Annotated in this window: 51 protein-coding genes; 29 read left to right on the top strand and 22 right to left on the bottom strand. The window is 66.2% G+C overall.

What is annotated here, in order from left to right; translation table 11 throughout:
• The first annotated feature begins 27 nt into the window (after positions 1–27).
• The 5 genes from ACODTJ_RS15490 (at position 28) to surE (ending at position 5,830) form a co-directional block, all read left to right on the top strand.
• The gene (locus ACODTJ_RS15490) at positions 28–1,035 is read left to right on the top strand and encodes an ABC transporter substrate-binding protein (RefSeq protein ID WP_454654554.1); all 1,008 of its coding nucleotides are present in this window, start codon (positions 28–30) and stop codon (positions 1,033–1,035) included.
• Between the two features lie 17 nt (positions 1,036–1,052).
• Positions 1,053–2,765: an ABC transporter permease gene (locus tag ACODTJ_RS15485; protein ID WP_454654553.1), complete on the top strand. Its 1,713-nt coding sequence runs from the start codon at positions 1,053–1,055 to the stop codon at positions 2,763–2,765.
• Complete coding sequence (locus ACODTJ_RS15480; RefSeq protein WP_454654552.1) at positions 2,753–3,844, top strand: ABC transporter ATP-binding protein; 1,092 nt, start codon at positions 2,753–2,755, stop codon at positions 3,842–3,844. The genes ACODTJ_RS15485 and ACODTJ_RS15480 overlap by 13 nt, the downstream gene beginning before the upstream one ends.
• 10 nt (positions 3,845–3,854) lie before the next feature.
• On the top strand, positions 3,855–5,000 hold the full coding sequence (locus ACODTJ_RS15475; protein WP_454654551.1) for an MBL fold metallo-hydrolase: 1,146 nt from the start codon (positions 3,855–3,857) through the stop codon (positions 4,998–5,000).
• A 65-nt stretch (positions 5,001–5,065) separates the two neighbouring features.
• The gene (surE, locus tag ACODTJ_RS15470) at positions 5,066–5,830 is read left to right on the top strand and encodes a 5'/3'-nucleotidase SurE (RefSeq protein WP_454654550.1); all 765 of its coding nucleotides are present in this window, start codon (positions 5,066–5,068) and stop codon (positions 5,828–5,830) included.
• A gap of 93 nt (positions 5,831–5,923) precedes the next feature.
• Here the strand turns inward: surE and ACODTJ_RS15465 are convergent, their stop codons facing one another.
• Positions 5,924–7,744: an ABC transporter ATP-binding protein gene (locus ACODTJ_RS15465; RefSeq protein ID WP_454654548.1), complete on the bottom strand. Its 1,821-nt coding sequence runs from the start codon at positions 7,742–7,744 to the stop codon at positions 5,924–5,926.
• A gap of 120 nt (positions 7,745–7,864) precedes the next feature.
• Here ACODTJ_RS15465 and ACODTJ_RS15460 point away from each other — a divergent pair, with 120 nt between their 5' ends.
• Both ACODTJ_RS15460 and ACODTJ_RS15455 read left to right on the top strand, forming a co-directional pair.
• Positions 7,865–9,001, top strand: coding sequence for a DSD1 family PLP-dependent enzyme (locus ACODTJ_RS15460; protein ID WP_454654547.1), 1,137 nt, complete (start codon positions 7,865–7,867; stop codon positions 8,999–9,001).
• A gap of 7 nt (positions 9,002–9,008) precedes the next feature.
• The gene (locus tag ACODTJ_RS15455; RefSeq protein WP_454654546.1) at positions 9,009–9,785 is read left to right on the top strand and encodes a hypothetical protein; all 777 of its coding nucleotides are present in this window, start codon (positions 9,009–9,011) and stop codon (positions 9,783–9,785) included.
• A gap of 15 nt (positions 9,786–9,800) precedes the next feature.
• Here the strand turns inward: ACODTJ_RS15455 and obgE are convergent, their stop codons facing one another.
• Together obgE and ACODTJ_RS15445 are read right to left on the bottom strand one after the other, a co-directional pair.
• Positions 9,801–10,844, bottom strand: coding sequence for a GTPase ObgE (gene obgE, locus ACODTJ_RS15450; RefSeq protein ID WP_454654545.1), 1,044 nt, complete (start codon positions 10,842–10,844; stop codon positions 9,801–9,803).
• 44 nt (positions 10,845–10,888) lie between these two features.
• Positions 10,889–11,755, bottom strand: coding sequence for a LysR family transcriptional regulator (locus ACODTJ_RS15445; RefSeq protein WP_454654543.1), 867 nt, complete (start codon positions 11,753–11,755; stop codon positions 10,889–10,891).
• Between the two features lie 166 nt (positions 11,756–11,921).
• Here ACODTJ_RS15445 and ACODTJ_RS15440 point away from each other — a divergent pair, with 166 nt between their 5' ends.
• Positions 11,922–12,806, top strand: coding sequence for a DMT family transporter (locus tag ACODTJ_RS15440; RefSeq protein WP_488849304.1), 885 nt, complete (start codon positions 11,922–11,924; stop codon positions 12,804–12,806).
• A gap of 9 nt (positions 12,807–12,815) precedes the next feature.
• On the opposite strand, the gene ACODTJ_RS15435 is transcribed toward ACODTJ_RS15440, so the two are convergent.
• Entirely contained in the window at positions 12,816–13,376 is a 561-nt protein-coding gene (locus ACODTJ_RS15435; protein WP_454654541.1) for a dihydrofolate reductase family protein, read from the bottom strand.
• Positions 13,377–13,476: 100 nt separating this feature from the next.
• Between ACODTJ_RS15435 and ACODTJ_RS15430 the strand changes: the two genes are divergently transcribed.
• The 3 genes from ACODTJ_RS15430 to ACODTJ_RS15420 all read left to right on the top strand — a co-directional run bounded on the left by ACODTJ_RS15430 (position 13,477) and on the right by ACODTJ_RS15420 (position 15,868).
• Positions 13,477–13,980, top strand: coding sequence for a winged helix-turn-helix transcriptional regulator (locus tag ACODTJ_RS15430; protein ID WP_454654539.1), 504 nt, complete (start codon positions 13,477–13,479; stop codon positions 13,978–13,980).
• A 68-nt stretch (positions 13,981–14,048) separates the two neighbouring features.
• Positions 14,049–15,182: a hypothetical protein gene (locus ACODTJ_RS15425; RefSeq protein WP_454654538.1), complete on the top strand. Its 1,134-nt coding sequence runs from the start codon at positions 14,049–14,051 to the stop codon at positions 15,180–15,182.
• Positions 15,179–15,868, top strand: coding sequence for a hypothetical protein (locus ACODTJ_RS15420; RefSeq protein WP_454654537.1), 690 nt, complete (start codon positions 15,179–15,181; stop codon positions 15,866–15,868). Before ACODTJ_RS15425 ends, ACODTJ_RS15420 begins: the two co-directional genes overlap by 4 nt.
• A gap of 4 nt (positions 15,869–15,872) precedes the next feature.
• On the opposite strand, the gene ACODTJ_RS15415 is transcribed toward ACODTJ_RS15420, so the two are convergent.
• The 3 genes from ACODTJ_RS15415 to ACODTJ_RS15405 all read right to left on the bottom strand — a co-directional run bounded on the left by ACODTJ_RS15415 (position 15,873) and on the right by ACODTJ_RS15405 (position 20,991).
• Complete coding sequence (locus tag ACODTJ_RS15415; protein ID WP_454654536.1) at positions 15,873–19,094, bottom strand: efflux RND transporter permease subunit; 3,222 nt, start codon at positions 19,092–19,094, stop codon at positions 15,873–15,875.
• Positions 19,095–19,105: 11 nt separating this feature from the next.
• A complete protein-coding gene (locus tag ACODTJ_RS15410; RefSeq protein WP_454654535.1) occupies positions 19,106–20,287 on the bottom strand; it encodes an efflux RND transporter periplasmic adaptor subunit in 1,182 nt (393 codons plus the stop codon).
• Between the two features lie 65 nt (positions 20,288–20,352).
• Positions 20,353–20,991, bottom strand: coding sequence for a TetR/AcrR family transcriptional regulator (locus ACODTJ_RS15405; RefSeq protein WP_454654534.1), 639 nt, complete (start codon positions 20,989–20,991; stop codon positions 20,353–20,355).
• Between the two features lie 268 nt (positions 20,992–21,259).
• Here ACODTJ_RS15405 and ACODTJ_RS15400 point away from each other — a divergent pair, with 268 nt between their 5' ends.
• The gene (locus ACODTJ_RS15400) at positions 21,260–22,042 is read left to right on the top strand and encodes a glutamine amidotransferase (RefSeq protein ID WP_454658918.1); all 783 of its coding nucleotides are present in this window, start codon (positions 21,260–21,262) and stop codon (positions 22,040–22,042) included.
• Positions 22,039–23,280, top strand: a complete 1,242-nt coding sequence (locus ACODTJ_RS15395) for an NAD(P)/FAD-dependent oxidoreductase (protein WP_454654532.1) — start codon at positions 22,039–22,041, stop codon at positions 23,278–23,280. The genes ACODTJ_RS15400 and ACODTJ_RS15395 overlap by 4 nt, the downstream gene beginning before the upstream one ends.
• Positions 23,281–23,454: 174 nt before the next feature.
• Here ACODTJ_RS15395 and ACODTJ_RS15390 read toward each other — a convergent pair whose 3' ends face one another.
• From ACODTJ_RS15390 to ACODTJ_RS15365, 6 genes are all read right to left on the bottom strand, one after another.
• Complete coding sequence (locus ACODTJ_RS15390) at positions 23,455–24,252, bottom strand: succinate dehydrogenase iron-sulfur subunit (protein WP_454654531.1); 798 nt, start codon at positions 24,250–24,252, stop codon at positions 23,455–23,457.
• A gap of 9 nt (positions 24,253–24,261) precedes the next feature.
• Complete coding sequence (gene sdhA, locus ACODTJ_RS15385) at positions 24,262–26,094, bottom strand: succinate dehydrogenase flavoprotein subunit (RefSeq protein WP_454654530.1); 1,833 nt, start codon at positions 26,092–26,094, stop codon at positions 24,262–24,264.
• A gap of 4 nt (positions 26,095–26,098) precedes the next feature.
• Entirely contained in the window at positions 26,099–26,491 is a 393-nt protein-coding gene (gene sdhD, locus ACODTJ_RS15380) for a succinate dehydrogenase, hydrophobic membrane anchor protein (RefSeq protein WP_454654529.1), read from the bottom strand.
• 11 nt (positions 26,492–26,502) lie between these two features.
• On the bottom strand, positions 26,503–26,901 hold the full coding sequence (sdhC, locus tag ACODTJ_RS15375) for a succinate dehydrogenase, cytochrome b556 subunit (protein WP_454658917.1): 399 nt from the start codon (positions 26,899–26,901) through the stop codon (positions 26,503–26,505).
• Positions 26,902–27,055: 154 nt separating this feature from the next.
• Positions 27,056–28,117 carry a MaoC family dehydratase gene (locus ACODTJ_RS15370; RefSeq protein WP_454654527.1) on the bottom strand — a complete coding sequence of 354 codons (1,062 nt, stop codon included), beginning with the start codon at positions 28,115–28,117 and terminating at the stop codon, positions 27,056–27,058.
• A 218-nt stretch (positions 28,118–28,335) separates the two neighbouring features.
• The gene (locus tag ACODTJ_RS15365) at positions 28,336–30,048 is read right to left on the bottom strand and encodes a serine/threonine dehydratase (protein WP_454654526.1); all 1,713 of its coding nucleotides are present in this window, start codon (positions 30,046–30,048) and stop codon (positions 28,336–28,338) included.
• Between the two features lie 91 nt (positions 30,049–30,139).
• Between ACODTJ_RS15365 and ACODTJ_RS15360 the strand changes: the two genes are divergently transcribed.
• The gene (locus tag ACODTJ_RS15360; protein ID WP_454654525.1) at positions 30,140–31,015 is read left to right on the top strand and encodes an HpcH/HpaI aldolase/citrate lyase family protein; all 876 of its coding nucleotides are present in this window, start codon (positions 30,140–30,142) and stop codon (positions 31,013–31,015) included.
• A 178-nt stretch (positions 31,016–31,193) separates the two neighbouring features.
• Here ACODTJ_RS15360 and ppa read toward each other — a convergent pair whose 3' ends face one another.
• On the bottom strand, positions 31,194–31,733 hold the full coding sequence (ppa, locus tag ACODTJ_RS15355; protein WP_454654524.1) for an inorganic diphosphatase: 540 nt from the start codon (positions 31,731–31,733) through the stop codon (positions 31,194–31,196).
• A 152-nt stretch (positions 31,734–31,885) separates the two neighbouring features.
• Between ppa and ACODTJ_RS15350 the strand changes: the two genes are divergently transcribed.
• Positions 31,886–32,608 (top strand): fused DSP-PTPase phosphatase/NAD kinase-like protein, encoded by a 723-nt coding sequence (locus ACODTJ_RS15350; RefSeq protein ID WP_454654523.1) that lies wholly within the window; start codon positions 31,886–31,888, stop codon positions 32,606–32,608.
• Between the two features lies 1 nt (position 32,609).
• Here ACODTJ_RS15350 and ACODTJ_RS15345 read toward each other — a convergent pair whose 3' ends face one another.
• The 3 genes from ACODTJ_RS15345 to hmuQ form a co-directional block, all read right to left on the bottom strand.
• A complete protein-coding gene (locus ACODTJ_RS15345; protein WP_454654522.1) occupies positions 32,610–34,067 on the bottom strand; it encodes a hypothetical protein in 1,458 nt (485 codons plus the stop codon).
• A 140-nt stretch (positions 34,068–34,207) separates the two neighbouring features.
• Positions 34,208–34,729, bottom strand: coding sequence for a heme utilization cystosolic carrier protein HutX (gene hutX, locus ACODTJ_RS15340; RefSeq protein WP_454654521.1), 522 nt, complete (start codon positions 34,727–34,729; stop codon positions 34,208–34,210).
• A 12-nt stretch (positions 34,730–34,741) separates the two neighbouring features.
• Positions 34,742–35,089 carry a heme-degrading protein HmuQ gene (gene hmuQ, locus ACODTJ_RS15335; protein ID WP_061965707.1) on the bottom strand — a complete coding sequence of 116 codons (348 nt, stop codon included), beginning with the start codon at positions 35,087–35,089 and terminating at the stop codon, positions 34,742–34,744.
• Between the two features lie 349 nt (positions 35,090–35,438).
• On the opposite strand from hmuQ, the gene ACODTJ_RS15330 reads away from it, so the two are divergent.
• The 4 genes from ACODTJ_RS15330 to ACODTJ_RS15315 all read left to right on the top strand — a co-directional run bounded on the left by ACODTJ_RS15330 (position 35,439) and on the right by ACODTJ_RS15315 (position 39,137).
• Entirely contained in the window at positions 35,439–36,398 is a 960-nt protein-coding gene (locus ACODTJ_RS15330) for a heme/hemin ABC transporter substrate-binding protein (protein ID WP_454654520.1), read from the top strand.
• A gap of 23 nt (positions 36,399–36,421) precedes the next feature.
• Positions 36,422–37,501 (top strand): FecCD family ABC transporter permease, encoded by a 1,080-nt coding sequence (locus ACODTJ_RS15325; protein WP_454654519.1) that lies wholly within the window; start codon positions 36,422–36,424, stop codon positions 37,499–37,501.
• Positions 37,494–38,318, top strand: coding sequence for a heme ABC transporter ATP-binding protein (locus ACODTJ_RS15320; RefSeq protein WP_454654517.1), 825 nt, complete (start codon positions 37,494–37,496; stop codon positions 38,316–38,318). The genes ACODTJ_RS15325 and ACODTJ_RS15320 overlap by 8 nt, the downstream gene beginning before the upstream one ends.
• A gap of 306 nt (positions 38,319–38,624) precedes the next feature.
• A complete protein-coding gene (locus tag ACODTJ_RS15315) occupies positions 38,625–39,137 on the top strand; it encodes a L,D-transpeptidase (protein ID WP_454654516.1) in 513 nt (170 codons plus the stop codon).
• Positions 39,138–39,141: 4 nt separating this feature from the next.
• On the opposite strand, the gene ACODTJ_RS15310 is transcribed toward ACODTJ_RS15315, so the two are convergent.
• Positions 39,142–40,089: a 2-hydroxyacid dehydrogenase gene (locus tag ACODTJ_RS15310; RefSeq protein ID WP_454654515.1), complete on the bottom strand. Its 948-nt coding sequence runs from the start codon at positions 40,087–40,089 to the stop codon at positions 39,142–39,144.
• 242 nt (positions 40,090–40,331) lie between these two features.
• Here ACODTJ_RS15310 and ACODTJ_RS15305 point away from each other — a divergent pair, with 242 nt between their 5' ends.
• On the top strand, positions 40,332–40,649 hold the full coding sequence (locus tag ACODTJ_RS15305) for a DUF2853 family protein (RefSeq protein ID WP_047574507.1): 318 nt from the start codon (positions 40,332–40,334) through the stop codon (positions 40,647–40,649).
• Positions 40,650–40,731: 82 nt separating this feature from the next.
• Here the strand turns inward: ACODTJ_RS15305 and ACODTJ_RS15300 are convergent, their stop codons facing one another.
• Both ACODTJ_RS15300 and ACODTJ_RS15295 read right to left on the bottom strand, forming a co-directional pair.
• Positions 40,732–42,036: a class I SAM-dependent methyltransferase gene (locus ACODTJ_RS15300; protein ID WP_454654514.1), complete on the bottom strand. Its 1,305-nt coding sequence runs from the start codon at positions 42,034–42,036 to the stop codon at positions 40,732–40,734.
• 76 nt (positions 42,037–42,112) lie between these two features.
• Positions 42,113–42,334 carry a DUF1674 domain-containing protein gene (locus ACODTJ_RS15295; RefSeq protein WP_454654513.1) on the bottom strand — a complete coding sequence of 74 codons (222 nt, stop codon included), beginning with the start codon at positions 42,332–42,334 and terminating at the stop codon, positions 42,113–42,115.
• Between the two features lie 116 nt (positions 42,335–42,450).
• Here ACODTJ_RS15295 and htpX point away from each other — a divergent pair, with 116 nt between their 5' ends.
• The 7 genes from htpX to ACODTJ_RS15260 all read left to right on the top strand — a co-directional run bounded on the left by htpX (position 42,451) and on the right by ACODTJ_RS15260 (position 50,562).
• On the top strand, positions 42,451–43,380 hold the full coding sequence (gene htpX / locus ACODTJ_RS15290; RefSeq protein ID WP_454654512.1) for a zinc metalloprotease HtpX: 930 nt from the start codon (positions 42,451–42,453) through the stop codon (positions 43,378–43,380).
• A gap of 1 nt (position 43,381) precedes the next feature.
• A complete protein-coding gene (locus ACODTJ_RS15285; protein WP_488849295.1) occupies positions 43,382–44,746 on the top strand; it encodes an RsmB/NOP family class I SAM-dependent RNA methyltransferase in 1,365 nt (454 codons plus the stop codon).
• 84 nt (positions 44,747–44,830) lie between these two features.
• Positions 44,831–46,549 carry a heparinase II/III family protein gene (locus ACODTJ_RS15280; protein WP_454654510.1) on the top strand — a complete coding sequence of 573 codons (1,719 nt, stop codon included), beginning with the start codon at positions 44,831–44,833 and terminating at the stop codon, positions 46,547–46,549.
• A gap of 101 nt (positions 46,550–46,650) precedes the next feature.
• Entirely contained in the window at positions 46,651–48,243 is a 1,593-nt protein-coding gene (purH, locus tag ACODTJ_RS15275; protein WP_454654509.1) for a bifunctional phosphoribosylaminoimidazolecarboxamide formyltransferase/IMP cyclohydrolase, read from the top strand.
• Positions 48,244–48,317: 74 nt separating this feature from the next.
• Entirely contained in the window at positions 48,318–49,496 is a 1,179-nt protein-coding gene (locus ACODTJ_RS15270) for a low temperature requirement protein A (RefSeq protein WP_488849293.1), read from the top strand.
• Between the two features lie 154 nt (positions 49,497–49,650).
• Positions 49,651–49,947: an Arm DNA-binding domain-containing protein gene (locus ACODTJ_RS15265; RefSeq protein ID WP_454654507.1), complete on the top strand. Its 297-nt coding sequence runs from the start codon at positions 49,651–49,653 to the stop codon at positions 49,945–49,947.
• A 72-nt stretch (positions 49,948–50,019) separates the two neighbouring features.
• Positions 50,020–50,562, top strand: coding sequence for a recombinase family protein (locus ACODTJ_RS15260; protein WP_454654505.1), 543 nt, complete (start codon positions 50,020–50,022; stop codon positions 50,560–50,562).
• Positions 50,563–50,713: 151 nt separating this feature from the next.
• Here the strand turns inward: ACODTJ_RS15260 and ACODTJ_RS15255 are convergent, their stop codons facing one another.
• Both ACODTJ_RS15255 and ACODTJ_RS15250 read right to left on the bottom strand, forming a co-directional pair.
• Complete coding sequence (locus ACODTJ_RS15255) at positions 50,714–51,682, bottom strand: NADPH:quinone reductase (RefSeq protein WP_454654504.1); 969 nt, start codon at positions 51,680–51,682, stop codon at positions 50,714–50,716.
• Positions 51,683–51,801: 119 nt separating this feature from the next.
• Positions 51,802–52,785 (bottom strand): winged helix-turn-helix domain-containing protein, encoded by a 984-nt coding sequence (locus ACODTJ_RS15250; RefSeq protein WP_454654502.1) that lies wholly within the window; start codon positions 52,783–52,785, stop codon positions 51,802–51,804.
• A gap of 748 nt (positions 52,786–53,533) precedes the next feature.
• On the opposite strand from ACODTJ_RS15250, the gene ACODTJ_RS15245 reads away from it, so the two are divergent.
• The gene (locus ACODTJ_RS15245; RefSeq protein ID WP_488849290.1) at positions 53,534–54,571 is read left to right on the top strand and encodes a helix-turn-helix domain-containing protein; all 1,038 of its coding nucleotides are present in this window, start codon (positions 53,534–53,536) and stop codon (positions 54,569–54,571) included.
• Positions 54,572–55,440: 869 nt separating this feature from the next.
• Positions 55,441–55,653, top strand: coding sequence for a hypothetical protein (locus ACODTJ_RS15240; protein ID WP_488849289.1), 213 nt, complete (start codon positions 55,441–55,443; stop codon positions 55,651–55,653).
• Positions 55,654–55,685 lie beyond the last annotated feature (32 nt).

The raw sequence follows: 55,685 nt of genomic DNA, 5'->3' as shown, positions 1-55,685 counted from the left end.
CATCGCGACAACGGAGGAGACAAGACCATGACCCTGACACGACGCCGCTTCGCCCGGCACGGCCTGATGATGACCGCTGCCGCCGCCCTGCTTGCCGCCGCGCCCGCCTTCGCGCAGGCCCCCACGGGCAAGCTCGTGCTCTACACCTCGCAGCCGGAGAAGGACGCGACCCAGACCGTCGCGGCCTTCAAGAAGGCCTATCCCAATATCGAGGTCGACATCTTCCGCTCCGGCACGACCGAGGTGATGGGCAAGCTCGCCGCCGAGATCTCGGCCGGCCAGCCCGGCGCCGACGTGTTGCTGATCGCGGATGCCGCGAGCATGGAGATCCTGAAGGCCCAGAAGCAGCTCCTCGCCTATCCCGGTGCCAAGACCGACGGCTTCCAGCCCGGCTCCTTCGACGCCGACAAGACCTATTTCGGCTCGAAGCTGATCACCACCGGCATCGCCTACAACACCGCCGCCAAGGAGAAGCCGACCTCCTGGACCGATCTCGACAAGCCCGCCTACAAGGGCCAGATCGCGATGCCGAGCCCGCTCTATTCCGGCGCTGCCGCGATCATGCTCTCGACCATGACGGCAAGGCCCGATCTCGGCTGGAAGCTGTTCGAGGGGCTTAAGGCCAACGGGGCCGTCGCCGTGCGCGGCAATGGCGCCGTCCTGAAATCCGTCGCCAGCGGCGAGAAGTCCTACGGCGTCCTCGTCGACTTCATGGCCTACAACGCCAAGAAGCAGGGCTCGCCGATTGATTTCGTCTTCCCGAAGGAAGGCGCGCCGGCCGTGACCGAGCCCGTCGCCATCCTGAAGTCGACCAAGAACGAGGCCGCCGCCAAGGCCTTCGTCGACTTCATCCTCTCCGATAACGGGCAGAAACTGGCGCTCTGGATGGGCTATATCCCGGCCAAGCCCAGCATCGGCTCCCCGTCCTGGCTGCCGGAAGGCACCAAGATCAACGTCATGGCCTCCGATATTGCGGCCGTGGTCAAGGCGACCGAGGCCGACAAGGCCCGCTTCGCCACCATGTTCGGCAACTGAGACCGGACGCGGTGCGCATGTCTCTCGCCGATCCCGCGACGCTGCGCACGCGCGTCGAGGAGACGGGCCTCCTCTGGGGGCTCGTCGGCCTCGTCGCGCTCCTGTCGCTGCTGCCGATCGGGCGCCTGATCGTCGAGGGCCTCGCCCCCGGCGGCCAGCTCTCGGCGACGGCGCTCGGCAAGGTCATGGCGAGCCCCGCGACCTGGACAGCGACCTGGAACAGCCTCACCACCGCCATCGCCGGCACGATTCTCGCGACGCTGATCGGCGGCACGGTCGCGCTGCTCGCGACGCTGACCGATATCCGCGCCCGCAACGCCTTCACCTTCTGCTTCGTCCTGCCGCTAATGATCGCGCCGCAGGTCACGGCCTTGGCCTGGCTTCAGCTCTTCGGCCCGTCGAGCACATTGCTCAAGCTGATCGGGATGGCGCCGCCGCTCGGCAGCCGCAACCCGCTCTACTCGCGCGAGGGCATCATCCTGCTGCTCGGGCTGCAATATGCGCCGCTGGTCTTCCTGACCCTGCGCGCCGGCCTGCGCGCCCTGCCCAAGGAGCTGATCGAGGCTGGCCTCGCCGCGGGCGCAAGCCCGCTGACCGTTCTGCGCACCGTCGTCCTGCCCCTGATGACACCGCCGCTCGTCGCCGGCATCGCGCTCTGCTTCGTCTCCAGCCTCGGCAATTTCGGCATTCCCGCCTTTCTCGGCATTCCCGGCAATTTCCTCGTCCTGCCGACGCTGATCTACCAGCGTCTTTCAGGTCTCGGTCCCGGCGTGCTCTCCGAGGTCGCGATCCTCTCCCTGCTGATCGGCGTGATCGCGATGGCCGGCATTCTCCTGCAGGACCTGATGCTGCGCCGGCGCGATTTCCGGATCACCACGACATCGAGCGCGGCGCGCCCCTTCGAGCTCGGCCGCTGGCGCCGCCCGGTCGAAATCGGGCTGTGGGCCTTCGCGATCCTCGTGCTCGCGATGCCCTTCCTCGGCCTGCTCTCGACCTCGCTGATCCCCGCCTTCGGCGTGCCGCTCAATGCCAAGACCGCGACGCTCGCCAATTACGCCTATGTGCTGTTCGAGCACGCCGCCTCGAAGCGCGCCTTCGTCAATTCCTTCCTGATGTCGGCGGGAGCCGCGACCCTGATCGTGCTGATCTGCGTGCCGCTCGGCTATTTCATCGTCTGGAAGAAGTCCCGCGCCCTGCGCCTGCTCAATCTCGCGGCCGAACTGCCCTACGCGATGCCCGGCGTCGTGCTCGCCATCGCCGCGATCCTGCTCTTCCTCAAGCCGCTGCCGGTGCTGAACGTCTCGCTCTACAACACGATCTGGATCATCGTCTTCGCCTATCTCGCGCGCTTCCTCGTGCTGGGCCTGCGCCCCGTGATCAGCGGCTATCTCCAGATCGACCGCACGCTGGAGGAGGCCGCCCAGATCGCCGGCGCCGGCCTGCCGCGCCGCCTCGTCACCATCATCTTCCCGCTGGTCGCACCGGCCGCCGTCGCGGGCGCGCTGCTGGTCTTCCTCACCGCCTTCAACGAGCTCACCGTCTCGGCCCTGCTCTGGTCGTCCGGCGCGGAAACGCTCGGCGTCGTCGTCTTCTCCTTCGAGCAGGGCGGCGATTCCACCTATGCCTCGGCGCTGGCCGCCGTGACCGTGCTCGTAACGATCGGCCTGATGGCCTCCACCACCCTCTTCGCCCAGAAACTGCCCCAGGGAGTCCTGCCGTGGCGCGACTGACCATCGACCGCGCGCAGAAGCGCTTCGGCTCCTATCTCGCGCTCGACGACGTCTCGATCGCGGTCGAAGACGGCGAGTTCCTCGCCGTGCTAGGCCCCTCCGGCTGCGGCAAGACCACGCTGCTGCGCCAGATCGCCGGCTTCGACAAGCTCGACGGCGGCCAGATCCGCATCGGCGACCGTCTGGTCTCTTCGGCGCAGACCCATATCCCGCCGGAGCATCGCAAGCTCGGCATCGTCTTCCAGTCCTATGCGCTCTGGCCGCATATGACGGTGGCGGAGAACGTCGCCTATGGGCTCACCGTCGCCGGCGTGCGCGATCCCGAGCGAGCCAAGCGCGTCGCCGCCGCGCTCGACCTCGTCGGGCTGAAAGGCTTCGACGAGCGCCGGCCGGGCCTGCTCTCCGGCGGCCAGCGCCAGCGCGTCGCACTCGCCCGCTGCCTCGTCACCGAGCCCTCGCTGGTGCTGCTCGACGAGCCGCTCGCCAATCTCGACGTCCACTTGCGCGCCTCGATGGAGGAGGAGTTCTCCCGCTTCCACGAGCGCACCGGCACGACCATGGTCTACATCACCCATGATCAGGCCGAGGCCATGGCGCTGGCCGACCGCATCGCCGTGATGGATCGCGGCCGCCTGCTCCAGCTCGCCACGCCCTCGCTGCTCTATCGCGAGCCGGCCAACGTGACCGTCGCCGGCTTCATCGGCGAAGGCATGGTGCTGCCGGCGACCATCCTGTCCGGGCCGCAGGCAGGCCATTGCAAGGTCAGCGTGCTCGGCATCGAGGCCGTCGTGCGCTGCCGGCCCGATCAGGCCGTCACCAATCAGGCAAAGCTCTGCCTGCGCGCCCGCGATATCGGCATCGCGGCAACCGGACAGGACGGCCTCCCGGCCACGGTCGAGCGCCTGTCCTATCAGGGTGGTTTCTTCCGCATGGAGGCGCGCCCCGCCAGCAACCAGGACATCGTCCTGCATCTCGACGCGGACGAGCCCGCCCCGGCTCAGGCCGGCGAAGCCATCCGCATCGCCATCAGCGACGGCTGGATCATCCCGGAGAGCGTCTCCCTGGACAAGGCTGCGTGAGACCGGCGACATGAAACTGAGGATTCATGGCGGGGTCGGCGAGAAGGGCCGGACCTGCATCGGCGTCGAGCACGCCGGGACCCGGCTCCTGCTCGATATCGGCGTCGACACCAGCGCGCGGGGCGCCACCTACCATCCGGCGATCACGCGGGCCGAGCTTGAGCGCATCGACGCGATCATCGTCACGCACGCGCATGAGGACCATGTCGCGGCACTCGGCTGGTGCCTCGCCAACGGCTTCTCCGGCCGCATCCTGATGACCGCGGAATCCGCCGCCGAAACGGATGCTACACTGGCCGCCTATGCGACGCCCGAGGAACGGAGCCTCGCCCGGCAAGCTCCCGTCGAGATCATCGCGCCCGGCGCGGATTTCGCCATTGGCCCGATCGCGATCCGCACCGGTCGCAGCGGCCATGTCGTCGGCGGCATCTGGTGCCACCTGAGCGCAGGCGGCCGCAGGCTCGGCTATTGCGGCGATGTCGTGCCGGATAGCCCGGTCTTCGCCATGGACGCCCTGCCGCCTTGCGACCTGCTGCTGGTCGATGCCTCCTATGGCGCCGATCGCATCCCCGCCGTCGAACGTGGCGCCGCCATCAAGCGCTGGCTCGCAACCCATCCACAAGGCGCCGTCCTGCCGACGCCGCTCTCCGGCCGCTCAGTCGAGCTGATCGGACTGATCGACACGCCCATCGCCATTCACCCCTCGATGCGCGAGGCGCTGGCCCAGCAGATCGCGGCCACCGCCTGGCTGAGGCCCGGCGTCGCCGATATCCTCTCGGCCCGCTTCGCCGAGGCGCTGCTCTGGGAGGAGGGACAATCGCTCCCCGCCGCCGCCCTGCTCGTCGATGACGGCATGGGGCTTGCCGGTCCCTCCAAGGTCGCACTCGAGCAGGCCCGCCGCGAACGTTATCCCATCCTGCTCACCGGCGGCATTCCCAAGGGCAGCCCGGCCGATCTCATGCTGGCCGCAGGCGAAGCCGAATGGCTACGCTTCCCGACCCACCCGACTCTGCCCGAGAATATCGCGATCGCGGCGGCAAGCGGTGCCGGCCGCATCCTCGCCCATTCCTGCGATGCCGCGACCGCCGCCACGCTGGCTGCCGATATCCCCAAGCTCGTCACGGGTCTCAAGCCCGGCGACGCCATCGAGATCTGAAGCATTTTCAAGCGAAGTGGGTACCGGTTCGCGTGAAGAAAATGCGGCAAAACAGAAGTCTGACCATGCGCATCCTCATCGCCAATGACGACGGCATCGACGCTCCCGGCATCGCCCTCCTGCGCCAGGCTGCCGCGCGCGTCGCCTCCGATATCTGGGTCGTCGCGCCCGAGCGGAAATGGACAGCCGCCAGCCACCATCTCTCCTTCGACAAGGAACTGACGCTCAGCAAACGCGAAAGCCAAGTCTACGCGCTGAACGGCACCCCGGCCGACTGCGTCGTCGCGGCGATGACCGTGCTCTTCCGCGATGGCGGGCAGCCCGATCTCGTGCTTTCCGGCGTCAATGACGGGCGCAACGCCGCCGAGGACGCCGCCTATTCCGGCACGCTCTCGATCGCCCGCGAGGCGAGCTTCTGGAACCTGCCAGCCATCGGCTTCTCCCGGACCAAGGGCGGCACCTCCGAAGAGCGCGACGTCGCGGCGCTCGCTGCCCTGATCGAGAATCTCTGGCGGACGCGCGCGCAATGGACCCGCGAGGGCACGTTCCTGAGCGTCAATCTGCCGAAGGAACTGCCGACCGAGGTCGGCCTCGCCGGCATCGGTCGCGACAAGATCGCGGGCGCGGCGGATATCGTCTCGGAAGAAGGCGACAAGATCGTCTGGCGCATCCGGCGCGGCCGGCCGCATACGAGTCGTCCCGGCGACGAGAACAGCCTGATCGATTCAGGCCGCATCGCCATCGTCCGCCATTGCTGGAGCGATGGCGCTCCGCTCGATGCGGAGTATGCCGTCGAGCTCAACGCGGTACTGAAGCAACCTGCGGGTTAAACTCACCCTGGTTCACAGAAACGCGGGTCATCCCGGACGCAGCGGAGCGGAGATCCGGGATGACGGCGTGGTTCCGAGTCAGGGCAACTCGGCTCACCCCTCCAGAAACTGCATCCGGTGCAGCCGGGCATAGGCGCCATCGCGCGCCAGCAATTCGTCATGGCTGCCGGTCTCGACGACCTTGCCCTCGTCCATGACGACGATCATGTCGGCCTCGCGGATGGTGGAAAGCCGGTGCGCGATGACGATGGTCGTGCGCCCCTTCATCAGCGACGCCAAAGCTTGCTGGACCAGCCGCTCGGATTCGGTGTCGAGCGCGCTCGTCGCCTCGTCGAGCAGCAGGATCGGCGCGTTCTTCAGGATCGCGCGGGCGATCGCGACCCGCTGGCGCTCGCCGCCCGAGAGCTTGTGGCCGCGCTCGCCGACCGAGGCGTCGTAGCCACCCGGCATCGCCATGATGAAGTCATGCGCGGCAGCAGCCTTCGCCGCGGCGACGATCTCGTCCTCAGAGGCTTCCGGCCGCCCGAAGGCGATATTCGCCCGTACGCTGTCGTCGAACAGCACGACATCCTGGCTGACCACGCCGACCTGCCGGCGCAGGCTCCTGAGCGTGACGTTGCGCAGGTCCTGCCCGTCGATCTCGATCCGGCCCTCGGTCGGGTCGTAGAGACGCGGCACCAGCGCGAGCAGCGTCGATTTGCCCGAGCCCGAGCGGCCGACCAGCGCCATCGTCTTGCCACCCTGCGCGACGAGATCGATCCCCTCCAGCGCGCGCTGGTCCTCGCGATAGCGGAAGCGCAGATGGCGGAAGGCGACCTCGCCGGCCCCGACCGCAAGCGGCTTCGCGTCGGGCCTGTCGAGCACCTGCGGCTTCTCGTCCATCAGCGCGTAATAGCGCTTCAGCGAGGCCCCGGCCTCCTGGACGATGGCGTTGAGATTGCCGAGCGAGCGCATCGGCTGGGCCGCGAGCAAGAGCGCCGAGACATAGCCGGTGAAATCGCCGACCGTCGAATTGCCGGAGGTGATGCGCACGCCGATGGCGGCAAGCACACCCGCGACCGCGATGCCGCCGCCGACCTCGAGCAGCGGATCGAGCCGCCCGCGCGCATTGGCCGCCTTCATCTTCAGCGCCCGGATCGCCTCGAAGGCGTTGGCGGCGCGACCCTTCAGATAGGGTTCGAGCCGATCGGTCTTGGCGACGCGGGCGCCCTGCAGGCTCTCGGTGACGAGATTCGCCATCAGGCCGGTCTGTTCCTGCTGGGAACTGGCCATGCGCCGGAGCTTGCGGCCGATCTTGCCGATCGGATGGGCGATCACCGGCGCGATCAGGAGCACGACCAGCGTCATCTGCCAGTCGATCCAGATCAGCGCGCCCACCAGCGCGATGGCGGTGACCACGTCGCGGATGGCGATATTGACGATGCGGGTCAGCGCTTCCTTGACGAAGGTGAAGTCTGTGGTGAAGCGCTGGGTGAGCGAGGCCGGGTTCTCGCGCTGAAGCTGCGCGAGGTCCGCATCGATCAGATGGCCGTAGAGCGCCGTCTGCATGTTCGCCTCGATGCGGCTGACGACCTTGTTGGTCATCACCGTCTGGGCGAGCAGCGAGAAGCCCTTGATCGCGGTGACGATCACGACGACGGTCGCGACCGCATTGATGACGCCGATATCGTAGCCGATCGACTTCGAGACCAGCCGCTCCATGCGCCGGACGAAGCCGGTCGATTCGGCCGTCAGCGGATCGGCGAAGGCGTCGAACGCCGCCTTGATCAAGAGCGGATAGAAGCTCGTGGTCACCGCGATGACCACGACGAGGCCGAGAATCATCAGCATTTGCGGGAGATAGGAGCTGATCTGCTCGCGCCAGACACGGGCAAAGAGCGCGAGGGTATCGTCGGTGACGCGGCCGATCTTCATGCCGGGGGCCTATCATGGCCGCCCCGCAAGCGCCACTGGCGCATGCCCGGGCGCGAAAGAGGGGCCTTGCTACGGACACGAAGCTGTCTTCCCATGGCCACAACCGACTCAGGAGACCTCATGCCGCTTTCCCCGCCGGCCCAGCCCGGCCAGAGCTTCGCCGAGATCGAAACCCCCGCCCTCGTGCTCGATCTCGACGCGTTCGAGCGCAATCTCGTCGCCATGGCGGCCTTCACCCAGGCCCATGGCATCCGGCTCCGGCCCCATGCCAAATCGCATAAGAGCCCGGAGATCGCGCTGCGCCAGATCGCCCATGGCGCGGTCGGGCAGTGCTGCCAGAAGGTCGGTGAAGCCGAGGTGCTGGTCGCGGGCGGCGTCGGCGACGTTCTGGTCACCAACGAGATCGTTGGCGCGGCCAAGCTGGATCGTCTCGCCCGCCTTGCCCGTACCGCGAAGATCGGCCTCTGCGTCGACCATCCCGACGGTGTGCGCGAGGCGGCGGAAGCGGCGGCGCGCAACGATGTGACGCTCGATGTCTATGTCGAGATCGATGTCGGCGGCCGGCGCTGCGGCGCCGCGCCCGGCGAGGCAGCGGTCCGTCTGGCAGAGGCGATCGCGCGCTCCAACACGCTGCGTTTCGCCGGTATCCATGCCTATCACGGCTCGGCCCAGCACATGCGCTCGATCGACGAGCGCCGCGAGGCGATCGAGCGTGCAGGCCTCGCCGCCCGCAACACGGTCGAACGGCTCAAGCATCACGGCCTGCCCTGCGAGATCGTCACCGGCGCCGGCACCGGCACCCACGAACTGGAGACCCAGTCCGGCATCTGGAACGAGATCCAGCCGGGTTCCTACATCTTCATGGATGCCGATTACGCCCGCAACCGGCAGGCCGACGGCACGCCGTTCCGCAGCTTCGAGCACGCGCTCTTCGTCCTCGCCGGCGTGATGAGCAAGCCGGTGCCGGATCGTGCCGTGGTCGACGCCGGCCACAAGGCTGCGGCGGTCGATTCCGGCATGCCCGTGCCCTTCCGCCGCGAGGGGTTGATCTACACGAAACCCTCGGACGAGCACGGCGTCCTGACCGGCGATCCGGTCGCGGTGCCGCATCGCGGCGACCGCCTGCTGCTGATCCCCGGCCATTGCGACCCGACGGTCAACCTGCACGACTGGTATGTCTGCGTCCGCGGCCTGCACGGGCCCGACGCCCATGTCGAGGCACTCTGGCCGGTCGCTGCACGCGGTGCCCTGACCTGAACGGACGATGCTCGCCGAGCTTGTCCTGAGCCTGGTCACACCGGCCACGCGGATGACCCGCCGGCTCGGCCTCGTCGGGGAGAGCGTCGCGCTCTGGGCGCGCGGCAACCGGCAGCACCGGGCCTGGAATCCACATCACGAGCGCTGTCGCGCCGTGGTGACAGGGGTCGTGGCAGAGCTGCCGCGGCACCGCAAGGTCGTGGTCCTTGGCTCGGGCTTGTTGCGCGACATCCCGCTCGAGCTGCTCTGCCGGCGTTTCGAGCAGATTCTGCTGGTCGATGCCGTCCACCTGCCGCAGATCCGGTTGCGCATGCGCTTCCGGCCCAAGGTCACGCTCCTGACCCGCGACCTCACCGGCCTCATGGGCTGGCTTGCCGAAGAAGAGGGCGAACGTATCGATCCGCTGGCCGACCTGATCGCCGACCCGGCCGTCGATCTCGTCATCTCCGCCAATCTGATGTCGCAGCTCGCCTGGCCGGTCGAGGACTGGCTGGACGATCATCCCGCTCGTGCGGGGCAGCTCCCGGCCGGCCTGCCCGCGCAATGCGTAGCCTGGCATCTCGCGGACCTCCGCCGCTTCCCCGGCCGTGTCGTCTTGCTCAGCGATGTCGAGATGATCGAGCGTGACCGGGCGGGCGCGGTCACCGACCGCTTCGACCTGACGCGCGGCGTCGCGCTACCCGCGCCGGATGAGAGCTGGGATTGGCCGGTCGCGCCCTTCGGCGAGGCCCAGCGCGACCGCGAAAGCATCCATCGGGTCGGCGCCTGGCGGAATTTCCGCTAAGGCGCCGGCTTGGCCTTACGGCCGCCAGCCGGTCTCCTCGACCGGAGCGTTCTCGCGCTCCTCATCGCGGCGGGCCTCCTCGACGATGGCGAAGAGCGCGCGCAGCGCCGCATCGACGCCCTCGCCCGACGCCGCCGAGAGGATGATCGGCATGCGCTTTGCCGCCCGCTTCAGGCGCGCGACCTGCTCCTTGAGCACTTCCGGCGTCAGCGCATCGACCTTGGAGAGCGCGACGATCTCCGGCTTCTCGGCCAGTCCCTCGCCATAGGCCTCCAGCTCCTCGCGCACGGTCTTGTAGGCCTTGCCGGCATGCTCGCTGGTGCCCTCGACCAGATGCAGCAGCACGCGGCAGCGCTCGATATGGCCGAGGAAGCGGTCGCCAAGGCCATGGCCCTCATGCGCGCCCTCGATCAGGCCGGGAATATCGGCCAGCACCATCTCACGCCCGTCCACGCGCACGACGCCGAGGCCGGGATGCAGGGTGGTGAACGGATAATCGGCGATCTTGGGCTTCGCCGCCGTGACGGTGGCGAGGAAGGTCGACTTGCCGGCATTGGGCAGGCCGACGAGGCCGGCATCGGCGATCAGCTTCAGGCGCAACCAGACCCAGCGCTCCTCGCCCGGCAGGCCGGGATTGGCATGGCGCGGCGCCTGGTTGGTCGCGGTTTTGAAATAGGCGTTGCCGAAGCCGCCATTGCCGCCCTTGCACAAAACGAAGCGCTGACCGGGCTCGGTCAGGTCGGCGACCTTGGTCTCGCCGTCCTCCTCGAGGATCTCGGTGCCCGGCGGCACCTTGAGCACGATCGCCGGCGAGTTCGCGCCATGGCGATCCTTGCCCATGCCGTGCTCGCCGGTCCTGGCCTTGAAATGCTGCTGGAAGCGGAAATCGATCAGCGTGTTGAGCCCCTGCACGCATTCGATGACGATATCGCCGCCGCGCCCGCCGTCGCCGCCATTCGGTCCGCCGAACTCGATGAATTTTTCGCGGCGGAAGGAGACGCAGCCGGCGCCGCCGTCACCCGCCTTCACATAGATCTTGGCCTGGTCGAGGAATTTCATGCTGTTTCACTAGTGATGAGCGGAGGAAAGGGCAATGGACCGGATCACGCCGCGAGCCGGAAAGCGCTCATCTCCTCGCGCAGGGAATCGGCGAAGCGCTGGGCCGCCAGCCCCGGGCGCGGGGCCATGATCAGCCCGACCGTGAGTTCGAACAGCGGGGGCAGTCCCTCGGCCGCGCCGAGCCGGCGCAGCGACGGTGGAACGGCGCTTTCCGTGATCGCGGTGACGCAGAAGCCGCCCTCCACCGCGGAGAGCACGCCCGAGGTATGCGAGCAGGAAAAGACCAGCCGATAAGCCCGCCCCGCGCTGCTCAGCGCTCCGAGGACCCGCGAGCGCGCCCGGCAACCCTCCGAGAACAGGGCGAGCGGCAGCGTTTCCTGCAATTCCGGGCGATGGCCGCGCGCCGCGACCCAGATCATCGGTTCGCGCCGGAGCACCTCGCCCATCGGCCGGCTCGGATCCTGCGAGACCACCGCGAGATCGAGATCGCCGGCCTTCAGCGCCGGCTCGATCTTCTTCGAGAGATCGCAGACGACTTCGAGCTCGACCTTGGGATGCTCCACGGCGAAACGCGCGATCAATGGCCTGAGATAGGCGTCCATGTAGTCGTCGGGAACGCCGATGCGCAGGCGCCCCGTCGGCGTCTCGCCGGCGAGGTCAGCCAGGGCCTCGCGCTCGACCGCGAGCAGGCGCCGCGCATGGGCGATCAGACGCTCGCCGGCATCGGTCGGCGTGACGCCGCGGCGCGAGCGCTCCAGCAGCTTGTGGCCAAGCTGGTTCTCCAGATCCTGGATGCGGACCGAGATTGCCGACTGCGTCCGGCCCAGCCGGGCGCTCGCAGCGGTGAAGCCGCCGGTCTCCGCAACGGCCACCAGCATGCCGAGCGCGGCGAGGTCGAAATGAGCGGTCATGACGTGCCTCCTTGGGACGCGCGAGATCGATCGGTTTTAAGAATGGTTAAATCAGAATAATCCGTTTTTCCGATTGAAGGAAGCGGCCTATATCGTCGACCGAACGAAACCGAGCAGACCGCGCCGTCGCGGCCGAAGCTGGCTTCACCTTTTGTCAGAAGACGCCATGTCCGCCCCTGCCATTCCCGTCCGGCCCGCATCGCCCGCGCTGGCGATGTTCTTCGCGCTGCTCACCGGCGCCACCTGTATCGGCTTTTCCGGCATCTTCGTGCGCCTCGCCGATGTCGGCCCGGCCGCCGCCGGCTTCTGGCGCATGCTCTTCGCATTGCCGGTGCTTGTCGCCTGGACGGCACTGGAGCAGCGCAGGCCCACGGGCGAAAAGATCGGCCGCGGCGCCTTCATCGCGGTGGCGCTGGCCGGCCTGACCTTCGGCATCGACGTCACACTCTATAACGCCGCGCTCGGCCACACGACGATCGCCAATGCCTCGCTGCTCGGCAATCTCTCGCCGGTCGGCGTCGTGCTCGGCGACAAGCCCTCGCGCCGCATCCTCGGCGCGCTGATGCTCGCGGTCGCGGGCGCGATCCTGCTGGTGCTGCCGAAATTCATCGGCGCCGGGCAGGTCACCGGCAATCTCTTCGGCGACGGCCTCGCCTTCGGTGCCGCCCTCTCCTACGCCGCCTATATCCTGGCAGTACGCCGCGCCCGTGACGGCGCCGGCGCCGGCTATGTCAGCCTCGTCTCCAGCGTTATCTGCGCGGTGTTCTGCCTCGTGGCCGCGCTAGCGCTGGGTGAGCAGGTCATTCCAGCGAGCCTTCAGGGCTGGTTTGCGGTCGCGGCGCTCGGCCTCGTCTCGCATGCGCTCGGCCAGGGCCTGATCACGCTCTCGCTCGGCAGCTATGGCGCCGGCGCCGCCTCGCTCGTCATGGTCTGGCCGGCTCTGGTCAGCGTGCTGGCCGCCTGGGCGCTCTTCGGCGAGCAGCCGACCCCGGTCCAGGCCTTCGGCGGCGTCGCCATTCTCGCCGCCGTGCTGCTGGTCCGGCGCGGCTGAGCCGCCCCGTCAGGCTGCAATCTTGACGCCGTAATGCAGGATTACGGTCCCGTTCTTCAGGGGACGGGCCGCGATCAGCGCATATTTCCGCTTCTCGGCGTTCTGCTTGAACAGCGGCGTGCCCTGCCCGATCGTGACCGGCGCGACCGCGATCATGACCTCGTCGACGAGGCCGGCCGCCAAGAGCGACTCCGTCAGCTCGGCGCTGCCGAAGACATAGATGTCCTTGCCGGCTTCCGCTTTCCGGCGCGTGATCTCCCCGGCGATATCGGCGGTCACCGTCGTGTTGTTCCAGTCGGAGCCGGTGAGGCTGCGTGAGGCCACGAGCTTCGGCAGGGCATTCATGAAGACCTTGGTCTCACCCTCCTCCTCCGCCGAGGTCCAATAGGCCTTCATCCCCTCATAGGTGACGCGGCCGAAGACGAGCAGCCCGGCTTTGTGGCCGAAATCGCTGCTCAGCTCGGACAGCTCGTCGCCCCAGGCATCTCCGTGGAAGCCGAGATCCCACTTCTCCTGGCCCTCGAAGAACCCGTCCAGCGTCATCAGATTCCAGACGATCACCTTGGCCATCGCATCCTCCTGATAGGTTTGACCAAAACCAGTTTCGATTTGCAATCAGTTGCTGGGTAGCGAAACCGATCCTATATTGCAAGCGGTTTTGGAGACGAGCATGCGCGAGACCGGCCGTTCGGGCTGTCCGATCAATCTGACGCTGGAAATCCTGGGAGATCGCTGGAGCCTGATCGTGCTCCGCGACATCATGTTCGGCAATCGCCGCCATTTCCGCGAGATGCTGGCGAAATCGGACGAGGGCATCGCCTCGAACATCCTCGCCGACCGTCTGAAGCGCCTCGTCGAGAAGGGCCTGCTCTCGCGCCGCGACGACGCCACGCACAAGCAGAAGGCGATCTATGGCCTGACCGAGATGGGCATCGCGCTGGTCCCCGTCTTCGCCGCGATGGGCGAATGGGGCAGACACTTCCTGCCGGTGACCGAGGAACTCTCGATCCGCGCCGAGCTGCTCAGCGAAGGCGGCCCGGCCCTGTGGGAGCGCTTCATGCAGGAGCTGAGGCATCTCCATCTCGACGCCCCCAAGCCCGCGCAGTCCGTGCTCGGCGAACTGACACAGGCCTATCGGGACGCGCTGGCGCGGCGGCAGGCCATGGCGGAATGAAGTCCACTCCGACTTATCCCCGTATGCCGTAGCGGCATCACACTGGGGCTCCCGTCCAGGAGCTCCTCATGCCGATCCTCCAGCACCCTTATCAGGATCGCGAGCTTCGCGCCGCCCGGCTTCGCCTGCTGCGGCTGCGCGACGAGCTTTGCCTGATCCGCCGCGATCATTGGCGCCGCAAATACAACCCCAACCAGCCGCGCGTCCCCTCCGGCAATGCCGGTGGTGGACAATGGACCAGCGGCGCGGGCGGAGGCGGTGGTTCAGCCGCAAACAACCCCGACCTCCCGGGCTTCGGTTCGCCCGACGCCGATACCGGCTGGGCCTCGCTCGGCGAGGGCTGGAACGAAGACGGCTCGATCTTCGAACAGGCCGTCACGGATGGCCAGGGCACGACGATCCAGTCGGAATACGCCGCCTCGCGCGACGCCGGCTTCGATGAGCGCCAGACGGTCATCCAGCCCGACGGCAACAAGACCAGCTTCGAGACGACCGGCAACGTCCAGTCGATCTATCAAGGCGGCCCCGAGGGTGATCTTGTCGCCCGCACGATCTGGACGCCGTCCGGGCCAGAGCCCGATGCGACGGTGCAGCCGGCTTTTGCGCCGCTTCTGGCAGCGCCAACGATCCTCCTCGGCGGCGCGATCCTCTTCAACTGGCAATCGCCACTCAACGGTAGCGACGGTCAGCAGGCCGTCATGGGCTTCAATGCCCGCGATTATCAGCTGGGAGACGGCACGACCGGCAAGCTCGACCTCAGCTTTTCCGGGCGCATAACGGAGGAACAGGCCGAGCTGGCCTGCCAACGCTTGCCGGATGTTCGGAATCTGGCTGATCGCGCCGCCAACGCTGCAGGCTCTCCTGATCTTTATCCGTCGCCAACCGTTTATGGCACGGATGTCCACACGCGCTTCGCGCGATATGTCAAAGACCTGAACGACCTTAAATTCCAAGCTGAACGATCATTTCTCAAAGAACGCATGGAGGGCGTCAATAGCCAGAAAGTGCCCTACGGGTATCCACGGTCGATCCGCGTGGACGCCTATGAATACCGAGATGATGGCACGCTTTGTGTTTATGATCTCAAAACTGGCAAAGCCGGCTTGTCCGATCGGCGAGCCGATATTCTGGCTAATGTCATAAAGTTGGGATTCAAACCGGTTCGACGGATCATTGTCATGGAGGTGAGGCCGAAACAATGACCACGAAGAAGCAGATCAAGACGCTGTTCGACCAACTATTGGATCGCAACGACGATCTTATCGTGAAAAAACATTACGTCTTCAAGGTGCCCTACCTCATGTTGAGGCCGGTACGACATGTCTCCCGCTCTATCTCGATCGACCGCACGTCCCGTGCCGATGATCCGAATTTTTTCTGGCATGTCGGGCATTGCTTCGGACCTTTCGGCTCGGTGGCAGGTCTCGCTGCCGAATGGTTCCCGCTGCCCCGCGATAAGCCGAGCCGGTGGTCGGAAACCGGTTTCATCGAAACAGCCGTCGAGGAAATCGAGACGAATATTCTGCCCATGCTGCGCCGTGTGCAGACCATCGAGGACATGTTTCGAATCGAGGGAGTGCCGCGATCTCATGAATATGACGGCTGGTTAAATCACCATGAGCCGTATCAGATTCAGATACTTGCAGCTTTGGGCCGCTTCGAGGAGGCCACGGCTATCTACGAGCGGATCAAGGACTGGCACCTGCGCATGACGTCATGGCCGCGCGCCGATTACGAGAAAGCTTCGGAACTTGGCGCGTTGATCGCCGATGGAGACCGTGCCGGAGTCGCCTCCCTCCTCCACGGATGGGAAGGCGACTTCGTTGCCCGCAACGGCCTCGAAGACATCTACGAACGCACACCCTTCCCGCTCGAACTCCAGCCCTGACGCCTCACTCCGCCGCCATGCGCGGCGGCGCCGGCTTCGACATCGCTTCCGCCGTCGCGATCGCGGGCGCCGCGTGCTCGTCGATCGGCTCCCACTGGCTCTCGTCTTCGGCCTTGCCGAAGAAGCGGCCGAAGAGCCAGCCCGTCCCCCGCGAGAGATCATCCATCACCATGTAGAAGGACGGCACGAAGACGAGCGAGAGCACGGTCGAGACGATCAGGCCGCCGATCACCGCGATCGCCATGGGCGCGCGGAACTCGCCGCCGTCGCCGACGCCATAGGCCGAGGGCAGCATGCCCGCCGCCATCGCGATCGTGGTCATCAGGATCGGCCTTGCCCGCTTGCGGCCGGCCTCGATCAGCGCCGTGAAGCGGTCCTTGCCGCGCCCGACCTCCTCCACCGCAAAATCGACCAGCATGATCGCGTTCTTGGTGACGATGCCCATCAGCATCAGCAGACCGATATAGACCGGCATCGAGACGGCGTTGTTGGTCGCGAGCAGCGCGATCACCACGCCGCCGAAGGAGAGCGGCAGCGAAAGCAGGATCGTGATCGGCTGGAAGACCGAGCCGAACAGCAGGATCAGCACCGCCAGAACCAGCATCAGGCCGGTCGTCATCGCGGTGATGAAGCCCTGCACGACCTCGCCCTGGATCTCGGCATCGCCGGTCGCAGCGATCCAGACACCATCCGGCAGGCCGACCTCCCTGACGATCTCCTGGAACTTGTCCTGGGCCGTGCCGAGCTCGAAGCCGCGCTTGAGGTCGGCGCCGATCTGCGCGCGGCGGACACGGTCATAGCGGTCGATCGAGCTCGGCCCTTCGCCGAAGCCGATCTCGGCGACGGCCGTCAGCGGGATCGAGACGCCGTTCGTATTGGTCACGCGCAAAGCCGCGATATTGCGCATGTCGGTGCGGGCGGCCTCGTCGAGCTGGACGCGGATCGGCACCAGCCGGTCGCCCGCATTGAACTTGGCGAGGTTGGGACCGACATCGCCGATCGTCGCGACGCGCACCGCTTCCGAGATCGCCTCGGGCGTGACGCCGAGATTGGCGGCCTCCTCCAGCTTCGGCGTCACCCGCAATTCCGGCCGGCTGAGCGAGCCCGCCGTCGCGACGTTGAGATAGCCGTCGATCTGGCGCATCCGCGCCTCGATCTTGGCGACGGCCGCATCGAGCGCCTCGCCGTCCTTCGACAGGATCGAGAAGGCCATCTCGCGTTCGCCGCGCTCGTTGACATACCAGGCGCGCACATCCGGCACGCTGGCGAGCTTCGCGGCGATCGTAACCTTGAGTTCCTTCTGGGCGATATCGCGCTCGGCCTTGGGCTTGAGCAGGATGAAGACCGCGGCGCGGCGCACCTCGCGCTGGCCGGTCGGCGACGCCCCGCCGAGCACGAAGACGTCGCGCACCTCGGGAATCGTCTTCAGGACATCGACGAGCTTGTCGGTGGTGACGCGGGTGTCTTCCAGCGTCGAGCCGGGCGGCAACTCCACCGAGGCGACGACGCGCGAGGTATCCTCGTCCGGGATGAAACCAGTCGGCAGCATCTGCGTCGCCTGGATCGAGCCGATCAGGAATAGGAAGCCGATCACCAGCGTCGCATAGGCCGTGTTGAACGGCATGCTGCGCCAGCGCCCGGTGCCGTCGAAGCGCGGGAAGAACGGGATGCGCCGCTTCTTCAGCGTGCCCTTCAGCAGGCCGACATAGCCGCGCATGACCCAGCCGTCCTTGGGATCGGCATGGTCGACCGGCTTCATCAAATAGGCCGCCATCATCGGCGTGATCAGGCGCGCGACCAGGAGCGAGAACAGCACAGCAACCGCAACGGTCAGGCCGAACTGCCGGAAATACTGGCCGGCGACACCGCCCATGAAGGAGACCGGCGCGAAGATCGCGACGATGGTCAGCGTGATCGCGATGACCGCGAGACCGATCTCGTCGGCCGCTTCCATCGCGGCGCGATAGGGCGATTTGCCCATCTTCATGTGCCGGACGATGTTCTCGATCTCGACGATGGCGTCGTCGACGAGGATGCCCGTCACCAGCGTGATGCCGAGCAGGCTGACGAGGTTGAGCGAGAAACCCATCAGCTCCATCGCCCAGAAGGTGGGGATGGCCGAGAGCGGCAGCGCCACCGCCGTGATCAGCGTCGCCCGCCAGTTGCGCAGGAACAGGAAGACGACGAGGACCGCGAGGCCGGCGCCTTCCAGCAGCGTTTCCATCGCGGCCTTGTAGTTGCCGTAGGTATAGGCGACGGCGTCGTCGATCGGCGTGATCTGGATGTCGGGGAAGCGCTTGTTCAGCTCCGATACGCGCTGCGCCACGACATCCTTGACCGAAAGCTCGCTCGAGCCCTTCGAGCGGAACACCGCGAAGGTCACGACCGGGCTCTTGTTCAGGCGACCGAAGGCGCGCGGCTCGGAATTCGAGTCCTCGACGCGACCGAGCTCCTTCAGGCGGACCTCGCGCCCACCGGAGAGCGTGATCTTGGTCTCGGCCAAGTCCGCAACAGTCCGCGCACCGGCGAGCGTGCGGATCGCCTGCTCCTGCCCGCCGACCTCGCCGCGCCCGCCGGCCAGATCGACATTGGTCGCGCGGATCTGGCGATTGACCTCACCCGCGGTGATGCCGAGCGCGAGCAGGCGATCGGGGTCGAGCGAGATGCGGATCTCGCGATCAACGCCGCCATAGCGCTCGACGCGGCCGACACCCTTCAGCCCCTGCAATTCGCGCGCGACGACATCGTCGACATGCCAGGAGAGCTGTTCCAGCGTCATGCCGGCCGAGGCCGCGCCATAGGTCAGGATCGACTGGCCCTCGACATCGATGCGCTGGATGATCGGCTCGTCGATGGTGCGCGGCAGCTCCGCCCTGATCTTGGCGATGGCGTCCTTGACGTCGTTGACGGCGCGGTCGGTGTTGGTTTCGAGTCGGAACTCGATCAGCGTCAGCGACTGGCCGTCGGTCAGGGTCGAGGTGACATGCTTCACCCCGGTGATGTTGGCGACGGTATCCTCGACGCGCTTGCTGACCTGGCTCTCCAGCTCGGCCGGCGCTGCGCCGGACTGGGTCACGGTGACCGAGACCAGCGGAATATCGATATTCGGAAAGCGCGTGACCGGCAGCTTCGAGAAGGCAAGCAGCCCGAGCACGCAGAGCACGACGAAAAGCAGGATGGCCGGAACCGGCTTCCGGATCGACCAGGCGGAGAAATTGACGTTCATGCTTTTGCCCGTCAGTTCGTCGCGACCGGCGTGACGATGTCGCCGTCACGCACGAAGGTTCCGGCACGCGCCACGACCGTCTCGCCCTCGGCAATGCCGCTCACGATTTCGGCGCGGCCATGGCCGACCAGCCCGAGCGTCACCGGCTTGGTGGTGACCTTGCCGTCCTTGACGGACTGAACGGTCGCGCCGGCCCGGTTATAGGTGATGGCCGAAAGCGGCAGGGTGACGGCGCGCTTGCGGCCGGTCTCGATGATCCCGCGCGCGAAGGAGCCGATGGCCACCGGCGGATTGCCGTCGAGCGCGACAAGGACACGGCCGAGCCGCGACGCCTTGTCGACCTCCGGCATGATCAGACGGATCGTACCCGCCAGCGCGTCATTGGCACCGGCCGGGGTCACCGCGACGCCCTGCCCGAGCTTGAGCTTGGGAAGCTCGACCTCGGCAACCTGCGCTTCGAGCTCGACCGCGCCGTCGGCGATGATCCGAAACAGCGGATCGGTCTGCGGCAGCACGCTCGCCATCGCGCCAAGCCGCGCCGTGCGTCGGCTGACGACGCCGGCACGCGACGCCTTGATCTCGGTGCGCGCCAGTTTCACCGCGATATCCTTGCCCTGTGCCTGGGCCAAGGCGAGGTCCGCACTGGCGATCGCCAGCGCTTGCCGGGCCGAGTTGGCGCGTGCTTGTCCGGAACGGGCAGCGGCGGCCCGCTGGTCAAACGTCTCGACACTGGTGTTGCCGCTCTCGCGCAGGGCCTTGGTCCGGTCGAAGGCATTGTTGGCCTGGACGAGATTGGCGTCGGCCTCTGCGATCTGGGCTCTGGCCTGCGCCATCAGCGCCTCGGCGCGCGCAATCTGCGCGTCGTTCTGCGCCTTCTGGACATCGAGCGTCACACGGCTCAAACGGGCCAGAACCTGCCCCTCCGCCACCTTGTCACCCTCCTGCGCCAGCAGCTCGATGATCGCGAGACCATCGACTTCCGGCGCGACCAGGATCTCATCGCGCGCGACGACCGAGCCGGAGACGACAACGCTCTGGACGATCTCGGTGGTCTGCGCCTGCGTCACCGAGACGGACGGTCCGGTCGCGGCTGGTGCGGCCTGCCCGGCGGTCTGCGCCTGCAACGGCAACGGCATCGTCAGCAGGGCGAGAGCGATCATCGCATTCAGCGGAACGATCGAACGAAGGGACATCGAAGAGAATCCTGTTGCGGCCATACGGTCGGACGGAAGCGGAGAAAGCCCGGCGGAAGCAGAGATCACGACTGCGTCTCCGTTTCGGGCAGGAGCATGGTCTGGGCGAGCTGGCGCATGCCGTCGAAGAGCGTGTCGGCCGCCGCGACGACATCGAAATTCGGGTCCATCGCCCTCCGGCAGAAGAAGCCGTCCGCCATCATCGAGATCGCCATCAGGAAGCGCCCCTCGTCGAGCCGCGGCGGCAATTCGCCATTGGACTTGGCCTCGCTGATCGCGGCGGCGAGACCTTGGATCACGGTGCCCTCGATATCCGCGCACATCCGCGCCATGCCCGGATTGCGCGCGGCCTCGGCCCAGATCTGCACGGCGATCACCGCCTTCTCGCGCGGCTGATCCACCAGATGCTTGCGGCCAAGCGCCTCGAGCTGGTCGAGCAGCGAGCCGTTATTCGGACAGAGCCTGCCGAAATCCTCGGCGATCAGGCTGCGATCGCGTTCGGTCATGCCCTCGATGATCGCGTCCTTCGAGGAGAAATAGCGATAGAGATTGCCTGGGCTCATGCCGGCCTCGGCCGCGACATCCTGCATCGTCGCCGCATGGAAACCGGCGCGCGCAAACACACGCTCGGCCGCGTCGAGGATGCGGATATGCCGTTCCGACAGGACGGACTCGGGCGACGAGGCGGGAACCACGGGTGACATTGGAACTCGAAACAATGAGAATGAATGTTCATTCTCATCTCAGATAAGGCGGCGAACGTCAAGCTGAACGCCCCTCGCGCCCTTGCCGCGGCGATAAGCAGATCGAAGATTGCCGGATGGTTGCCGCATGCCGGCGCATAAATTGCTTGCTTCGCTCCGCCCGGAACCGCATGCTTGGGAGCGATCTGGCATGGCTTCGCGCGCTGTCGTTCCTAGACGTCACGCGCAAGCGACTTTGAAGTCCGTGATGAACGACCACGCCTTCCCCATGCGCCCGGCCCGCCGCACCCGCCCTCCCTTTACCGCCCGCAAGCCAGACCCCGCGCCAAAGCCGGTGCTGGTCGTGCTGCATCAGGAGCATTCGACGCCCGGCCGCGTCGGCCGTCTGCTCCAGGCGCGCGGCCATGCGCTCGACATCCGCAGGCCGCGCTTCGGCGATTCCCTGCCACAGACCATGCGCGAGCACGCCGGCGCGGTGATCTTCGGCGGCCCGATGGGCGCGAACGATCCCGAAGACTTCATCAAGGCCGAGATCGACTGGATCGGCACCTGCCTGAAGGAGGATGCCGCCTTCCTCGGCATCTGCCTGGGCGCACAGATGCTGGCGAAGCATATGGGCGCGCGCGTCTATACCCATGGCGAGGGCCGGGCCGAGGTCGGCTATTATCCGCTCGCCGTCACCGATGCCGGCCATTCCCATGCAACGACGGCAGGCTTCACTTGGCCGAGCACGGTCTATCAATGGCATCGCGACGGCTTCGACTGCCCCAACGGAGCGGAATGCCTCGCGACCGGCGGGGATTTCCCGGTCCAGGCCATCCGCACCGGCAGCAAGGCCTATGGCGTCCAGTTCCACCCGGAGGTGACGCCAGCGATGATGTATCGCTGGTCGGTGCGCGGCTATGAACGCACGCTGATGCCGGGCGCCCAGCTCGGCCATACCCATGTGCCCGGCTGGTTCCAGCATGACCCGGCGATCCGGCTCTGGCTCGACGCCTTTCTCGACCATTGGCTGAAGGAGCCGGCGGAAGCCGGAACAGCATCACCTTGACCCGTACAGCTCTCGTTCTCGGCGCCGGCATGGTCGGCGTCTCCTGCGCGCTCGCACTCCAGAAGCGCGGGCTCAGTGTCACGCTGATCGACCGCAAGGCGCCCGGCCGCGAAACCTCCTATGGCAATGCCGGCGTGCTCGCCGCCTCCTCGATCCTGCCGCTCAACAACCCCTCGCTCTACGCCAAGATCACGAGCTATCTCGGCAACCGCCACCCGGCGCTCAACCTGAGCTGGGCTCGCGCTTTCAGCCGGCCGGCTTGGCTGCTGCGCTTCCTCTGGGAAGCCCGGCCCTCGCAGGCGAAGGCCCGCATCACTGCCTTGCAGGCGCTGACGGCGAGCACGGTCGAACGTCACCGCGCCCTGATGGCCGAGGCCGGCGTCTCGCACCGTCTGCGGGAGAATGGCACGCTCAAGCTCTGGCGCACCGAGGCCGGCCATGACGCCGCCCGGGCCGAGCATGATTTCCTGAAGAGCCATGGCATCGAGTCGCAGGTTCTCGACCGGCAGGGCATTTCCGGCATCGAGCCCGGCCTCAACCCGATCTTCCCGGCCGGGCTCCTGATCCCCTGCGTCGGCTCGGTCGATTCCCCCGGCGCCGTCACCGAAGCCTATGCCGCGCTCTTTGCCCAGCGTGGCGGCAGGATCGAGCAGGCCGCGATCACCGGCCTCGCCCGCAACGGCAATGGCTGGCGAGCCAGCAGCACTTCGGGCAGCTTCGACGCCGATATCGTGGTCGTCGCGCTCGGCCCCTGGAGCAGCGACCTGCTGAAGCCGCTCGGGATCGATCCGAAGCTCGATGTCGAGCGCGGCTATCACCGCCATCTCAAGCCGGACGCCGGCACCGGCCTGTCGCGGCCGATCTACGATGTCGACGGCGCCTATTACATGGCGCCGATGGAGCAGGGTTTTCGCGTCACCAGCGGCGTCGATCTGTCGTTTCGCGATGCCCCGGACGAGCACCGCCAGATCGACGGCGCGACCGCCGCGGCCCGCGAGGCCTTCCCACTTGGCGAGGTGGTCGGCGAAACTTGGCGCGGCGCGCGGCCGACCTTGCCGGATTCCCTGCCGATAATCGGCGAGGCTCCCCGCAATCCCGGCCTCTGGCTCGCTTTCGGCAACCAGCATATCGGCTTCTCGACCGGCCCGATCACCGGCGAAATGATCGCCGCGATGGTCTGCGGGGAAAAGCCGCCGATCGATCCGACGCCGTTCCGGCCGGGCCGCTATATCCGCTGATGAAGCGTGTCATCCCGCACGCGCTGCGGCGCAGATGCGGGACCGCCCTCAGGACAACGCGCCTCTTCAACGAAAAGGCGCGCCCTCTGACGAAAACGCGCCCTTATCGGAAACCGGTCCCGTGTCTGCACCGCGGCATTGCATGCCGCAGCGCGCACGGGATGACGCCCTTCGTCAGACCTGACGGGCGACCATCATCTTCTTCACTTCCGCGATCGCCTTGGCCGGGTTCAGGCCCTTCGGGCAGGCATTCGCGCAGTTCATGATGGTGTGGCAGCGATAGAGCCGGAAGGGGTCTTCCAGGTTGTCCAGCCGCTCGCCGGTCGCCTCGTCGCGGCTGTCGATCAGCCAGCGATAGGCCTGCAGCAGCGCGGCCGGGCCGAGATAGCGGTCGCCGTTCCACCAGTAGCTCGGGCAGGAGGTCGAGCAGCAGGCGCAGAGGATGCACTCGTAGAGCCCGTCGAGCTTCTCGCGGTCGTCCTTGGCCTGGCGCCACTCCTTCTCGGGAGCCGGCGTCGTCGTCTTCAGCCAGGGCTCGATCGAGGCGTGCTGGGCGTAGAAGCGCGTCAGGTCAGGCACGAGGTCCTTGACGACGGGCATGTGCGGCAGCGGGTAGATCGCGACCTTGCCCGCGTTCTTACCAGTGCCGCCGCACTCGTCGATGCCAGTGGTGCAGGCGAGCCCGTTCTTGCCGTCCATATTCATGGCGCAGGAGCCGCAGATGCCCTCGCGGCAGGAGCGGCGGAAGGTCAGCGTCGGGTCGACCTTGTTCTTGATCCAGATCAGCGCATCGAGAACCATCGGCCCGCAATCGTCGCGGTCGACATAATAGGTATCGGTGCGCGGATTCTCGGTGTCGTCCGGGCTCCAGCGATAGACCTTGAACTCGGTCAGCTTCTTGGCGCCGGCCGGCTTCGGCCAGGCCTTGCCCTCGACGAGGCGGGAGTTCTTCGGGAGATTGAATTCAGCCATCGGAGTCCCTCAGTACACCCGTGCCTTGGGCTTGATGTACTCGATGTCGTTGGACATCGTGTAAGTGTGCACCGGCCGGTCATCGAGCGTGATCGTGCGCTTCTCGTCGTTGATCCAGGCGAGCGTGTGCTTCATCCAGTCCTTGTCGTCGCGGTTCGGATAATCCTCGCGGGCATGCGCCCCGCGGCTTTCCGGACGGTTCAGCGCCGAGTCCATGGTCACGACCGCCTGGGTGATCAGGTTGTCGAATTCCAGGGTCTCGATCAGGTCGGAGTTCCAGATCAGCGAGCGATCCTTCGTGCCGACATCGGTGATGCCGTTCCAGACCTCGTGGATGAGCTTGTGGCCCTCTTCCAGCGTGTCGCCCTCACGATAGACGGCGCAGTTGTTCTGCATCGTCCGCTGCATCCGGTCGCGCAGCACCGCGGTCGGCGTACCGCCCGAGGCGTTGCGGTACTTGTCGAGGCGGGTCAGCGCGAGATCGGACGAACCCTTCGGCAGTTCCGGCTGCTTCTCGCCCGCCGTCACCGTGTCGGCGCAGCGCAGGCCGGCCGCGCGGCCGAACACCACGAGGTCGATCAACGAGTTCGAGCCGAGGCGGTTGGCGCCATGCACGGAAACGCAGGCGGCCTCGCCGATCGCCATCAGGCCAGGCACCACCGTGTCCGGATCGCCGCCGACCTTGGTCAGCACTTCCCCGTGATAGTTCGTGGGGATGCCACCCATGTTGTAGTGCACGGTCGGCAGGACCGGGATCGGCTCGCGGGTCACGTCGACGCCGGCGAAGATCTTGGCGCTCTCCGAGATGCCGGGCAGGCGCTCGTGCAGGATCTTCGGGTCGAGATGGTCCAGATGCAGGTAGATGTGGTCCTTGTCCTTGCCGACACCGCGGCCGGCCCGGATCTCCATCGTCATCGAGCGCGAGACGACGTCGCGCGAGGCGAGGTCCTTCGCTGACGGGGCATAGCGCTCCATGAAGCGCTCGCCCTCGGAATTGGTGAGATAGCCGCCCTCGCCGCGCGCGCCCTCTGTGATCAGGCAGCCCGAACCGTAGATGCCCGTCGGGTGGAACTGCACGAACTCCATGTCCTGCAGCGGCAGGCCGGCGCGCAGCACCATGCCGCCGCCGTCGCCGGTGCAGGTATGGGCCGAGGTCGCCGAGAAATAGGCGCGGCCATAGCCGCCGGTCGCCAAGATGGTCTGCTGCGAACGGAAGCGGTGCAGCGTGCCGTCATCGAGCTTGAGCGCGATCACGCCACGACAATGACCGTCCTCGTCCATGATCAGGTCGATCGCGAAATACTCGATGAAGAACTCGGTATTATAGCGCAGCGCCTGGCCGTAGAGCGTGTGCAGCATGGCGTGGCCGGTGCGATCGGCCGCGGCGCAGGTGCGCTGGGCCGGCGGGCCCTCGCCGAATTCGGTGGTCATGCCGCCGAAGGGACGCTGATAGATGCGGCCGTCCTCGGTGCGCGAGAAGGGCACGCCCCAGTGCTCGAGCTCGTAGACGGCGGCCGGCGCATTGCGCACGAGATATTCGATGGCGTCCTGATCGCCGAGCCAATCCGACCCCTTCACGGTGTCGTACATGTGCCACTGCCAGGTATCCTTGCCCATGTTGCCGAGCGAGGCGGCAACGCCGCCCTGGGCCGCGACGGTGTGCGAGCGGGTCGGGAACACCTTCGAGATGCAGGCGGTTCGCAGGCCGGCCTGCGAGCAGCCGACGGTAGCACGAAGGCCCGCGCCGCCGGCGCCGACGACGACGACGTCGAAGGTATGATCGGTGATCGGATAGGCGGTGCCGGTATAGGCCGGGGCCGGGCGGGACTTGGTGATCGCCATCGGATCAGCCTCCAAAAGACAGCTTCAGCACCGCGTAGACGCTGGCGGCGCCGATCGCGATGGCGAAGAAGGTGTTGCCCATCACGGCGAGGACCTTGGCCCCCTCCGACTGGACGTAGTCTTCGATGATGACCTGCATGCCGAGCCGCATATGGATGCAGGCCGACAGGATGAAGAGCAGCATCAGGATCGCGACGCAGGGGTTCGACAGAAGCGCGACCGCGGCCGGATAGGGCCGGCCGACCAGCGCGATGACGATACCGACGAAGATGATCGTCAGGATCAGGTTCGAGACGGCGGTGACGCGCTGCAGCCAGAAATGGCCGGTGCCGGACTTGGCGGAGCCGAGGCCGCGAACGCGGCCGAGCGGGGTGCGCATCGAGGAATTGGACAGCATGGCGGGGCTCCTCAGCGCAGGACCAGGGCGGCGATCCAGATCAGGACCGTCAGGCTCACCGAGGCGACGAGCGTGAACTTCGCCATGTTCATCCGGGTTTCGGGCTCGTAGCCCTTGCCCATGTCCCAGACGAAATGCCGGAGACCGCCGCACATGTGGTGAATCAGCGAGAAGCTGTAGAGGAAGAGCACGAGCCGGCCGAGGAAGGAGCCGGCGATGGCCTGCGCCGTATCGAAGGCAGCCGGACCGGATGCAGCGGCGACAAGCCAGGCGGCCACCAGCACCGTGCCGAGATAAAGCCCCGTACCGGTGACGCGGTGGGCGACGGACATCGCCATCGTCCAGGACCAGCGGTAGATCTGGAGGTGGGGCGAAAGCGGGCGGGCTTGGGGCTTGACCTCGGCCAATATCGTTCTCCGATCAAGCGGTCCGTCGACAAGGGCGGACCCATTTGGGATCATTCTAGAGTGACTGGTTGTCTAACGAAACCGTTCCGGCGCTGCAATGCGGCATGCGCATAACGAAGTTACAGATTCTGAAAATCGTCATTTTCTTACGAAAAGCTTACCGCGGCAGCAGCGCCCAGTAGTCGAAATCGAGAATCACACTGGAATCATACTGGTCTCCAGCCTTCAATGGGAAATCCGCGCAAGGACGGTTCTTGGTCGCGACCAGCCTGAGTCGCAATGCGCCGACATCGCTGCGCCCCGGAATCTCGGCGCTGCCAAGCACCTCGCTCCAAGCATAGACCGTGTCGCCGGCGAAGAGCGGCGCGACATGGCGCCCGCCATTGATCGCGGCGATGTGGAAGGCGTTGCCGAGCCCGTTGAAGGAGAGCGCCCGCGCCAGGCTGATGACATGACCGCCATAGATCAGCCGCTTGCCGAAGCGGCTACCCTGCGCCGCATGCGCATCGAAATGCACCCGCGCCGTATTCTGGTAGAGCCTTGTCGCGAGCTGGTGCTCGGCCTCCTCGACGGTCATGCCATCGACATGGTCGATCCGCTCGCCGACGGCATAGTCGCTCCAGCGGAAGGCCGAGCCGGCGAGTGCATCGTCGTAAGCCGCAAGCTCGATCCGCGGGCAGCCCTCGCCGAGTTGCTCCGGCAGCACGGCCTTGGCCAGCTCCGGCACCTGCTCGGCATGGGCCGGCGTGCCGGGCTCGCGCTTGCGCACCAGCACCCAGCGCGCATAGCTCAGCACGATTTCGCCGTGCTGGTTGCGGCCGATCGAGCGGACATAGACGATGCCGGCATCGCCCGCCGAGGTCTGCTTCAGCCCGATCACCTCCGAGGTCGTCGAAAGCGTGTCGCCCGGATAGACCGGCTTCAGGAAGCGCCCATCGGCATAGCCGAGATTGGCGACGGCATTCAGCGAGACATCCGGCACCGTCTTGCCGAAGACGATGTGGAAGACCAGCAGGTCGTCGATCGGCGCCGTGGGATAGCCGATCGCACCAGCGAAAGCGTCCGAGGACTGCACGGCGAAGCGTGAGCCGTAGAGCGCCGAATAGAGCGCCGCATCCCCGGCCCGCACCGTGCGCGGCGTCGCATGGACGATGGTGTCGCCGAGGTGGAAATCCTCGAAGAAGCGGCCGGAACTGGTCTTCGGGCTAGAGCCGGGCATGCATCGTCTCCTGATCGCAGGCAAGTGTGCGTTGCAACCAAGGGCCACGTCCAGCCCCGACGAACGATCGAGCGCTTTGTCATTCCGGGGCGTCCCACAGGGACGAACCCGGAACCCACGGCTGGGCGCGACCTGTTGCACGAACAAAACGATCAGAGCGCTCGCCCAGTCGTGGGTTCCGGGCCTGCCGCGACGCGGCATCCCGGAATGACAAGCGTTCAGCCGACGATCGCAGCCAGCTTCGTCAGATCGACATTGGCGCCGCAGACCAGCACGCCGAGCCGCTCGCCCTTCGCCGGCTTGTAGGCCCCGCAGAGCAGCGCGCCCAAGGCCGCTGCTCCGCCTGGCTCGACCGCGAGGCGGAAATCGCGCCAGAGCACGCCCTGCGCCTCGGTGATCGCCGCATCCGGCACCAGCGCGACATGATCGACGCTGTCCTTCGTCACATCGTAGACGAGCTGGCCGACATTGCGGGCACCGAGCGAATCCGCCGCCACCGACGCGACCTTGACCTCCACCGGCCCCTTTGCATCGAACGCCGCCTGCAACGCCCGCGAACCTTCCGGCTCCACACCGACGACCTTGACCTTGCTCCCAGTGAACCAGCTCGCGATGCCTGAGATCAGCCCGCCACCGCCAACCGCGACGAGTACCGTATCGAGATCGGGCTCTTGGCTGTCCCATTCGCGGCCGAGCGTGCCCTGGCCGGTGATGGTCTCCACCGCCGCGAAGGGATGGATCTTGAGCGCGCCGGTCTCCGCGACGAAACGGTCGCAGGCCGCCTGCGCGTCGTCATATTGCGCGCCGCCGACCACGACATCGGCGCCGAAGCGCTTGATCGCCTCGATCTTGGCGGCGGGCGAGATCTCCGGCACGAAGATCGTCGCCTTCACGCCGCGCTTCATCGCGGCATAGGCCACCGCCGCGCCATGGTTGCCGCCGGACGCGGCCGAAACGCCGGCCGCCGGGACCGGCAGCGAGAGCAGATTGTTGAAGGCACCGCGCGTCTTGAACGAACCGGCATGCTGCAGGCATTCGAGCTTGAGCGAGACATCCGCAGCGGAGCCGAAAGCGCCGGTGCCCAGGCGCATCACGGGCGTGACGCGGGCATGGCCGGCGATGCGCGCCGCCGCTTCCTCGATCATCGGACGGGTGACGGGACGTGCGCTCATGACGATATCCTGCTCAGGCTCGGACACTGGACGATAGGTCCAGATCGCAATCGGAAGTCCGTGGCTATCGCGTCCCGGCGGATCGGGAAAGGGGCGTCCACGCCCGGCGGCAATGTGCCGGGCGACGACCAGCGCCGCCAGGGCATCGAGCAGATCATCGGCCGCGGCCCCGCGCGGCGGACGCAGGCCCGCCGTCTCTGCCGGAATACCAGCCGCGATCAGCAGGCTGCGACGCTCGGCCAAGCCCTCGGGATTGACCACGCCCTTGATCTTCTTCGGATGAAGCAGCGGCGCGCCCCGCATCGTGCGGAAGGCGAGTTCCGGATGGATCTCGAAGACGCGCCCGCGCAGGCCGGGCTCGGATCGCAGCAAGCCGTCGATCTCCCGAATTTTCGGGAACAGATGAAAACCCTGCTTGGAGACCTTGCGCGGCGGATCGGAAGCCGCAAGCGCCAGCGCGCAGGCTTCCCAATAGTCGGTCGCCTCGACCGCCCGGCGCGCGGGGATCGAAAAGACCGAGGATTGCCTGTCGCCGAGGAGCACCCGCACGGCCTGCTCAGGCCCACGCCCGGAACCCTGCACCCGGTCCGGCAGGCCGATCGGCATGTCGACCGCCACCAGATCCGGCACGATCTCGCCTGCGAACAGATCGGCAAAGCGGGACACCACACGGATCAGCGGCGCTTCCGACCCCTCATCGGACGCAATGGCAACGATCCAGCCGCCCTTGCAACCGTCGACGCCGGCCAGCCACGCCATCCCGTTTCCTCCGCCTTTCGCAGCGCTGGCATTGCATCTGCGTTGGTCTACTGTGCACTGCAATACAAGCTGGCCCGTGTCAGGAGAGACCATGAGCACGATACGCCCCCGCCGCAGCGCCCTCTATATGCCGGGCTCGAACGCCCGCGCGCTCGAGAAGGCCCGCGAGATCGCGGCCGACGTTCTGATCCTCGACCTCGAGGACGCCGTCGCGCCCGACGCCAAGGCGACGGCGCGTGAACAGGTCTGCGCCGCCGTGAAGGCCGGCGGCTATGGCCGGCGCGAGCTGGTGATCCGCGTCAACGGCGTCGGCACGCCCTGGTTCGCGGATGATCTCGCCGCCGCCGCCGAGACGAAGCCGCAGGCGATCCTGATCCCGAAGGTTTCCGCGCCGGAAACGCTGCACGAGGTCGGCAACCAGCTGAACGGCCTCTGGGCCGATCCCGCCATCGCGGTCTGGGCGATGATCGAGACGCCGCTCGCGATCCTCGATGTCGAGCGCATCGCCCGTGCAGCGCGCGATCCCGTGACGCGCCTTGCCTGCTTCGTGATGGGCACCAACGATCTCGCCAAGGAAACGCGCGCCCGCTTCGTGCCGGCCCGCGCTCCGATGCTGCCCTGGCTGACCAGCGCGCTGCTCGCCGCCCGCGCCCATGGCATCGACATCCTCGACGGCGTCTATAACGACATCAAGGACGAGGCCGGCTTCCTGGCCGAATGCGAGCAGGGCCGCGATCTCGGCTTCGACGGCCGCACCCTGATCCACCCCTCGCAGGTCGCGGTCGCAAATGCGGTCTTCGCGCCCGACGATGCCGAGCTGACGCGGGCCCGCGCCGTAATCGCCGCCTTCGACCTGCCGGAGAATGCCGGCAAGGGCGCGATCCAGCTCGACGGCCGCATGGTCGAACTGCTCCATGCAGAGATCGCGCGCCGCACGGTCGCACTGGCGGAAGCGATCGCAGCGTAAGGGCACCTGTCATCCCGTGCGCGCTGCAGCGTGCAACGCTGCTGCGCAGACACGGGACCGTATGACGAGAAGGCGCCTTATTCTGAAGACGATCCCGTGTCTGCGCTGCGGCACTTCGCGCCGCAACGCGCACGGGATGACACTTTCCGTCAACGCAGATGACGGCTGCCGCAGGCGCTCAGCCCTTCTTCGCGGCCTTCGCCCGTTCGATCGCCTCGACGATCAGTTTCTTGGCCATGGCAGCGTCGCCCCAGCCCTTGAGCTTCACCCACTTGCCGGGCTCGAGATCCTTGTAGTGCTCGAAGAAGTGCTGGATCTGGTCGAGCGTGATCTGGGGCAGATCGGTGTAGTTGTGCACGTTCTCGTAGCGCTTGGTCAGCTTCGGCACCGGCACGGCAATGATCTTCTCGTCGCCGCCGCCCTCGTCCTCCATCAGCATCACGCCGATGGGCCTGACCGCGATATAGGAGCCCGGAACCAGCGGGCGCGTATTGGCGACGAGCACGTCGCACGGGTCGCCGTCTTCCGAGAGCGTATGCGGGATGAAACCGTAGTTCCCGGGATAGCGCATCGGCGTATAGAGGAAGCGGTCGACGAAGAGCGTGCCGGCCTCCTTGTCCATCTCGTACTTGATCGGCTCGCCCCCGATCGCCACTTCGATCAGGACATTGACTTCTTCGGGCGGGTTCTTGCCGATGGAGATGGCGTCGATGCGCATGCTGGAACCTGTCGCTTGGGAATTTTGCCGGGCCTTATGCAAGTTCGCGGCGAAAAGTCCAACCCCTTCCGTCGCGCCTCGCCACCCGACGATTTGCGTAGGCGCGCCCGCGCTGCTATCCGGCGCCCCATGAACAGCCCCGAGACCAGGCCGTGTTGAGCCGCCTGCGCCCCGACGAAGAACGCTATGCCCGCCGCATGGCCCGCATTGCCCGCTGGGATCGACCGATCGAAAGCCGCGGCCAGCGCCTGCGCGCCTGGACCAACATGCTGCTGGTCGACCACGGCATCTTCCGGCTCGCCTATCTCAACGCGCACCGCGTCACGCCGCGGCTCTGGCGCTCGGCCCAGCCGGCGCCCGGCCAGATCGCGGCCTTCGCCCGCAAGGGCGTCAAGACCATCGTCAACCTGCGCGGCGGGCGCGAGCACGGCTCCTGGCCGCTCCAGAAGGAAGCCTGCGAGCGCCACGGCATCAAGCTCGTCGATTACGTGCTGCGCTCGCGCGGCGCGCCGGATCGCGAGACGATCCTCGGCTCAAAAGCTTTCTTCGAGAGCCTCGACGAACCGGCTCTGGTGCATTGCAAGTCCGGCGCCGACCGGGCCGGCTTCTTCTCGGCGCTCTATCTGCTCGTCCATGAAGGGCGCCCGCTCGACGAAGCCATGCGCCAGCTCTCGCTGCGCTATGGCCATTTCCGCTTCGCCAAGACCGGCATCCTCGACGCCTTCTTCGAGGCCTATCGCCTTGAGGGCGAGGCGAAGGGCATCGCCTTCCTGGACTGGGTCGCCACGATCTACGACCCCGAACGGCTGGAGCGCGAGTTCAAGCCGGGGCTGTTCTCGTCGCTGGTCGCCGACAAGCTGATCCGGCGGGAATAGCCTACCGCACCGCCCCCGAAGCGGCGAGGCCGTCGGAGGGCGCCTCGGCGGCATCGTCGAGATGCAGCCAGATGAAGACGGTATGCGCCAGCGTTCGCAGGATCGAGATGGCGCCGATCGTCAGCAGCAATTCCGGCGACAGGGCACGGAACCACGCCATCGTGGCCACAATCGCAACCAGCGCGACAGCATTGATCGCGACCTGCCAGAAGGGCTGGCGCGACAGCGTCGCCACTTCCTGGAGCGGCCCGAGGACGGCAATGCCGATATAGAACGCCGCCAGCAGCGCGATGACCTCGCCGAGATCCTGCCACTGCGTCCCGATCAGCCAATGGTCGGCCACGAGCGAGACGACGGCGATGACGCTGAACAGCACGGTCGCGCCGACGGTCAGGCCAAGCGCCATGATCCGCGCCCAGAAGCGCCGGCGCGGACCGGCCTGCGTCCGCAGGCGGTTCAGCACCAGCGGGATCGACACCGTTCCGAACATCTGGCTCGGCATGTCCAGCAGGCGCATCGACAGCGCGACCTGCGCCGCAAGCACGGTATTGCTGGCATAGGGCAGCGCCAGGAGCGGCGCGATCGCGAACCCGTAGGCCAGCAATGCCGACGGCAGCAGGGCCCGCGGCGCATCCCGCCAGCGAATCGCGGCCTCGGCGAGGCTGCGCCACGACCAGAGCACCGGCCGGACCAGCGCGGCGACGGAATCCCGCCTGCGCCGCAGCAGATAGGCCGCCGCCAGGACGTGGCCAAGCGCATCGGCCATGAACAAGGTCAGCGCCTTCGGCCCGAAAACCCAGATCAGAAGCAGCATGATCGCCGGCTGCACCACGGCCTGCACGACATTGCTGTTGCCGATGGCGCGGAAATCGCCCTCGGCCGTCGCCTCCGACCAGAGCAGCCGCAGCACCGAGCGCGCCGCCAGCGAAACCAGAAAGAAGAAGGCGACCGCCGGCGCGACCCAGCCGGTCACGGCGAGCCCGATCAGGACGACGGCGGCGACAGCGAGGAAGGCCACGCCGACGGCGGCTGCGAGCCGGAAGGCGAGGCCGAGCCGGGCGCGGTCGCTGTTCTGAAAGAACACGGCCTCCAGGCGCAGCAGCGAGGCGATCGAGATGAAGTTCGCCGCCGAGGAAAAGACTGCGAAGGCAGCGAAGACGAAGGGCGGGCACAGGGCGGCCGCGATGATCAGGCCCCAGACCGAGATCAGCCGCGCCTGGACGAAGCGCAGGCCGAGCAGGATCGCGGAGCCCAGATTCGAGCGCAGGGCAGGCACCCGCCTCGCCACGAACCGGCGCCCGGCCGCGAGCGACAGCCCCGGGCGTCCATGCGGCAGATGGGCCCGATCCATGGTGACATGTGCGGCCATATCGACCCCCGTCGTCGAAGCGTCGGACAGGCTCTCGCCTGCCATGTCCGCCGCATCGTCCGAGGGGTCTCGGCCGCGGGAGGCAGTCATGCTCGACGGGCCTTCTGCCGCGAAGGCTGCGTCAACATGGTTAATGAATGGTGAATTCTGCTCATCGCCTTCATCGGTGGCCGCATCGCGCGGCTTATGCCACGCGATGCAAGAACTGGACACCGTGTCGTTTTTTGGGCTCAGGCGAATTTTGTCTTGAGCGCCTCGAACCGTGCCAGCTGGTCCGGCAGCAAGGCGCGGGCGGCATCGCGCCGCACGAAGACCTTGAACATCACCTCGCCCGAGCCGTTGAAGAACTGCACCGAGCAGGCGCGCCGGCCCTGCGCCGTCGACCGGTCGACCAGATAGATCGCCCGGCAGTTTTCGGCCTTGATATGCCCGCCGATCGGGCTATCGCCATGGATGTTGTAATAGCCATGGCCGAAGCTGCCGATCGGCAGCGAGCCCTCGCATTCCAGCACGATGTCGGGCGTGTGCATCAGGAAGAGCACCGTGCCCCAGGTCGCGAGATCCTTCCAGACGTCCTCGAAGCGCTCGGGCGCCACGAGCTGACGCTGCGCCTCGGGCAGAAGCTCGAGCACGGCGCGCGTCGAGACCTTGGCCTCGCGTGCGATCGCCTCGATCAGGCCGTCCGGCTTGGCGGCGAACAGGGCGCGCGCATGCTCCATCGGGTCCTGCGCGGTGATGTCGGCGGTCGTCATCGGCTTAAGGCCTCACTCGGCCGCCTGGCGCGGCAGATGCGGGTTGCTCTCGCTCAGCACGGTCTCGAAGCCCTCGAATTCGGGATGGCCGAGATACATCGGCTTCGGGCGCGGCTGGCCGGCATTGCGATGCGATTCCCGGAACTGCTCCGACTTGGTCCAGGCCGTGAAATCCTCCTTCGAGGCCCAGCTCGTATGCGAGGAATACAGCGTGTGATCCTCCTTTTCCGGCCCCTTCAGCAGATGGAAGGAGAGGAAGCCCGGCATCTCGTCGAGGCGGGTCTTGCGCGAGGACCAGACCGTCTCGAAGGCGGCTTCCTCGCCCTTGACGACCTTGAAGCGATTCATGGCGATGAACATCGGTAAACCCTGCATCTGGCGCGCCGGAAAACGGCGGAAACGAACATACCGGGCAATCGCCGCACCCTGCCCGACCACCTCCCGACGAAGGTTTCGACCCGGAAATGCGCGTGAGCAGCGACCGACCGCCCGGCGCTATCGCCTGACGAGGCCGGCTGCGCCGTGGCGCTGCCCTTGACCCCTTGTAGTAAATGCTAATATCAGCGTCAATAATACCGCAAAGTCGTTCTTGTTTTGAATAACTACAAACAAGATCTACTTTGAATGGAATAATTTTAAACTGCACACAACCTTCTTGCTTGGGCATCTGCGGCGGTGAAATCCGCACTCGCCCGAATGGAGTTGCGACATGTCTCGCTCGCGCATCACCCAGGCGCATCGCGGCCTCCGGCAGCCGAACCGCCGCGAGATGACGGCGGCCCTCGCCCTGAGCGCGCTCGGCCTCGGCGGCCTCGGGCTCCCCGCCGCCCTGCCGGGCGCCGCGCTGGCGCAGACGCCGGACCGCATCGTCGTCGCCGGCGGGGTCATCACCGAGGTGATCTATGCGCTTGGCCTGCAGGACCGCATCGTCGGCGTCGACTCCACCAGCCAGTTCCCGCCGGAAGCGCTGAAGGAGAAGGCCAATGTCGGCTATGTCCGCGCCCTCTCGGCCGAGGGCGTGCTCTCGCTGAGACCATCCTTGATCATGCTGATCGACGGTGCCGGCCCCCCGGACGCCGTTTCGCTGCTCACCGAATCCGGCGTGAAGATCGCCCGCATCAATGATGGCCTGACCTCGGAGGGCGTCACCGCCAAGATCGCTGCGATCGGTGCCGCGATCGGCGCGGCCGCTCCGGCGGAGCGCCTCGCCGCGCAGACCAAGGCCCGCTTCGACGAGCTCGCGACGCACCGCTCCAGCATCGCCAGGAAGAAGCGCATCCTCTTCCTGCTCTCGCTGCAAAACGGCCGCGCCCTGGTCGGCGGCCGCAACAGCTCCGCCGACGGCATCATTGCGCTCGCGGGCGGCATCAACGTCGCCGATGCGATCGAGGGCTACAAGCCGATGACGGACGAGGCCATCGCCGCTGCCGCGCCGGACATGGTGCTGATGATGCGCAACAGCAGCGCCCATAACACCACGCCGGACGAGCTCTTCGCGATGCCCGCCTTCTCCCAGACCCCCGCTGCGAAGGACAAGCGGCTGGTTCATATGGACGGGCTCTACCTGCTCGGCTTCGGCCCGCGCACGCCGATGGCGGCGCGCGACCTGATGGCCGCGATCTACCCGGAAGCCGCGATCCCGCCGCTCAAGACCGCTGCCGCCCCGTGACCCTCGCGGCACCATCCCCGACCGTGGCCACGACCTCCCTGACGACGCTGATCGCGAGCCGGCGCCGCTCCGGGCTGCTCGCCGTCGCCGGGCTCACGCTGGCCTGCCTGCTCCTGACCGTCGTCGCCATCGGTCAGGGGGCAATCGCGATCGCACCCGGCCGGGTCGCCGAGATCCTGATGGCGCGTCTCACGGGCGATACCAGCCTGCTCGAAGGCCGCGACGTCCTTGTCGTGCTCAATATCCGCCTGCCGCGCGTGCTCCTCGGCCTGCTCGTCGGCGCGGCGCTCGCCGTATCCGGCGCGCTGATGCAGGGCCTGTTCCGTAATCCGCTCGCCGATCCCGGCCTCGTCGGCGTCTCCAGCGGCGCCGGCCTTGCAGCGGCAACCACGATCGTTCTTGGTGACCGCTTTCTCGCGGGCACCATGATGAAATTGCCCTTCGCTGCCCTTCCGGTCGGCGCCTTCTGCGGCGGCCTGATCACGACGCTCGCGCTCTATCTCATCGCGACACGCGGCGGCCGGACCTCGGTCGCGACCATGCTGCTTGCCGGTGTCGCGCTCGGCGCCATGGCGGGCGCCCTCACCGGCCTGCTCTCCTTCATCTCGGACGACCGGCAGTTGCGCGACCTGACCTTCTGGTCGCTGGGCAGTCTCGGCGGTGCGAGCTGGACGAAGCTCTCGGTGGTCGCGCCGATCATCCTGCCACTGCTTCTGCTGATGCCGCTGCTGGCGCGCGGACTCAACGGGCTGATGCTCGGAGAGGCCGAGGCCTATCATCTCGGCATTCCCGTCCAGCGCATCAAGGCACTGGCGATCCTGCTGGTCGCGCTCGCTGTCGGCGCCAGCGTCGCCTCCGCCGGCATGGTCGGCTTCGTGGGGATCGTCGTGCCGCACCTGATCCGGCTCTCGGTGGGTCCGGATCACCGCCTGCTGCTGCCGCTCTCGGCGCTCGGCGGCGCGATGCTGCTGGTCGGCGCCGATATCGTCGCCCGCCTCATCGTCGTTCCCGCAGAACTGCCGATCGGCATCGTCACCGCCACGATCGGCGCACCCTTCTTCCTCTGGCTGCTCCTGCGCCGCACGAGCCTGATCGATGTCTGAAGCGAACCCGATCCTTTCCGGTCATGGCGTCAGCTTCCTCGCAAGCGGACGCAAGCTCGTGGCCGATGCCAGCCTGGAGCTCACCGGGGGCACGACGACGATCCTGATCGGCCCGAACGGCGCCGGCAAATCGACCCTGCTCAAGCTCCTGACCGGCGAGATCAAGCCAGCCGGCGGCGAGATTCGCATCGCCGGTGAGCCGCTCAGAGCAATCCCCGCCTGGCGCCTCGCCTGCCTGCGCGCGGTCATGGCCCAGCACGCCCGCCTCGTCTTCCCCTTCAGCGTCTACGAGGTCGCAAGCCTCGGCGTCGACGGCATCGGCCGGGCCCTGACGCGCCAGCGGCGCGAGGCGATCGTCGCCGAAAGCTTGGCCGCAGCCGGAGTGATCGACCTCGCCGGCCGGCGCTATCAGACGCTCTCCGGCGGCGAGCAGCAGCGCGTGCAATTCGCTCGCGTGCTCTGCCAGCTCGAGGCCGGCCGCAGCATCGCCGAGCGGCAAGTCCTGTTCCTGGACGAGCCGATCGCCAGCCTCGATCTCTGCCACCAGCTCGCTTTGCTCGACATGGCCCGCAGCATCGCCGCGCGCGGCGTCGCGGTGCTGATCGTGCTGCACGACCTGAACCTCGCCGTGACCTATGCCGACCATCTCGTCGTGATGGATCAGGGCCGCATCATCGCGCAGGGTCCGCCGGCGCAGACGCTGGATGACGCCCTGCTGCGCCAGGTCTTCAAGGTCGACCTGACGCTGAGCCGCGCCCCGGCGCCCGGCCTGCCCTTCCTGCTGCCGCAGCAGCACCGCGCCCGGCCTGCGGCGTAGGGCTCGGCTGCCCCCTTGTCATTCCGGGGCTTCGCGATGGCGAAGAACCCGGAACCCACGACCGGGTGAGCGGCCTGCAACCGGGCATCGGATGATCTACCCAGTCGTGGGTTCCGGGTTCGCGCCTATGGCGCTCCCGGAATAACAAGGCGTTGCCCAAAGCTGCTGCGATCCAGGCGCCAAACAGTTCCCAGAGCAGGATTCACCGGCGATTCATCCTGAATCGCCGCTTCACCATATCGCTCAACCCGCGCTTCACGGCTGCGGCGCCACAACTCACGCCTGTTTCCAGCGGGAGTTCCGACCATGCTCAGACATGTCGCCCTTGCCACCCTTGCCCTGTCCGCGGTCAGTGCGACCGCACTGCCCGTAAAGGCGCGCGAGGTCGTCGGCCTGCGCGACGGGCGCTTCGACCCCGGCACGATCGTGATCCGCACCGGCGAGCGGAAACTCTATTTCGTCACCGCGCCCGGCGAGGCGATCCGGTACACCGTCGCCGTCGGCAAGGCCGGCAAGCAGTGGCGCGGCGTCAAATATGTCGAGGAACTGCAGGTCGACCCGGCCTGGAGCCCGCCGGCCGAGGTCAGGCGCGACAATCCGCGCCTGCCTGACGTCATCCCCGGCGGCTCGCCGCGCAACCCGATGGGTGCGCGCGTGATCGGGCTCGGGCCGACCGGGCAATACGCCATCCACGGCACCAACATGCCGAACACGATCGGCACCGCCGCGTCCTATGGCTGCTTCCGCATGCACAACCAGGACGTGATCGATCTCTACGCGCGCGTCCGGATGGGAACGCCGGTCGTCGTCCTGCCCTGAGGCGTCAGAGCGGCACGCCGGCAGGCATCGGCCGGCCGGCGAAGAACGCCTCGAGATTGCCGAGCAGCGTGCGCAGCTGGGCCTTCTTGGCGTCCTGCGAACTCGCGGCGACATGCGGCGTCAGCACGACGTTGTCGAGCTTGCGCAGCCGCTCCGGCACATGCGGCTCCTCGGCGAAAACATCCAGGGCCGCGCCGCCGATCCGCTTCTGTTCGAGCGCCGCGCAGAGTGCTTCCTCGTCGATGACGAGGCCGCGCGCAATGTTCACGACATAGCCCTCCGGCCCGAGCGCGCTCAGGATGGTATCGTCGACCGCATGGCGCGTCTCGGCGCTGGCCCTAACGGCAATCATGAGCACGTCCGCCCAGGTGGCGAGGCCGAGCAGGCTGTCATGGAACTGGTAGGGCAGATCCGGCTTGGGCGAGCGGCTGTGATAGCCGACCTCCATCTCGAAGGCTGCCGCGCGGCTCGCGATCTTGCTGCCGATGGCGCCGAGCCCGTAGATGCCGATCTTGCGGCCGGCGAGATCCGGCGTATTCGACACTGGCTCGACGCCCCGGCCACTCCACAGGCCATCGCGCACGAAGCGGTCGCCGCGTCCAATGCCACGCATCGCATTGAGCATGAGACCAACAGCGAATTCCGCAACGCTGCGCGCATTGGCATCGGCGGCATTGCAAAGCTGGATGCCGCGCGCCTTGGCCGCCGCGGCATCGACCCCCTCGATTCCCGTGCCATAGCAGGCGATCAGTTCGAGCTTCGGCAAGGCGTCCATCAGATCCGCACCGGTCCGGCGCCCGCCATAGGTCACCAGCGCACGCGCCTCTTTCGCCTCGACCGGAATCCCGGCCGCATCGTCGCCATGGACCGGTCCGATCACCGTGTAACTCTGCTTCAGGCTTGCAATCGCGTCATCGGCAAGGCGCGGCATCATCAGGATCGTCGGCTTCATCACAAGGCTCCGGGGAGATGCTGCATCGCAGCACCGCGCGGCATTTTGCTCAACCCATGCTGGTGTTGGCCCCGTCATCCCCGCCGCGCATTCCAACCTTCGACCAAAGATTGGTCCAAGTGGTTCCAAAATCTGGAAATCGCCTGCGTTGCCCCCTCGCCCCCCGTGAAGAACCGCGTTAACCTCCGCCCCGCGACACGTAACCACCCGTACTCCGGTGCGGGTCAGGAAGGGGCTACCAGATGGACCATCTCGCCGACGTGAAGAAATTTGCCAAGAAGCCGCTCAACGAAGCGGCCTTCGCCGGCATGTCGAAATCCTACGCTCTGGTGATGAGCAAGCCCGACACCCGCTACGTCGCCTGCTCGGATCCGGCCGAACTCGATCGCGTCCGCGAAAACTTCCTGAAGAAGAAGCTCGGCCTCAAGTCCGGCGATCTCGACGGCTCCGTCAAGGCGATCTGCGAGCATATGAAGGCCGACAAGACCAAGTCCCGCCTGACCTTCTACTACCTGCTGGCCGAGCATCACGGAAAGCTCGACCTCTTCGTCAAGAAGTAAGACCCCGGCCCGGCTACGCGCCGAGCGATCTTCCCAAATTGGACAACACGGGAGGCCGGCTTGCAGCCGGCCGAAATCCCGTTCAGGCGCGATAGAGGTCTGCACGCGTCAGCGGCAGGCCGGACGCGCCTTTGCGCCGCTTCGAAACCAGCGTCTGGTTGACCAGCGCACCGCCGCGCTCGAAGGCGAGCGAGCAGCCCGCCAGATAGAGCAGCCACATTCGCGTCCGCTCCGGGCCGATCTCGGCCTCGGCCTTGGCCTTGTTGGCGTCGAGCCGCTCCCACCACAGCCTTGTCGTGCGCTGGTAGTGCTCGCGCCAGCCCTCGACGTCATGGATCTCGAAGCCATGGCGCTCGAGATTGGCGATCGACATGCCCAGATGATCGAGCTCGCCGCCCGGAAAAATGTAGCGAACCAGCGCACGATACTCCGCCGGCATCTTGTTGAAGGCCTTTTCGGTCTTCTTGGCGCGGCGCGAGATGGTGTGGTGCAGGTAGAGGCCGCGCGGCCGGAGCAGCCGGTTCACCGCCTGGAAATAGGAGGGATGGTTGCGGATGCCGACATGCTCGAACATGCCGATCGAGGAGATCTTGTCGAACTCCCCCTCCATCTGCGTGAAATCCTTGAGGTGGAGTCTCACCTTGCCCTGAAGCCCGAGCTTCTCGACCTTCTCGCGCGCCAAAGCGAGCTGCTCCTCGGCCAGCGTCACGCCATGGGCCTCGACGCCATAGTGGCGGGCGGCATGGCAGACCAGCGCGCCCCAACCGCAACCGATATCGAGGAAGCGGTCCCCCGGCTGGAGGCGCAGCTTCCGGCAGATCATGTCGAGCTTGTCGCGCTGGGCGCGGCCCAGATCGCCATGATCCTCGGTGAAGTAGGCGCAGGTATAGACCATCTCCTCGTCGAGGAAGAGCCGGTAGAAATCATTCGAGACGTCGTAGTGATAGGCGATATTGGCCTTGTTGGTGGCCGGTGCGCCGTCCCGCGCGATCTCGTCGCCCTTGCGGTGGCTGACGGCGGCGCCGGCCGTGCCCGGCGCGAACAGGAAGCGTCTGATGACATCGAAGACGGCGCTCTTCGGGATGTTGCGCGCGAGCTTGCCGACCTTGCCATCCGGGCGCGCCGCGGCGAGATCGAAGAGCGAGCCGTTCAGGATCGCAATGCGGTCGGCGACATGGAGATTGAGCAGCGTATCGAGCTTGGGCTTGCGGATCAGGGCCGCCATCACGCCGGTATCGGCAATGCCGATGGCGAGCCCGTCCACCGGCCAGGAGGCCGGAACCATGCTGCCGTCCCAAAGCCTGAAGCCGAGCTTCAGGCCGAGCTTCTCATGCGCCTCGACGAGAAGGCGGCGCAGGGCCGCGAGGCGCTTGTCGTTACTGTCCATGAGGCCAACCCGCTGCTGTCGGGCTGATTGTCGGACACAGGGCTGCAACTTGGCAATGTACCCGGGAGCCTGCGCATCAGAAGTCGCTGGCGATGCCCTTCACTTCCCAGTCGTCGTAGCGCACCGGCTCCAACCCACCGCGGCCGTTGACTTCGCGCTGCCCGGCCACCTCCTTGGCATGGGCATCGATCGCGGCGCGGCGCGCGGCGGCTTCCGCCAGGGCGCGCTGCGCGGCGGGGGACAGCACCTTGGGCTCGGCGGCCTCCGCCGGCCTGTCCTGATCGGTGTTCTCGGGCATGTCTGCGCGCTTCCTTGCAGGATTCTCTTGCAGGATCGGGATGGCCCTCACCACATAGGGCACGATGCTCGCAGATGCGAGGGCCTGCGCAAACACGCGCTCGAGAAGGGAATTCGATGAACTACGTTCGCACCGGCATGTTGATGGCGGGCCTGACGGCGCTCTTCGGCGCGGTCGGCTATCTGCTCGGCGGCGGGGGCGGCATGCTGATGGCGCTCGGCTTTGCCGCCGTCACCAATCTCTTCAGCTACTGGAATTCCGACCGGATGGCGCTCGCCGCCCATAACGCCCAGGAGGTCGATGAGCGCACAGCGCCCGAGCTCTACGGGATGGTGCGCGATCTCGCCGCCCGCGCGAACATGCCGATGCCGCGCGTCTACCTGATCCAGGAGGACCAGCCCAACGCCTTCGCGACCGGCCGCAACCCGCAGAACGCGGCCGTCGCCGCGACCACCGGCATCCTGCGCACGCTGACCTATGAGGAACTGGCCGGCGTGATGGCCCACGAGCTCGCCCACATCAAGAATCACGACACGCTGACCATGACGATCACCGCGACCTTCGCCGGTGCGATCTCCTCGCTCGTCACCTTCGGCATGTTCTTCGGCTCGCGCGACAACCGTCCCAATTTCATCGTCCAGATCCTGCTCTCGATCCTCGCGCCGATGGCGGCAGCCCTGATCCAGATGGCGATCTCGCGCTCGCGTGAATACGAGGCCGACAAGCTCGGCGGCCAGATTTGCGGCAATCCTGTCTGGCTCGCCGATGCGCTCGCCAAGATCGCGGCCGGCGTCCAGCACATCCCCAGCGAGACAGCCGAGGCCAAGCCTGCTACGGCGCACATGTTCATCATCAATCCTCTGACCGGCGGCGGCATGGATAACCTGTTCTCGACACATCCCGACACCGGCAATCGCATCGCCGCCCTGATGGAGCAGGCGCGCGCGCTCGGCATCATCAGCAGCAACGCGGGCGCGGGCTTCACTGCCCAGGCCGACAACAATCCGTGGGGCAGCGCCCCGCGCCAGCCCGGTCCGTGGGGCTGAGATGGCCGCCCAATCCTCCTCGCGCGGCCCAGCCCAGCCGGAAACGCCTCCCAAGCTCGACGATGCCCCGGGCATGCCGGCTCGCCGGCTTGCCGCCGCCGTCATCGACGAAGTCCTGCGCGCCGGCGTCGCGCTCGACGAGACCCTGGAGCGGATGCTGCCGGAATCCGGGCTCGATGCCGCCGATGCGAGCCTTGCCCGCGCCATCGCCGTCACGGCCTTCCGCCGCCTCGGCACGATCCAGCAGGCGATCGACGCGCGCCTTGACCGGGGCAGCCCGCGCAAATCCGGCCCGTTCGAACCGATCATGACGGCCGCCGCCGCCCAGATCCTATTCCTCGACGTGCCCGACCACGCGGCGGTCGATATCGCCATCCGCCAGCTGCATGAGGATCCACGCTCGGCCCGCTATGCCGCGCTCGGCAATGCGGTGCTGCGCCGCCTCGCCCGCGAACGCGACGCGGTGCTTGCGGAGGCGCGGGCGGAAGTCTTCGGCGATACGCCCGATTGGCTGGTCGAAAGCTGGTGCACGGCCTATGGCGAGGACACTGCGGCCGCCATCGCGCAAAGCCATCGCGAGGAGCCGCCGCTCGACCTCAGCGTCAAGGCCGATCCTGCCGGCTGGGCCGAAAAGCTCGACGGCATCGCCTTGCCGATCGACTCGGTCCGCTTGCGCGAGCGCCAGGCCATCGCCAGCCTGCCCGGCTTCGACGAAGGCGATTGGTGGGTCCAGGATGCCGCCGCCACCCTGCCGGTGAAGCTGCTGGCTCCGCAGCCCGGCGAACGCATCGCCGATCTCTGCGCCGCGCCCGGCGGCAAGACCGCCCAGATCGCGGCTACGGGCGCCAACGTCACCGCGCTCGACCGCTCCGGTCCGCGCCTGCGTCGCCTCAAGGCCAACCTTGCCCGGCTCGGGCTCTCCGCCGAGGTCGTCACCGCCGATGCCGCGAACTGGAAAGCGGAAGCCTTCGATGCCGTGCTGCTCGATGCTCCCTGCAGCGCGACCGGCACCATTCGGCGCCACCCGGACGTCGCCTGGACCAAATCGCCTGAGGATCGTGACCGTCTTGCCACCCTGCAGGCCCGCCTGTTCGACGCCGCCGCCGCGCTGACCAAGCCGGGCGGGCGCCTCGTCTACTGCACCTGCTCGCTGGAGCCGCAGGAAGGCGAGGAGCAGACCGCGGCCTTCCTCGCGCGCAATCCCCAGTTTCGTCGCGAGCCCGTTCGCCCCGAGGAAATCGGTGGTTTGGCGGAAGCAATCGACGGGAACGGCGATATCCGCACCTTGCCGCATCAATTGCAGGGCGAAACCCCGCGCCTGTCGGGATGGGCGGGATTTTACGCAACCCGCCTGATCAGGCTATGACGGAGCCGGGATTCGCGCGGCGCACTGCCGGGCCCGGACACGGAGTCGACGGGGGATTTGAGCGGGTGGGCTGAGCGACGGGGATTGGCCCAGGCCGCGATCGGACGGGCGGCGCGGCGGACCCGTGGCCACTTCGTCGGCGCGACCCGCAAGCTCTGGCCCTTCGGCCGCAGCAGTGCCACCCGCCTGCTCTTTGCTCCGCATGACCTGCGCACCGCCGACCCGACCACGGCCAGCGATTTCTATGCGGGCTACTACGCCTTCGCCGGACGGATGCTGCGCAGCCATGGTGAATCGCCCTTCGACGCCACGCCGCCGAGCGATGCCTGGGCCGAAGCGCTCTACGGCTTCGGCTGGCTGCGCCACATGCGGGCCGCCGACACGGCCATCGCCCGTGCCAATGCCCGCAGCCTCGTCGAGGACTTCATCGCCCGGCGCCGCGACCGCCACGACATCGCCCGCCGCCCGGCTGTGGCGGCGCGCCGGCTGATTTCCTTCCTGTCGCATTCGCCGTTGCTGCTGGAAGGCGCCGATCACGTCTTCTACGAACGCTATCTGCGCCACATCTCGCGCCTCACCGACCGTCTGAGCCTGGCCCTGGCCGGAGCCGTCGAGGGCGCCGACCGCCTGAACGGGCTGATCGCCGTCGCCTTCGCCGCAATCTGCCTCGACGGACAGGATAGCCGTCGGCGCCGGATCGAAACGCTCCTCTCGGAAGAGCTCGAGGAGCAGATCCTGCCCGATGGCGGTCATCTCTCGCGCAATCCGCGCCTGCTGATCGAATTCCTGCTCGACCTGCTGCCGCTGCGCGAGACCTTCGCCGCGCGCGGCGTCGAGCCGCCGCGCGGGGTGCTGACGGCGATCGAGCGGATGATGCCGCATTTGCGCCTCTTCCGGCATGGCGACGGGGCGCTCGCCCTGTTCAACGGCATGGGCACGACCCCGCCCGACCTGATGGCGACGCTTGCGGCCTATGATGACGCGCGCGGCCGCCCGACCGAACACGCAGCCTATTCCGGCTATAGCCGTCTCTCGGCCGAGCGCAGCATCGTGGTGACCGATGCCGGGCCGCCGCCGCGTGGCGCCTATTCGGTCGAGGCTCATGCCGGCTGCCTCGCCTTCGAGTTCTCCAGCGGCGCCCAGCGCATCATCGTCAATTGCGGCGCCAGCCGCTTCGGCCCGCCGGAGCTGAAGCTCGCCGCCCGCAGCACCGCCGCCCATTCGACGCTCGTCCTCGACGATCGCTCCAGCGCGAATTTCGGCATGGTGCTCGGCGAGATGCGCGTCGTCTCCGGCCCCCGCGATGTCCGCGTCGCCCGCCAGGATGGCGCGGACGGCGCCGAATGGGTCGCGAGCCATGACGGCTATCGCCGCAGCCTCGGCGCGACCCACACCCGTCGTCTCCTGCTGGCGCGGGACGGCGCGTCCCTGGCCGGCGAGGACGAGGTCGCCCTGACTGGCACGCGCACGGAGCTCGCAGCCGCCCTGCGCTTCCACCTGCACCCGAATGTCCGCGCCAGCCTCGTGCGCGACGGCAGTGGCGCGCTCCTCGCGCTCGCCTCGGGCGAGGTCTGGAGCTTCGAGGCGGGCGGACTGACCATCGTCATAGAAGAGAGCCTTTTCCTGGCCTCGTCCGACGGGCGCCGGCGCACCGAGCAGCTCGTCATCGCCTTCGATGCGGTCGCGACCCCGCGCGTCAACTGGCGTCTCAGCCGGATCAGCGCCGCCAATCCCCGCGCCGGCAAGACCGTCGCCGCCGCGATCGCCGAGCGCGAGGCCGGGGAACCCGCACCCGACGCGTGACGGTTCTGCGACGGCGGCTTTTGCCTTTTGCAGCGCAGCATGATAGCCCGCGCGCGTCTGCCGAAACTGCCTTCCTGCAATCAAAGCCGGACCTGATCCCGATGCCGAATGAGCTTCGCCGCGTCGAACGCGCGCTCCTTTCCGTTTCCGACAAGACGGGTCTGATCGACTTCGCGCGTGCCCTCCACAAGCTTGGCATCGCGCTGGTCTCGACCGGCGGCACCGCCAAGGCGATCGCCGAGGCCGGCCTGCCGGTCAGCGATGTCTCCGACCTCACCGGCTTCCCCGAGATGATGGACGGCCGGGTCAAGACCTTGCACCCGAAGGTCCATGGCGGCCTGCTCGCCATCCGCTCGCATCCCGAGCACCAGGCCTCGATGCTCGGCCACGGCATCCAGCCGATCGACCTGCTGGTCGTGAACCTCTACCCGTTCGAGGCGACGGTCGCGGCCGGCAAGGCCTATGACGACTGCATCGAGAACATCGATATCGGCGGCCCCGCGATGATCCGCGCCGCTGCCAAGAACCATCACGACGTCGCCGTCGTGGTCGAGCCGGCCGACTACCCCTCCGTCCTCGCCGATCTCGAGGCCCAGAAGGGCGCGACCACGCTGACGCTGCGCCGCAAGCTCGCCCAGAAGGCCTATGCCCGCACGGCGGCCTATGACGCGGCGATCTCGAACTGGTTCGCCAATGAACTGGGCGATACCGCCCCGGCCTTCCGCGCTCTTGGTGGCGCACTCGCCGAAACGATGCGCTATGGCGAGAACCCGCATCAATGGGCAGCCTTCTACCGCACCCCGGAAAACCGCCCGGGCGTCTCGACCGCACGCCAGGTCCAGGGCAAGCAGCTCTCCTACAACAACATCAACGACACCGACGCCGCCTTCGAATGCGTCGCCGAGTTCGCGCCGGAAGCCTCGGCCGCCTGCGTCATCGTCAAGCACGCCAATCCTTGTGGCGTCGCCGCGGGCGGCTCGCTGCTCGAGGCCTATGAGCGCGCGCTCGCCTGCGACCCCGTCTCGGCTTTCGGCGGCATCGTGGCGCTGAACCGCAAGCTCGATGCGGCTGCCGCGAAGAAGATCGTCGAGGTCTTCACCGAGGTCATCATCGCACCCGACGCCGACGAGGAGGCGATCGCGATGATCGCCGCCAAGAAAAACCTGCGCCTGCTGCTGACCGGCGGCCTGCCGGATGTCCGCGCGCCCGGCCTGTCGCTGCGCACCGTCTCCGGCGGCTTCCTCGCCCAATCGCGCGACAATGCCGTCGTCGACGACATGGCGCTCAAGGTCGTGACCAAGCGCCAGCCGAGCGAGCGCGAGCTGGCCGACCTGCGCTTCGCCTTCCGCGTCGCCAAGCACGTCAAGTCGAACGCCATCGTCTACGCCAAGGACCTCGCCACGGTCGGCATCGGCGCAGGCCAGATGAGCCGCGTCGATTCCTCGCGCATCGCCGCCTGGAAGGCCGCCGAGGCCGCGAAGGCGGCAGGCGTCGCGGAGAGCCTGGCCAAGGGCTCAGTCGTGGCGTCGGACGCCTTCTTCCCCTTCGCAGACGGCCTGCTCGCCGCGGCCGAGGCCGGCGCTACCGCGGTGATCCAGCCCGGCGGTTCGATGCGCGACGACGAGGTCATCAAGGCCGCCGACGAGGCCGGCCTCGCCATGGTCTTCACCGGGCACCGCCACTTCCGCCATTGACGGCGGCGCAGGCTGCGGGACACCCTCGCTGACGGGCCGCGCGCGAAAGCGCGCGGCAGGGGACAGGGGTCTGCATGGCCAAAGCTCACAAACCCGGCGCTCTGCTCAGGGAGCGCGTCGAACACCAGCATGCGAGAGTCAGCTATGTGGAGCTGTTCTTCGATCTGGTCTTCGTCTTCGCGATCACCCAGATCTCCCACACGCTGCTCGAGCATTTCAGCCCGCTCGGCGTCGCGCAGGCCGCCTTCCTGCTCGGCGCCGTCTGGTGGATCTGGATCTACACGAGCTGGGTGACGAACTGGCTCGATCCCGAGCGCCCCCCGGTCCGGATCCTGCTCTTCGTCCTGATGTTGCTTGGTCTGGTGATGTCCTGCGCGTTGCCGGAGGCCTTCGGTGCGAACGGCCTCATCTTCGCCGGCGCCTATGTCACGGCCCAGCTCGTCCGCTCGCTCTTCACGATGGTGAGCCTGAAGGACGCCTCGCCTGCGAACCACCGCAACTTCCAGCGCATCACGATCTGGCTGTGCTGCTCGGGCGTCTTCTGGATCGCCGGCGGGCTGAACGAAGGCCCCATGCGCTTCGGGCTCTGGCTGATCGCACTCGGCATCGAATATGTCGGCCCGACCGTTGGCTTCCGTGTCCCGCGCCTGGGCCGCTCGCTCACCAGCGACTGGAATGTCGAGGGCGGCCATCTCTCCGAGCGCTGTGCGCTCTTCATCATCATCGCGCTCGGCGAGTCGATCCTGATCACCGGCGCCACCGCGGCGAAGCTGCCGGTCACGGCCGCCAATCTGACCGCCTTCCTGAATTCCTTCCTGAGCTCAATCGCGATGTGGTGGATCTATTTCCACATCGGCGCCGAGCGGGCGAGCCACCATATCGCCCGATCCGACGATCCCGGCCGGATCGCGCGGATCGCTTACACCTACCTGCATGTCCTGCTGGTGGCCGGCATCATCCTTGTCGCCGTCGGTGACGAGCTGGTGATCGCCCATCCCGGCGGCCACACCGATGCGAAGACGGCGATCGCCGTGCTTGCCGGCCCGGCCTTCTACCTGCTCGGCAATCTCCTGTTCAAACGGGTCACGGCCGGCTGGTATCCCCTCTCCCATCTCGTCGGGCTCGGCCTGCTCGCCGTACTGACACCGGCCTGGACGGTACTGCCGCCCCTCGGCTTCAGCCTCGCGGCAACCGCGATCCTGATCCTGGTCGCGGCCTGGGAAGCGATCTCGCTGCGGCCGAAGGAGGCCTGAACCATGCACATCATCAATTTCATTGGATAATCGGAAAGAGCCCTCTAGAGCATCTAAATGGGCCGAGTTTACATGATATCTCTGCATTAGCCCGCAATGGCCCTTGCGATTTCGCCACAGCCTTGCAGCTCTTCTGTAGCTGCTGGAGATTGTCATGGCGAAGCGGAGCTCGATACGAAACACGAAGAGCGTGGTGGTCTCCCTTGGTCCAGGCGAAGATGCCTGGGACTCCGAGATCAAAGGCTTCGGCGTTCGATGCCAAACGAAGGGCAGGTCGTATGTCCTGAAGACGACGATCAACCGCCGGCAGAAATGGATTACGATTGGGCCTCACGGCTCCCCTTGGACGCCCGCGACAGCCAGAGCCAGAGCTTTAGAATTCCTGGGTCGAACTGTTAAAGGAGAAGACCCTACAAAGACGGCCGAGCAAGAGACCGTCACAATCAAATAATTTCGCAACGCAGGCGGGGCCTTTGATAACTGAGCGCTTTTCCGTTGCATAAACCTGCTGCATAATGATCGCATGATTTACGGCTACGCACGCGTCTCGACCGACAATCAGACCCTAGAATCCCAGATCGAGGCTTTGAAGGCAGCAGGCGCCGACCGCATCTTTCAGGAGAAGGTGAGCGGCGCCAAAACGGACCGTCAGGAACTCAAGCGAGCACTCGCCAAGCTTGGCAACGGCGATATGCTGATGGTCACGAGGCTGGATCGCCTAGCACGCTCGACCCGCGATCTTCTCGACATCCTGGATCGAACCGCGAAAGCCGGCGCTGGCTTCCGCTCTCTAACGGAAGCGTGGGCTGACACGACAACGCCGCACGGCCGTCTCGTCACGACGATCATGGCTGGGTTCGCCGAATTTGAGCGTTCATTAATTCTGGCTAGAACGAGCGAAGGGATCAGCAGAGCCAAGGCACGCGGCGTAAAGCTCGGCCGACCATTCGGAATGACCCACCATCAGCGGCAGGAGGCCCTGGCCAGGAAAGCTGCCGGCGAACCTGTTCGAGAGATCGCCCGGAGCTACAATGTGAGTCCGAGCACGATATCGCGGCTCCTCTAACGCCGCACGACGTGGGATCGCAATCGACAGGCGGCATGGGAGACTGCGCTGGGTGATCTAATCGATGTAGGCGACACCGATAGGAACTCTTCGACAATCAGGAAGGGGCCGCAGGATCGAAGGCGCAAGAGATCGCCTAGCCACGCTGCGATTACTCGATTTTGACGATGACATTCCCAATCGTTCCGCCCTCAACCGCTTCATGCGCGGCGGCGGTTTCGCTGAGCGGGAATGTCCGTCCGATACGGGCAACCGCTTCACCTTGAGCAAGAGCGCGCGTGACGCCCGCCACTGCGCGTTCTCGCTGCTGCGCGTCCAGTTGATAGATCAGGAAGAAGTCCAACTGGATCGAATTGGCGAGGAAGGCGAAGGCGGGAATCGTCGCCTCGGCCCCCGTGCCGTAAACGACGACCTTTCCCTTCGGTCGGAGCACCGCCGGGATCAGGCCGGCATTGGCCGTTAGGTCCATCTCGGTGATGGCGTCGACGCCGCGTCTCCCCGTGATATCAGCAATACGGTCACCCACATTTTCACGCTTGTAGTCGATGCAATGGTCGGCGCCGGCTTCGCGTGCTGCCATCGCCTTGTCCGGTGATGAGATCGTGCTGATCACGGTCGCGCCCCGAGCCTTGGCGAATTGAATGGCGAACTGGCTCACCGCCCCCGCGCCGCCGGATACGAGCAAGGTTGTGCCCTGACCGACCCCGGCAAGCTCGATAGCATGGTAGGCGGTCAGCGCAGGGATGCCGAGAGCGGCTCCCTCCTCGAAGCTGAGTGCATCTGGCAAGGGAACGGCCTGCGCGGCCGGCAGTGCAATGAACTCTGCGGCTGTTCCAAATGGACGCTGCCACTGCCCGTTCCAGATCCAGACCCGCTCGCCAAGGCGTGACTTCGCAACGCCAGGACCAACAGCCTCGATTTCTCCAGCACCGTCGCTATGTGGGATGACCAGAGGGAACGGCGACTTTCGGTGTCCGCGGCTTTTGACATCGGATGGATTGACCCCTGACGCGTACAAGCGCACGCGAACCTCCCCGACTCCCGGGCTTGGAGTTTCAACGTCTCCGATGCGCAGCACATCGCGCGCTGGCCCGTTGGCTTCATAGAATACTGCACGCATCGATCAGTATCCCTCAGCAATGTGAGAGCCTGGAAGAACGATAGCTCTGTGCGGCCCGATCAAGCGCTGGTGACAACCGGACGGACCATAGCGCAATGGTGCTCGCTGTGCCGCGCCGGCTACCACAGAGCAGCTCTTTGCTCGGCCTCAACCAGTGCCCACAACGGGTCGAGGGCGACACGCACGATCACTCCCGTGTCGAAGACCTCGTTGAATTCAAGCCGCCGGTCGCCTGTCATCACGACCTCGCGCTCGCTGTTTGGACCACTGTAGCGAAAGGAATCGCCGAGGACGCGGGCCTTAAAATGGGTCGCGCCAGCCGGCTTGACGACAAGGCTCAGGGCCCGAGGAGGCCCCCGAACTGTAAAGCCCGTCACGATGCCGGAGGGTTCGGCTCCGGTAATGACCAGCATGAATTGGCGGTTCGAATTAACGAACCCGGTGCTGCTGACCCAGATGCCGACGAAGCGGCGATGTTCAGGGAGAACACCACGCCCGATCCGGCTGATCTGGAATGGCGGAAGCGGAAGCTCCTTCTCTGCAGCAATTGCCGCAATCCGCCGCGCGTCGTCTTCTGTGAAGAGAGCGTTGGCTGACGATGGCAACCACAGGTGGGCTGTAAGATATCCAGCTGCGGCCAGGCAGCAGATGATGATGGCGGCCGTCGCCAGAATCGCCCGTTTGCGCTGTACAGGCGACCATAAAACGAGGCGACGGCCAACTGACCCGGCAAACGGGATCTGAGATCGCTTGGGTGGCGGCAGCGAGTCGTGCTCTTTGACCGCGTGGGGGTGGCCGGCGTTCAACAGGTATCCGCGACGGGGTACGGTTTCGATCAGGAGATGATCGGTGTCACCCAGCTTGTCTCGTAGCTCGCGAATGCACTGAACGAGTGAGTCATCCGTGACAGCGACATTTGGCCATACGACCTCAAACAGTTCCCGCTTCGACACCAGCCGTCCAGCATTCTCGGCAAGGTGACGGAGAACCTCGAACGCCTTGGGCCGCAGTGCAATCTCCTGATCGCCCGCTCTTAGGCGTTCGCGCGTCAAATCGAGCGCAAATCGGTCGAACTGTAGAAGTTTCGGAAGCGCCGGGTCCATGGTGCTTAGCTCCCACCCTAGCCCGCTCTATGAACTGCGTCCGCCGACTATAGGCGAAATACCGGCATTCCGTCACCCATTGACCGTGACCAAACGGAGCGCTCTTCGCTATGAACGGCTTCGGAAGCTGCCTTCGCCTGCCCGCCGCGGATTTTGCGCATTGCCAAGCATCGGGATGGAACGCCGACCGTTTCCTGTGCGATCTGAGGTCTGTTCGGCACTTTGTTCAAGGCCGGGCCTTGGACGAGGAGTTCCCTGCGGCTCGCCATGATGAACTTGCCGTGATCGGCATGACGATGCCCTTGTCGCAGCTCGCAGGACCGATCTGGCTAACGAACTCACCGCGGCGGAAGTTCTGCGGAGCAGTGCGAGAAGGCAGATCGACGCATTTCACAGAAGTAGTATGCGTCAAGACGGGGCGGGAGATCTCTCCGAGAGCGGGAAAGAAGCCGCCGACGATCACGATAAACTCTAGCATTACAGCTACTCCAGTTACATTATCCTTTTTCATTCTCTAGGTTTGATTTTGATAATCCTGAGGCGGATCTGTAGCGCAGGAGGCGCTGACGCAGCGTCGCCAATATGTGCTAGGTTTGCTGCGGTGGGGAACGACGCTTTCAACTGCGCTCCAAATGTGCCGCCGAATTTGTCGGTCCGCTGCTGAATTTGTCTAAAATTGCTTGCGTCACGGCAAGGAAGCTGGACGGGGACTCCTATGGTTGCGACCACGAGCACCCCTGTGCTGACAATGTTCGACGTCGTCCGGTCCGAAGCTCTGGAGGATTCGAGCGGCAAGATTCGCGTGATTGAACGGGCCGCACAGTCAAACCGCACCTACACCTACCAATTGCAGGATCGCGCTCTTTGGCGCCCGCGCTTCGAACAGCCGATCTTGACCCTTGCGATACGTGGCGCCGGCTCGCTTCTTGCGAGTTTTGTCGAGAGCAGCTTCAGCACCGAGGTCACCGTCGACGGCGATGAAGGGAGCCTGTATTGTTTCACGACGATGCTCGCGGGCCACATTACCTTGGAGCAAAAGGGAAGATCCACGACAGCCACGCAACAATCTGGTCTCGCCTGGAGGCCCGGTCCCGGCGGCCGCCTTTTAATCAGCGACGATAACGCGCGCACCAATGTTTTCTTGAAAGCGACGGATATCGAGAGCATGCTTGAACACATGCTGGATGAGCGGCTGCGTCGGCCGCTCATTTTCGAGCCCAGCCTCGATTGGGGCACCGGGCTTACAGCCAGCCTGAAAAGCCAACTCGATTTCGTCACACAGGAATTTCAACGACGGGACGGTGTTGCCAATAACCCAGTCGCACTTGCGTCGCTAACGGACCTACTTGTCTCGCTGATTTTGCGTGGCACCACTCATAACTACTCTGATCGACTCGCAAATTCAGCCGGAAATCCAATTCCAGCCTACGTTCGACGCGCGGAAGACTTCATGCGCGCCCACGGCGCGGAGCCTATCCGTATGTCACATATCGCTGCGGCCGCAGGCTGCAGCTTGCGAACCTTGACGACTGTGTTCAGGCATTTTCGCGGCAGCACCCCTTTGGCTGCATTGCATGCTGTCCGGCTTGATCTAGCGCATGCCGATCTTGCCCGGGGTATGCGTGACGCCTCAGTCGCTGCCGTCGCCCGCCGATACGGTTTCACTAACACGACACGCTTTAGGGCTGCCTTTCGTCGCCGGTTCGGTGAAACTCCAATTGAAATCGCCCGATATGCGTCTATTCAGACGGCGCCGGCCTCCGCCGATCTGTCAAAAGACGAATGACCTGTTGTGGCTTGATCGATCTTGGCAGCGCGTAAGGGCTGGGCCAGCATTCACCGGCCGACAAGCTCTCAGAGAAGTAATTGAGACAAGCGTCTCCTTGAGGATCCAGCTTGCTGTTCGGCTGTTTCCTCAGAATCTCTGTCCACATCTCCCACGTCCCTCGCGCGAACGATATCCTAATATCCTTAGCGGGGAACATCTCCGCTTCGGTTCCGGCTGCAAGATTTCGCGCGGCATGGACAAATTCGGCAGTGGGCCGACAAATTCGGCGACGAACCTTCGTTCACTACCAAAAGAACTTCTCCCCTGTCGTCCAGCATGACACGACTTTCGGCGAAATATCGGCATCCTTTCGCTTCTCCATCATGACCTGACGAAAGTTTCGTTGCTACGAAGGCTAACGGCAACGGAAGAGACAAACCCAGCCCCAGCTCAATCCAAACGCTTGCACTCAAAGAGGCGCAAATGGGACGATCTTCAGTGTTCGCTATATGCGCCTGCATCCTATGGGGCGGCCTCGCGGAGGGGGCGCAATCGACGACGCGTCAGGCTCGGGCCTGTGTTGCCTGGGACAGGGAACTCGCGCGGATGCTTGAGCGGAGCGAGTTATTCGGCCTCAACACCGCAGAGCTACGTGAAGGCATTCGCGTTGAAGCATTCAAGCTGCGAGAACGATGCCTCCGCGACATCAGTATGGCTTCCCTCAATCGCTATGTCATGCTCACGAAGCTTCTCTACGATGATGAAGCTGACGAGGTCGAATCTTTCAGTAAAGACCAATTATACTTAGATTAACTCATCTAAATTTGATACAATTTAGAAATTTGATTCATTTTTGCCGCTATCTGCATCTTCTGCAGGTGAGTGCCATGGGAACGGCCAGACGGAATCTATTCTTTGGTGCAGCATTACTCGCAGCATCCATGAATGTTGAAGCGCAGGCGCGTGACGAGACAACGGAGCGCCTGCGTCTCGGTTCCGGCTTCGAAATCGTCATCGGGGAAAGCCATCTTGATCCGGGAGGGCGGTTACTGGAGGCCCTCGCGACGTGGGTCGGTGTGTGTTTCGGCGTGCAAGTTTGACCCCATGAGGCGGGGGATCGGCGTCCAAGTTT

The organism is Allobosea sp. FG18 (genome assembly GCF_057809495.1).
Note: the sequence above shows the minus strand (reverse complement) of the source record. Positions and strands in the feature narration are given on the sequence as shown.

What these genes read in the sequence shown, in the direction of transcription:
- ACODTJ_RS15315 (WP_454654516.1), top strand. Translation starts at nt 38,625, where the DNA reads ATGCTCAGACATGTCGCCCTTGCCACCCTTGCCCTGTCCGCGGTCAGT.
- ACODTJ_RS15485 (WP_454654553.1), top strand. Translation starts at nt 1,053, where the DNA reads ATGTCTCTCGCCGATCCCGCGACGCTGCGCACGCGCGTCGAGGAGACG.
- ACODTJ_RS15465 (WP_454654548.1), bottom strand. Translation starts at nt 7,744, where the DNA reads ATGAAGATCGGCCGCGTCACCGACGATACCCTCGCGCTCTTTGCCCGT.
- hutX (WP_454654521.1), bottom strand. Translation starts at nt 34,729, where the DNA reads ATGACGACCGCCGACATCACCGCGCAGGACCCGATGGAGCATGCGCGC.
- ACODTJ_RS15455 (WP_454654546.1), top strand. Translation starts at nt 9,009, where the DNA reads ATGCTCGCCGAGCTTGTCCTGAGCCTGGTCACACCGGCCACGCGGATG.
- ACODTJ_RS15410 (WP_454654535.1), bottom strand. Translation starts at nt 20,287, where the DNA reads ATGTCCCTTCGTTCGATCGTTCCGCTGAATGCGATGATCGCTCTCGCC.
- sdhA (WP_454654530.1), bottom strand. Translation starts at nt 26,094, where the DNA reads ATGGCGATCACCAAGTCCCGCCCGGCCCCGGCCTATACCGGCACCGCC.
- ACODTJ_RS15440 (WP_488849304.1), top strand. Translation starts at nt 11,922, where the DNA reads ATGTCCGCCCCTGCCATTCCCGTCCGGCCCGCATCGCCCGCGCTGGCG.
- ACODTJ_RS15445 (WP_454654543.1), bottom strand. Translation starts at nt 11,755, where the DNA reads ATGACCGCTCATTTCGACCTCGCCGCGCTCGGCATGCTGGTGGCCGTT.
- ACODTJ_RS15330 (WP_454654520.1), top strand. Translation starts at nt 35,439, where the DNA reads ATGTCTCGCTCGCGCATCACCCAGGCGCATCGCGGCCTCCGGCAGCCG.
- ACODTJ_RS15405 (WP_454654534.1), bottom strand. Translation starts at nt 20,991, where the DNA reads ATGTCACCCGTGGTTCCCGCCTCGTCGCCCGAGTCCGTCCTGTCGGAA.
- ACODTJ_RS15255 (WP_454654504.1), bottom strand. Translation starts at nt 51,682, where the DNA reads ATGCGTGCAGTATTCTATGAAGCCAACGGGCCAGCGCGCGATGTGCTG.
- ACODTJ_RS15310 (WP_454654515.1), bottom strand. Translation starts at nt 40,089, where the DNA reads ATGAAGCCGACGATCCTGATGATGCCGCGCCTTGCCGATGACGCGATT.
- ACODTJ_RS15400 (WP_454658918.1), top strand. Translation starts at nt 21,260, where the DNA reads ATGCGCCCGGCCCGCCGCACCCGCCCTCCCTTTACCGCCCGCAAGCCA.
- ACODTJ_RS15345 (WP_454654522.1), bottom strand. Translation starts at nt 34,067, where the DNA reads ATGACTGCCTCCCGCGGCCGAGACCCCTCGGACGATGCGGCGGACATG.
- ACODTJ_RS15460 (WP_454654547.1), top strand. Translation starts at nt 7,865, where the DNA reads ATGCCGCTTTCCCCGCCGGCCCAGCCCGGCCAGAGCTTCGCCGAGATC.
- ppa (WP_454654524.1), bottom strand. Translation starts at nt 31,733, where the DNA reads ATGCGCATCGACGCCATCTCCATCGGCAAGAACCCGCCCGAAGAAGTC.
- ACODTJ_RS15245 (WP_488849290.1), top strand. Translation starts at nt 53,534, where the DNA reads ATGTTCGACGTCGTCCGGTCCGAAGCTCTGGAGGATTCGAGCGGCAAG.
- ACODTJ_RS15490 (WP_454654554.1), top strand. Translation starts at nt 28, where the DNA reads ATGACCCTGACACGACGCCGCTTCGCCCGGCACGGCCTGATGATGACC.
- ACODTJ_RS15430 (WP_454654539.1), top strand. Translation starts at nt 13,477, where the DNA reads ATGCGCGAGACCGGCCGTTCGGGCTGTCCGATCAATCTGACGCTGGAA.
- ACODTJ_RS15415 (WP_454654536.1), bottom strand. Translation starts at nt 19,094, where the DNA reads ATGAACGTCAATTTCTCCGCCTGGTCGATCCGGAAGCCGGTTCCGGCC.
- ACODTJ_RS15295 (WP_454654513.1), bottom strand. Translation starts at nt 42,334, where the DNA reads ATGCCCGAGAACACCGATCAGGACAGGCCGGCGGAGGCCGCCGAGCCC.
- ACODTJ_RS15390 (WP_454654531.1), bottom strand. Translation starts at nt 24,252, where the DNA reads ATGGCTGAATTCAATCTCCCGAAGAACTCCCGCCTCGTCGAGGGCAAG.
- ACODTJ_RS15300 (WP_454654514.1), bottom strand. Translation starts at nt 42,036, where the DNA reads ATGGACAGTAACGACAAGCGCCTCGCGGCCCTGCGCCGCCTTCTCGTC.
- ACODTJ_RS15425 (WP_454654538.1), top strand. Translation starts at nt 14,049, where the DNA reads ATGCCGATCCTCCAGCACCCTTATCAGGATCGCGAGCTTCGCGCCGCC.
- ACODTJ_RS15240 (WP_488849289.1), top strand. Translation starts at nt 55,441, where the DNA reads ATGGGAACGGCCAGACGGAATCTATTCTTTGGTGCAGCATTACTCGCA.
- ACODTJ_RS15270 (WP_488849293.1), top strand. Translation starts at nt 48,318, where the DNA reads ATGGCCAAAGCTCACAAACCCGGCGCTCTGCTCAGGGAGCGCGTCGAA.
- surE (WP_454654550.1), top strand. Translation starts at nt 5,066, where the DNA reads ATGCGCATCCTCATCGCCAATGACGACGGCATCGACGCTCCCGGCATC.
- ACODTJ_RS15420 (WP_454654537.1), top strand. Translation starts at nt 15,179, where the DNA reads ATGACCACGAAGAAGCAGATCAAGACGCTGTTCGACCAACTATTGGAT.
- ACODTJ_RS15250 (WP_454654502.1), bottom strand. Translation starts at nt 52,785, where the DNA reads ATGGACCCGGCGCTTCCGAAACTTCTACAGTTCGACCGATTTGCGCTC.
- ACODTJ_RS15475 (WP_454654551.1), top strand. Translation starts at nt 3,855, where the DNA reads ATGAAACTGAGGATTCATGGCGGGGTCGGCGAGAAGGGCCGGACCTGC.
- sdhD (WP_454654529.1), bottom strand. Translation starts at nt 26,491, where the DNA reads ATGCTGTCCAATTCCTCGATGCGCACCCCGCTCGGCCGCGTTCGCGGC.
- htpX (WP_454654512.1), top strand. Translation starts at nt 42,451, where the DNA reads ATGAACTACGTTCGCACCGGCATGTTGATGGCGGGCCTGACGGCGCTC.
- ACODTJ_RS15260 (WP_454654505.1), top strand. Translation starts at nt 50,020, where the DNA reads ATGATTTACGGCTACGCACGCGTCTCGACCGACAATCAGACCCTAGAA.
- ACODTJ_RS15435 (WP_454654541.1), bottom strand. Translation starts at nt 13,376, where the DNA reads ATGGCCAAGGTGATCGTCTGGAATCTGATGACGCTGGACGGGTTCTTC.
- ACODTJ_RS15365 (WP_454654526.1), bottom strand. Translation starts at nt 30,048, where the DNA reads ATGGCGTGGCTGGCCGGCGTCGACGGTTGCAAGGGCGGCTGGATCGTT.
- ACODTJ_RS15360 (WP_454654525.1), top strand. Translation starts at nt 30,140, where the DNA reads ATGAGCACGATACGCCCCCGCCGCAGCGCCCTCTATATGCCGGGCTCG.
- ACODTJ_RS15370 (WP_454654527.1), bottom strand. Translation starts at nt 28,117, where the DNA reads ATGCCCGGCTCTAGCCCGAAGACCAGTTCCGGCCGCTTCTTCGAGGAT.
- ACODTJ_RS15305 (WP_047574507.1), top strand. Translation starts at nt 40,332, where the DNA reads ATGGACCATCTCGCCGACGTGAAGAAATTTGCCAAGAAGCCGCTCAAC.
- ACODTJ_RS15265 (WP_454654507.1), top strand. Translation starts at nt 49,651, where the DNA reads ATGGCGAAGCGGAGCTCGATACGAAACACGAAGAGCGTGGTGGTCTCC.
- ACODTJ_RS15320 (WP_454654517.1), top strand. Translation starts at nt 37,494, where the DNA reads ATGTCTGAAGCGAACCCGATCCTTTCCGGTCATGGCGTCAGCTTCCTC.
- hmuQ (WP_061965707.1), bottom strand. Translation starts at nt 35,089, where the DNA reads ATGTTCATCGCCATGAATCGCTTCAAGGTCGTCAAGGGCGAGGAAGCC.
- purH (WP_454654509.1), top strand. Translation starts at nt 46,651, where the DNA reads ATGCCGAATGAGCTTCGCCGCGTCGAACGCGCGCTCCTTTCCGTTTCC.
- ACODTJ_RS15285 (WP_488849295.1), top strand. Translation starts at nt 43,382, where the DNA reads ATGGCCGCCCAATCCTCCTCGCGCGGCCCAGCCCAGCCGGAAACGCCT.
- obgE (WP_454654545.1), bottom strand. Translation starts at nt 10,844, where the DNA reads ATGAAATTCCTCGACCAGGCCAAGATCTATGTGAAGGCGGGTGACGGC.